Origin of the sequence: Leclercia adecarboxylata, from assembly GCF_006874705.1 — a bacterium.
Taxonomy (GTDB): Bacteria; Pseudomonadota; Gammaproteobacteria; order Enterobacterales; family Enterobacteriaceae; genus Enterobacter; species Enterobacter adecarboxylatus_C.
This window is the reverse complement of sequence record NZ_CP035382.1, coordinates 3,385,917-3,443,587: the sequence shown is the minus strand read 5'-3', so window position 1 is coordinate 3,443,587 and position 57,671 is coordinate 3,385,917. Positions and strand designations below refer to the sequence as shown.

The 57,671-nt window shown below is 56.8% G+C and carries 45 protein-coding genes and 1 pseudogene (2 of these 46 cut by a window edge); 20 read left to right on the top strand and 26 right to left on the bottom strand.

All coding sequences use genetic code 11. The features are described from left to right. The 5 genes from rpsA to ES815_RS17315 form a co-directional block, all read right to left on the bottom strand. Nucleotides 1-203: the start of a 30S ribosomal protein S1 gene (gene rpsA / locus ES815_RS17335; RefSeq protein WP_032617357.1), read on the bottom strand. Its footprint begins 1,471 nt before the window's first position; the window shows 203 of its 1,674 coding nt (coding positions 1-203); its start codon is at nucleotides 201-203; the stop codon falls past the left edge of the window. 111 nt (nucleotides 204-314) lie between these two features. Continuing rightward, nucleotides 315-998, bottom strand: a complete 684-nt coding sequence (gene cmk / locus ES815_RS17330; protein ID WP_032617356.1) for a (d)CMP kinase — start codon at nucleotides 996-998, stop codon at nucleotides 315-317. Nucleotides 999-1,185: 187 nt separating this feature from the next. Further along, the gene (gene aroA / locus ES815_RS17325) at nucleotides 1,186-2,469 is read right to left on the bottom strand and encodes a 3-phosphoshikimate 1-carboxyvinyltransferase (RefSeq protein WP_142488918.1); all 1,284 of its coding nucleotides are present in this window, start codon (nucleotides 2,467-2,469) and stop codon (nucleotides 1,186-1,188) included. Between the two features lie 71 nt (nucleotides 2,470-2,540). Further along, entirely contained in the window at nucleotides 2,541-3,629 is a 1,089-nt protein-coding gene (gene serC / locus ES815_RS17320; protein WP_142488917.1) for a 3-phosphoserine/phosphohydroxythreonine transaminase, read from the bottom strand. Nucleotides 3,630-3,791: 162 nt separating this feature from the next. Continuing rightward, nucleotides 3,792-4,484, bottom strand: a complete 693-nt coding sequence (locus ES815_RS17315; protein WP_142488916.1) for a DUF421 domain-containing protein — start codon at nucleotides 4,482-4,484, stop codon at nucleotides 3,792-3,794. Nucleotides 4,485-4,622: 138 nt separating this feature from the next. On the opposite strand from ES815_RS17315, the gene ycaO reads away from it, so the two are divergent. From ycaO to pflA, 4 genes are all read left to right on the top strand, one after another. Beyond that, entirely contained in the window at nucleotides 4,623-6,383 is a 1,761-nt protein-coding gene (gene ycaO / locus ES815_RS17310; protein WP_142488915.1) for a 30S ribosomal protein S12 methylthiotransferase accessory factor YcaO, read from the top strand. 406 nt (nucleotides 6,384-6,789) lie between these two features. Continuing rightward, the gene (focA, locus tag ES815_RS17305; RefSeq protein ID WP_142488914.1) at nucleotides 6,790-7,647 is read left to right on the top strand and encodes a formate transporter FocA; all 858 of its coding nucleotides are present in this window, start codon (nucleotides 6,790-6,792) and stop codon (nucleotides 7,645-7,647) included. Nucleotides 7,648-7,698: 51 nt separating this feature from the next. Then, entirely contained in the window at nucleotides 7,699-9,981 is a 2,283-nt protein-coding gene (gene pflB, locus ES815_RS17300) for a formate C-acetyltransferase (RefSeq protein ID WP_142488913.1), read from the top strand. Between the two features lie 203 nt (nucleotides 9,982-10,184). Further along, nucleotides 10,185-10,925 carry a pyruvate formate lyase 1-activating protein gene (gene pflA / locus ES815_RS17295; RefSeq protein ID WP_142488912.1) on the top strand — a complete coding sequence of 247 codons (741 nt, stop codon included), beginning with the start codon at nucleotides 10,185-10,187 and terminating at the stop codon, nucleotides 10,923-10,925. Nucleotides 10,926-10,959: 34 nt separating this feature from the next. On the opposite strand, the gene ES815_RS17290 is transcribed toward pflA, so the two are convergent. The 10 genes from ES815_RS17290 to lrp form a co-directional block, all read right to left on the bottom strand. Next, nucleotides 10,960-11,478, bottom strand: coding sequence for an anti-virulence regulator CigR family protein (locus ES815_RS17290; RefSeq protein WP_142488911.1), 519 nt, complete (start codon nucleotides 11,476-11,478; stop codon nucleotides 10,960-10,962). 123 nt (nucleotides 11,479-11,601) lie between these two features. Further along, nucleotides 11,602-12,750, bottom strand: a complete 1,149-nt coding sequence (locus tag ES815_RS17285; RefSeq protein WP_142488910.1) for an MFS transporter — start codon at nucleotides 12,748-12,750, stop codon at nucleotides 11,602-11,604. A 274-nt stretch (nucleotides 12,751-13,024) separates the two neighbouring features. Continuing rightward, the gene (locus ES815_RS17280; protein WP_142488909.1) at nucleotides 13,025-13,888 is read right to left on the bottom strand and encodes a dimethyl sulfoxide reductase anchor subunit family protein; all 864 of its coding nucleotides are present in this window, start codon (nucleotides 13,886-13,888) and stop codon (nucleotides 13,025-13,027) included. Nucleotide 13,889: 1 nt separating this feature from the next. Further along, nucleotides 13,890-14,507, bottom strand: a complete 618-nt coding sequence (locus ES815_RS17275) for a DMSO/selenate family reductase complex B subunit (protein WP_142488908.1) — start codon at nucleotides 14,505-14,507, stop codon at nucleotides 13,890-13,892. A 10-nt stretch (nucleotides 14,508-14,517) separates the two neighbouring features. Continuing rightward, nucleotides 14,518-16,962 carry a dimethylsulfoxide reductase subunit A gene (gene dmsA, locus ES815_RS17270; protein ID WP_142488907.1) on the bottom strand — a complete coding sequence of 815 codons (2,445 nt, stop codon included), beginning with the start codon at nucleotides 16,960-16,962 and terminating at the stop codon, nucleotides 14,518-14,520. 202 nt (nucleotides 16,963-17,164) lie between these two features. Beyond that, nucleotides 17,165-18,457 carry a serine--tRNA ligase gene (gene serS / locus ES815_RS17265; RefSeq protein WP_142488906.1) on the bottom strand — a complete coding sequence of 431 codons (1,293 nt, stop codon included), beginning with the start codon at nucleotides 18,455-18,457 and terminating at the stop codon, nucleotides 17,165-17,167. Between the two features lie 93 nt (nucleotides 18,458-18,550). Beyond that, nucleotides 18,551-19,894, bottom strand: a complete 1,344-nt coding sequence (gene rarA, locus ES815_RS17260; RefSeq protein ID WP_142488905.1) for a replication-associated recombination protein RarA — start codon at nucleotides 19,892-19,894, stop codon at nucleotides 18,551-18,553. Between the two features lie 9 nt (nucleotides 19,895-19,903). Then, nucleotides 19,904-20,518, bottom strand: a complete 615-nt coding sequence (gene lolA / locus ES815_RS17255; RefSeq protein ID WP_142488904.1) for an outer membrane lipoprotein chaperone LolA — start codon at nucleotides 20,516-20,518, stop codon at nucleotides 19,904-19,906. Between the two features lie 131 nt (nucleotides 20,519-20,649). After that, nucleotides 20,650-24,615: a DNA translocase FtsK gene (gene ftsK / locus ES815_RS17250; protein ID WP_142488903.1), complete on the bottom strand. Its 3,966-nt coding sequence runs from the start codon at nucleotides 24,613-24,615 to the stop codon at nucleotides 20,650-20,652. Between the two features lie 133 nt (nucleotides 24,616-24,748). Continuing rightward, nucleotides 24,749-25,243: a leucine-responsive transcriptional regulator Lrp gene (gene lrp / locus ES815_RS17245; RefSeq protein ID WP_000228469.1), complete on the bottom strand. Its 495-nt coding sequence runs from the start codon at nucleotides 25,241-25,243 to the stop codon at nucleotides 24,749-24,751. Between the two features lie 550 nt (nucleotides 25,244-25,793). On the opposite strand from lrp, the gene trxB reads away from it, so the two are divergent. From trxB to infA, 6 genes and pseudogenes are all read left to right on the top strand, one after another. Then, entirely contained in the window at nucleotides 25,794-26,762 is a 969-nt protein-coding gene (gene trxB / locus ES815_RS17240) for a thioredoxin-disulfide reductase (protein ID WP_185902346.1), read from the top strand. A 113-nt stretch (nucleotides 26,763-26,875) separates the two neighbouring features. After that, entirely contained in the window at nucleotides 26,876-28,642 is a 1,767-nt protein-coding gene (gene cydD, locus ES815_RS17235; protein WP_142488901.1) for a heme ABC transporter permease/ATP-binding protein CydD, read from the top strand. Next, nucleotides 28,642-30,363 carry a heme ABC transporter ATP-binding protein/permease CydC gene (cydC, locus tag ES815_RS17230; protein ID WP_142488900.1) on the top strand — a complete coding sequence of 574 codons (1,722 nt, stop codon included), beginning with the start codon at nucleotides 28,642-28,644 and terminating at the stop codon, nucleotides 30,361-30,363. The genes cydD and cydC overlap by 1 nt, the downstream gene beginning before the upstream one ends. A 47-nt stretch (nucleotides 30,364-30,410) precedes the next feature. Beyond that, nucleotides 30,411-31,115, top strand: coding sequence for a leucyl/phenylalanyl-tRNA--protein transferase (aat, locus tag ES815_RS17225; protein ID WP_142488899.1), 705 nt, complete (start codon nucleotides 30,411-30,413; stop codon nucleotides 31,113-31,115). A gap of 173 nt (nucleotides 31,116-31,288) precedes the next feature. Beyond that, nucleotides 31,289-31,474, top strand: a pseudogene (locus tag ES815_RS17220) (hypothetical protein); the annotation flags it as partial. Next, complete coding sequence (gene infA / locus ES815_RS17215) at nucleotides 31,402-31,620, top strand: translation initiation factor IF-1 (protein ID WP_001040187.1); 219 nt, start codon at nucleotides 31,402-31,404, stop codon at nucleotides 31,618-31,620. The pseudogene ES815_RS17220 and the gene infA, both read left to right, overlap by 73 nt. Nucleotides 31,621-31,699: 79 nt before the next feature. On the opposite strand, the gene ES815_RS17210 is transcribed toward infA, so the two are convergent. The 3 genes from ES815_RS17210 to ES815_RS17200 are packed head-to-tail and all read right to left on the bottom strand — an operon-like array spanning nucleotide 31,700 to nucleotide 36,261. After that, the gene (locus ES815_RS17210) at nucleotides 31,700-33,262 is read right to left on the bottom strand and encodes a carbohydrate porin (RefSeq protein ID WP_142488898.1); all 1,563 of its coding nucleotides are present in this window, start codon (nucleotides 33,260-33,262) and stop codon (nucleotides 31,700-31,702) included. A 29-nt stretch (nucleotides 33,263-33,291) separates the two neighbouring features. Beyond that, nucleotides 33,292-34,671: an MFS transporter gene (locus tag ES815_RS17205; protein WP_142488897.1), complete on the bottom strand. Its 1,380-nt coding sequence runs from the start codon at nucleotides 34,669-34,671 to the stop codon at nucleotides 33,292-33,294. A gap of 24 nt (nucleotides 34,672-34,695) precedes the next feature. Continuing rightward, nucleotides 34,696-36,261: a family 78 glycoside hydrolase catalytic domain gene (locus ES815_RS17200; protein WP_142488896.1), complete on the bottom strand. Its 1,566-nt coding sequence runs from the start codon at nucleotides 36,259-36,261 to the stop codon at nucleotides 34,696-34,698. 198 nt (nucleotides 36,262-36,459) lie between these two features. Between ES815_RS17200 and ES815_RS17195 the strand changes: the two genes are divergently transcribed. Then, nucleotides 36,460-37,281, top strand: a complete 822-nt coding sequence (locus ES815_RS17195; protein WP_142488895.1) for a helix-turn-helix domain-containing protein — start codon at nucleotides 36,460-36,462, stop codon at nucleotides 37,279-37,281. A 32-nt stretch (nucleotides 37,282-37,313) separates the two neighbouring features. On the opposite strand, the gene ES815_RS17190 is transcribed toward ES815_RS17195, so the two are convergent. The 3 genes from ES815_RS17190 to clpS form a co-directional block, all read right to left on the bottom strand. After that, a complete protein-coding gene (locus ES815_RS17190) occupies nucleotides 37,314-37,727 on the bottom strand; it encodes a hypothetical protein (protein WP_142488894.1) in 414 nt (137 codons plus the stop codon). Nucleotides 37,728-38,507: 780 nt separating this feature from the next. Further along, nucleotides 38,508-40,784 (bottom strand): ATP-dependent Clp protease ATP-binding subunit ClpA, encoded by a 2,277-nt coding sequence (clpA, locus tag ES815_RS17185; RefSeq protein WP_032617326.1) that lies wholly within the window; start codon nucleotides 40,782-40,784, stop codon nucleotides 38,508-38,510. Nucleotides 40,785-40,814: 30 nt separating this feature from the next. Next, complete coding sequence (gene clpS / locus ES815_RS17180) at nucleotides 40,815-41,135, bottom strand: ATP-dependent Clp protease adapter ClpS (RefSeq protein ID WP_032617325.1); 321 nt, start codon at nucleotides 41,133-41,135, stop codon at nucleotides 40,815-40,817. A 321-nt stretch (nucleotides 41,136-41,456) separates the two neighbouring features. Here clpS and cspD point away from each other — a divergent pair, with 321 nt between their 5' ends. Further along, nucleotides 41,457-41,678: a cold shock-like protein CspD gene (gene cspD / locus ES815_RS17175; protein ID WP_032617324.1), complete on the top strand. Its 222-nt coding sequence runs from the start codon at nucleotides 41,457-41,459 to the stop codon at nucleotides 41,676-41,678. A gap of 201 nt (nucleotides 41,679-41,879) precedes the next feature. On the opposite strand, the gene macB is transcribed toward cspD, so the two are convergent. Next, nucleotides 41,880-43,820, bottom strand: a complete 1,941-nt coding sequence (gene macB, locus ES815_RS17170; RefSeq protein ID WP_142488893.1) for a macrolide ABC transporter ATP-binding protein/permease MacB — start codon at nucleotides 43,818-43,820, stop codon at nucleotides 41,880-41,882. Further along, a complete protein-coding gene (macA, locus tag ES815_RS17165) occupies nucleotides 43,817-44,932 on the bottom strand; it encodes a macrolide transporter subunit MacA (RefSeq protein WP_142488892.1) in 1,116 nt (371 codons plus the stop codon). Before macA ends, macB begins: the two co-directional genes overlap by 4 nt. A gap of 159 nt (nucleotides 44,933-45,091) precedes the next feature. Between macA and ES815_RS17160 the strand changes: the two genes are divergently transcribed. After that, on the top strand, nucleotides 45,092-46,048 hold the full coding sequence (locus ES815_RS17160; RefSeq protein ID WP_142488891.1) for a VirK/YbjX family protein: 957 nt from the start codon (nucleotides 45,092-45,094) through the stop codon (nucleotides 46,046-46,048). Here ES815_RS17160 and ES815_RS17155 read toward each other — a convergent pair. Next, a complete protein-coding gene (locus tag ES815_RS17155) occupies nucleotides 46,045-47,703 on the bottom strand; it encodes an ATP-dependent endonuclease (RefSeq protein WP_142488890.1) in 1,659 nt (552 codons plus the stop codon). The genes ES815_RS17160 and ES815_RS17155 overlap by 4 nt on opposite strands. A 124-nt stretch (nucleotides 47,704-47,827) precedes the next feature. Next, nucleotides 47,828-48,073, bottom strand: coding sequence for a hypothetical protein (locus ES815_RS17150; protein WP_142488889.1), 246 nt, complete (start codon nucleotides 48,071-48,073; stop codon nucleotides 47,828-47,830). 371 nt (nucleotides 48,074-48,444) lie between these two features. On the opposite strand from ES815_RS17150, the gene aqpZ reads away from it, so the two are divergent. The 4 genes from aqpZ (at nucleotide 48,445) to hcr (ending at nucleotide 52,983) form a co-directional block, all read left to right on the top strand. Continuing rightward, a complete protein-coding gene (gene aqpZ, locus ES815_RS17145) occupies nucleotides 48,445-49,140 on the top strand; it encodes an aquaporin Z (RefSeq protein WP_142488888.1) in 696 nt (231 codons plus the stop codon). Nucleotides 49,141-49,308: 168 nt separating this feature from the next. Continuing rightward, nucleotides 49,309-50,208: a lysine exporter LysO family protein gene (locus ES815_RS17140; RefSeq protein ID WP_142488887.1), complete on the top strand. Its 900-nt coding sequence runs from the start codon at nucleotides 49,309-49,311 to the stop codon at nucleotides 50,206-50,208. Between the two features lie 143 nt (nucleotides 50,209-50,351). Continuing rightward, entirely contained in the window at nucleotides 50,352-52,004 is a 1,653-nt protein-coding gene (gene hcp, locus ES815_RS17135; RefSeq protein ID WP_142488886.1) for a hydroxylamine reductase, read from the top strand. Nucleotides 52,005-52,014: 10 nt separating this feature from the next. After that, on the top strand, nucleotides 52,015-52,983 hold the full coding sequence (gene hcr, locus ES815_RS17130; RefSeq protein ID WP_142488885.1) for an NADH oxidoreductase: 969 nt from the start codon (nucleotides 52,015-52,017) through the stop codon (nucleotides 52,981-52,983). A 121-nt stretch (nucleotides 52,984-53,104) separates the two neighbouring features. On the opposite strand, the gene ES815_RS17125 is transcribed toward hcr, so the two are convergent. After that, nucleotides 53,105-53,539 carry a DoxX family protein gene (locus tag ES815_RS17125; protein WP_142488884.1) on the bottom strand — a complete coding sequence of 145 codons (435 nt, stop codon included), beginning with the start codon at nucleotides 53,537-53,539 and terminating at the stop codon, nucleotides 53,105-53,107. Nucleotides 53,540-53,691: 152 nt separating this feature from the next. Here ES815_RS17125 and poxB point away from each other — a divergent pair, with 152 nt between their 5' ends. The 3 genes in view from poxB to ES815_RS17110 are tightly spaced (at most 38 nt apart) and all read left to right on the top strand, a layout consistent with a single transcriptional unit that may run on beyond the window. After that, on the top strand, nucleotides 53,692-55,410 hold the full coding sequence (gene poxB, locus ES815_RS17120) for a ubiquinone-dependent pyruvate dehydrogenase (RefSeq protein WP_142488883.1): 1,719 nt from the start codon (nucleotides 53,692-53,694) through the stop codon (nucleotides 55,408-55,410). 38 nt (nucleotides 55,411-55,448) lie between these two features. Next, nucleotides 55,449-56,450, top strand: a complete 1,002-nt coding sequence (gene ltaE, locus ES815_RS17115) for a low-specificity L-threonine aldolase (RefSeq protein WP_142488882.1) — start codon at nucleotides 55,449-55,451, stop codon at nucleotides 56,448-56,450. 9 nt (nucleotides 56,451-56,459) lie between these two features. Next, on the top strand, nucleotides 56,460-57,671 hold the 5' portion of the coding sequence (locus ES815_RS17110; RefSeq protein WP_142488881.1) for an SDR family oxidoreductase. The gene runs 225 nt beyond the window's last position; 1,212 of the gene's 1,437 nt are visible here — the first part of the coding sequence; its start codon is at nucleotides 56,460-56,462; its stop codon lies beyond the right edge, outside the window.

Below are 57,671 nucleotides of genomic sequence, written 5' to 3'. Positions count from 1 at the left end.
ACTTCGTCACCAACCTGGATTTCCAGCTCGCCCTGGGCGTTTTTGAACTGCTCTGCCGGAATGGCAGACTCAGATTTCAGACCGGCGTCAACCAGTACGATATCTTTGTCGATAGCAACAACAACACCACGAACGATGGAACCCGGACGGGTTTCGATTTCTTTTAAGGATTCTTCAAACAGTTGAGCAAAAGATTCAGTCATGTTTAATCTTCAGGTTAATATTAACGTCCACCTGGCTCCGTGCCGGATGGGGTTGTTTCACATACCCGCCGTCAATCCATTGCAGCGGGGGTACTGCTAAATCGGTCGCGATTACGCGATTGCCAGTTTTTGGCGCGCATATTGTAGCGCTTTTTCAATCACTTGCTCAATAGTTAAACTGGTAGAATCCAGAACTAATGCATCATCTGCAGGAACAAGTGGTGCAACGGCGCGATTGCGGTCGCGATCGTCGCGCTCTTTTATCTCAGACAAAAGACGTTCAAAGTTAACACTAAAGCCCTTTTCCTGCAACTGCAGCATGCGGCGCTGCGCACGCTCTTCCGAGGAAGCGTCGAGGAAAATTTTGACCGGCGCATCAGGGAAAACCACGGTTCCCATGTCGCGTCCGTCGGCGATCAGGCCGGGAGCATCACGGAAGGCGCGCTGACGGCGTAAAAGCGCCTCGCGAACGCGCGGGAATGCAGCGACCTGAGAGGCGGCATTCGCTACGTCCTGGGTGCGGATCTCACCGCTCACGTCTTCCCCTTCCAGAATCACTTCCAGATTGCCGTTGGTGGAGACAAAACGCACGTCCAGATGGGCGGCCAGCGGCACCAGCGCCTCTTCAGAGGCCACATCAACATGGTGATGCAGAGCAGCCAGCGCCAGCACACGATAGATTGCGCCCGAATCTAAAAGATGCCATTGCAATGCTTCCGCCATCGCTTTGCACAGAGTACCTTTACCTGCGCCACTCGGCCCGTCAATGGTGATAACCGGGGCAATTGCCGTCATCTTTTTCTCCTTAAATTAGGCATACCGTTGTGTAAACGCCGCGCATTATACGCGTCAACGTGCACAACTGTTACCTTTGCGTGCAAATTACGGAATGATTGAAGCTGAGTGTAGAAGAATTGGACGATGACAGCGTCATGAAGTGTAAGTAATTAATTGCCGCACCGGGCGGTGCGGCAGAGAAGCGTCAGGCAAGCGTACTGATACGCGCCAGCTGGTCAAAATAGTCCGGGAAGGTTTTCGCGGTGCATTTCGGATCCAGAATGGTAACCGGCGTATCCGACAGCGCCACCAGCGAGAAGCACATCGCCATCCGGTGGTCGTTGTAGGTACCAATTTCCGCAGCCTGCAGCTGGGCCGGTGGCGTAACGCGGATGTAGTCCTCGCCCTCTTCCACCTCGGCACCTACTTTACGCAGCTCAGTGGCCATCGCAAACAGGCGATCGGTCTCTTTTACACGCCAGTTGTAGATGTTGCGCATTGTAGTCGTGCCTTTGGCGAACAGGGCCGCCGTGGCAATGGTCATCGCCGCATCGGGGATATGGTTCATGTCCATATCGATGGCGTTCAGTTCACCGCGCGTGCAGGAGATAAAGTCATCGCCCCAGGTGACCACCGCGCCCATCTTCTCCAGCACATCGGCAAAGCGAATGTCGCCCTGCACGCTGTTGCGGCCAATACCGGTCACTTTGACGGTGCCGCCTTTAATGGCGCCCGCAGCAAGGAAATAAGAGGCAGACGAGGCATCGCCTTCCACCAGGTAGTTACCCGGCGTCTGGTACTGCTGCCCACCGCGCACCACGAAACGCTGGTAGCTGTGGTTTTCAACCTCAACGCCAAAGGTCTTCATCAGGTGTAGGGTGATATCGATATAGGGTTTGGAAACCAGCTCACCTTTGATGGTGATAGTGGTGTTCTGTGGCGCCAGCGGTGCGGTCATCAGCAACGCGGTCAGGAACTGGCTGGAGACGCTGCCGTCCACCGCCACTTCGCCACCGGTAAAGCCACCACGCAGACGCAGCGGCGGATAATCTTCCTGCTCCAGATAATCAATCTGCGCGCCGCCCTGACGCAGCGCATCCACCAGATGGCCAATCGGACGCTCTTTCATGCGCGGCTCGCCGGTCAGCACAATGTCGTTGCTGCCCAGGCACAGGGCCGCCGCCAGTGGACGCATAGCCGTACCAGCATTGCCGAGGAACAGTTCCAGCGCGTCAGCAGAGTGCAGCGCCCCGGCATTGCCCGTCACTTCGCAGCGGGTGCGATCGGCGGACAGGGTATAGTGGACTCCTAACGCTTTCAGCGCATTGAGCATATGGCGAACGTCATCGCTGTCCAGCAGGTTAGTAAGAACAGTGGTGCCGTTTGCCAGCGCTGCCAGCAGCAAAGCGCGGTTCGAGACACTTTTTGAACCAGGCAGATTAATGGTGCCATCTACCCGCGCGATAGGTTGTAACGTCAGGGATTCCATGAAACTTAACTCTCAATTCAACATAATAAAAACCCCGCAGCCAGGCCGCGGGGGAATAAACACGGGCGTGATTAACCGTGGCGACGTTCGAAGTCAGTCATAAAGTCGGTCAGTGCCTTAACGCCTTCGAGCGGCATAGCGTTATAAATAGACGCACGCATTCCGCCCACGACGCGGTGGCCTTTCAACGCGTGCAGACCTGCGGCGAAGGACTCTTCCAGGAACAGCTTATCGAGATTGCTGTCGGCCAGCTGGAACGGCACGTTCATGCGAGAACGGTTCGCTTTGGCAACGTCATTACGGTAGAAGTCGCTGCCGTCGATCACGCTGTACAGCAGCTCAGATTTCTGCTGGTTGATCTTATCCATCTGCGCCACGCCGCCGTTGTTTCTCAGCCATTTAAAGACCAGGCCAGAGAGGTACCAGGCAAAGGTCGGCGGGGTGTTGAACATGGAGTCGTTGTCGTTCAGCACGGTGTAATCCAGAATCGACGGGCAGGATTTGTGGGCTTTACCCAGCAGATCTTCACGGACGATCACCAGGGTCAGACCGGCCGGGCCGATATTTTTCTGCGCGCCGGCGTAGATCACGCCATAGCGGCTGACATCCAGCGGCGCCGAGAGAATCGTGGAGGAGAAGTCCGCCGTAACGATCGCGTTCTCGCCAAAGTTCGGCTCTTCGTGAATGGCGATCCCGTCGATGGTCTCATTTGGGCAGTAGTGCAGGTAGGCCGCATCCGCGGAGAGCTGCCATTCGCTCATCGGCTTCACCGCGCGTAACCCGTCCACGGTGACTTTGGCATCAATCACGTTCGGGGAGCAGTATTTGTGCGCTTCTTTTACTGCGCTGGCCGCCCAGTAACCGGCATCAACGTAATCCGCGGTGGTTTTGTCACCCAGCAGGTTCAGCGGGATGCCCGCGAACTGACCGCGTCCGCCGCCGTGGCAGAATAATACTTTGTAATTTGAGGGGATATTCAGCAGGAAACGAAAATCTGCTTCTGCCTCTTCTGCCACCTGAATAAACTCTTTACCACGGTGGCTGACTTCCATCACCGACGTGCCAAGACCGTTCCAGTCACACAGCTCCTGTTGAGCCTGTTTGAGCACATCCGCCGGTAACATTGCCGGACCTGAACTAAAATTAAAGACCTGAGCCATTTCCCCTCACCACGCTAAAAGCAATAAGTTATAACTGTGGATATCGGTTTTATCATTCAGTGACACGCGCCGCAATGTCTAAAACTTATGACCCGGAAAATGTGCCCGCCGTCACACAATACATTCTGCCAGCGGGCTGTCACAAAACCGACAAAATGGCTGTCAGGTGATGCGTTTGGCCCGGCTAACCTTCGTCCATTCCGGATTCGTGCAGCGTGGACATAATTGATGTGCCCCGGCCGATAGAGTCTCAACATGACCACAGCGTCGGCAGGCATACTCGCCGACTTCCGGTATGGTCATAAAACGTTCCACAAATTCATCCGGCAATATGCACAACCCGGGCTTAACCTGGTCGTCTTCATAAAAGTAGACGCTTATCTGCCCGTTGGTCTCCATAATGGCAAGCTTAACCTGCCCAAGCTGCTCGACGCTGCTCACCCGCAGCTCCATAAAGAACTCAAACTCGGTCATGTTGGCGCGCTGTACTTTTTCCCAGGCCAGCTTGCCCTCTTCGACAATGGCTACCGGTTTCCCCTCCAGCAGATCTTCCAGCTTTTCACTTTTCGACATCAGCCACATCACCAGCCGGTAGAGCAACGCCAGGGTGACAAACACGATAAAGACCGGGATCATCGGCACATCGTCATAAAACGCCACGTCACCCGCCGCCGACCCCAGCGTCAGAATGATTAACACTTCGAAGAGCGACATCTGGCGCACGCCGCGCCGCCCGGTAAGTTTAAGGAACAGGAAAACCAGCACAAAGGTATAGAGACTTCGCAGCGCGACCTCGCCTAAAAACTCAACGGGTACTTTATCAAAGGCCATTCGTTGAAGATCGAATGCTTCCATTTTTATATTCCTTTACAGTAGGTTACTCAATATAAGCATAGCCCAGCCTTTTATTTTCGCCGAAACCGCCGGGGAGATAGCGCCTGCCATGCAAAACCCGTATCATTGCGCGCTTTCCGTACGATATAAGTGATCGCCATGACTCAAACGTTTATCCCCGGCAAAGACGCCGCCCTGGAAGATTCCATCGCTCGCTTCCAGCAAAAACTGACCGACCTGGGTTTTAACATCGAAGAGGCCTCCTGGCTCAACCCGGTTCCCCACGTCTGGTCCGTGCATATTCGCGATAAAGAGTGCGCGCTGTGCTTTACCAATGGCAAAGGCGCGACCAAAAAAGCGGCGCTGGCCTCTGCGCTGGGTGAGTATTTTGAGCGTCTGTCCACCAACTATTTCTTTGCCGATTTCTGGCTGGGCGACACCGTGGCGAATGGCCCATTCGTTCACTACCCGAATGAAAAATGGTTCCCGCTGACCGACGATGACGAGCTGCCGGAAGGGATCCTCGACGATCGTCTGCGCGCGTTCTACGATCTGGAAAATCAGCTGACCGCCAGCATGCTGATCGATCTGCAATCAGGTAACGAGGATCGCGGTATCTGCGCCCTGCCGTTTACCCGTCAGTCTGACGAGCAAACCGTCTATATTCCGATGAACATCGTCGGCAACCTGTATGTCTCCAACGGCATGTCCGCAGGTAATACCCGCAACGAAGCGCGCGTTCAGGGCCTGTCCGAGGTGTTTGAGCGTCATATAAAGAACCGCATTATCGCAGAATCCATCAGCCTGCCGGAGATCCCGGCTGACGTGCTGGCCCGCTATCCGGGCGTGGTGGAGTCCATTGCCAAACTGGAAGCCGAAGGTTTCCCAATCTTTGCCTATGACGGCTCTCTGGGCGGTAAGTACCCGGTGATCTGCGTGGTGCTGTTCAACCCGGCGAACGGCACCTGCTTCGCCTCGTTCGGCGCGCACCCGGACTTCGGCGTGGCGCTGGAGCGTACCGTTACCGAGCTGCTGCAGGGTCGTAGCCTGAAAGATCTCGACGTGTTCACCCCGCCGACCTTCGATGACGAAGAAGTGGCTGAGCACGCCAACCTGGAGACGCACTTCATCGACTCCAGCGGCTCTATCTCCTGGGATATGTTCAAGCAGGACGCGGATTATCCGTTCGTTGACTGGAGCTTCGCCGGCACCACGGAAGAAGAGTTTGCCACGCTGATGGCGATCTTCACTGCTGAAGACCAGGAAGTGTATATCGCCGATTACGAACACCTGGGCGTGTACGCCTGCCGTATTCTGGTTCCGGGCATGTCCGATATCTATCCGGTAGAAGATCTGTGGCTGGCGAACAACAGCATGGGTGCGCACCTGCGCGAAACCCTGCTGGCGCTGCCGGAGAGCGCGTGGGAGAAAGAGGACTACCTGAACCTCATCACCCAGCTGGACGACGAAGGCCACGACGACTTCACCCGCGTGCGCGAGCTGCTGGGCCTGGCGACGGGCAAAGACAACGGCTGGTACACCCTGCGTATCGGTGAGCTGAAGGCGATGCTGGCGCTGGCAGGCGGTGACCTGGAGCAGGCGCTGATCTGGACCGAGTGGACCATCGAGTTCAACGCCTCGGTCTTCAGCGCAGAGCGCGCGAACTACTACCGCTGCCTGCAGACGCTGCTGTTGCTGTCGCAGGAAGAGGATCGTGAGCCGCTGCAGTATCTTAACGCCTTTACCCGTATGTACGGCGCCGAAGCGGTAGAGAACGCCAGCGCAGCCCTGAGCGGCGAAGCGCCATTCCACGGCCTGCAGGCGGTGGACAGCGATCTGAAAGCCTTCCCTGCTCACCAGTCGTTGCTGAAGGCCTATGAGAAATTGCAGAAGGCCAAAAGCGCTTTCTGGGCTAAATAACGTTAAATAACATGACAAACAGTAGGCGTATACAATCGCCTACGTTATATTACGGGGCGATTTTTATTGCCCCGTTTTTTATTTCTGCGGCAATAAGTTTTAGTTGTAATAATAAAGTTAAATATTGGTAGCTATAATAATGGCGACCTGGCGGTTATTGTTACTTTTTATATGAAATACTCCATTCTAATTAACTGCCCGGGGGAAGGTCAGAAGAAAAAAATCAACTCATTTTGTAACTTTTAAAATTTATTTTTATACGGATAATCAAATACTTACACCGCATTCACTGGAAAACCACGCGCTTTGCGGGCCTATAAGCCAGGCGAGATATGATCTACATCAATTTCTCTTCTATAATGCTTTGTTAGTATCTCGTCGCCGACTTAATAAAGAGAGAGTTAGTGTGAAAGCTGACAACCCTTTTGATCTTTTACTCCCAGCTGCAATGGCGAAAGTTGCCGAAGAAGCGGGTGTCTATAAAGCAACGAAACAACCGATGACGACGTTCTTCCTGGCCATCACTGCCGGGGTGTTCATCTCCATTGCCTTTGTTTTCTATATCACCGCCACCACCGGTACTGCCGGGATGCCTTTCGGTATCGCTAAGCTGATCGGCGGCATCTGTTTCTCACTGGGTCTGATCCTGTGCGTTATCTGCGGCGCTGACCTCTTTACCTCAACGGTTCTTATCGTCGTCGCGAAAGCCAGCGGTAAGATCACCTGGGGCCAACTGGCAAAAAACTGGCTCAACGTTTATGTTGGAAACCTGATTGGTTGCCTGCTGTTTGTCCTGTTGATGTGGTTGTCGGGTGAATATATGACCGCCAACGGCGCGTGGGGGCTTAACGTCCTGCAAACCGCCGACCACAAAGTACATCACACATTTATTGAAGCCGTTGCGCTTGGCATTCTCGCCAACCTGATGGTCTGCCTGGCCGTCTGGATGAGCTACTCCGGACGCAGCCTGATGGACAAAGCCATGATCATGGTTCTGCCAGTCGCCATGTTCGTTGCCAGCGGCTTTGAACACAGTATTGCAAACATGTTTATGATACCTCTGGGTATTGTAATCCGTGATTTTGCCAGCCCGGAGTTCTGGACCGCAGTAGGTTCCAGCCCGGAAAGTTTCTCTCATCTGACCGTTATGAACTTCATCACTGATAACCTGATCCCAGTCACAATCGGGAACATTATTGGCGGTGGTCTGTTGGTTGGGTTGACATACTGGGTCATTTACCTGCGTGGCGATAACCATCATTAATGGTTTTCTCAGGCAGTAAATAAAAAATCCACTTAAGAAGGTAGGTGTTACATGTCCGAACTTAATGAAAAGTTAGCCACAGCATGGGAAGGTTTTGCCAAAGGTGATTGGCAGAATGAAGTCAACGTTCGTGACTTCATCCAGAAAAACTACACCCCGTATGAAGGTGACGAATCCTTCCTGGCCGGTGCTACCGACGCAACCACTGCCCTGTGGGACAGCGTTATGGAAGGCGTTAAGCAGGAAAACCGCACTCACGCGCCTGTTGATTTCGACACCTCCGTTGCATCCACCATTACTTCTCACGACGCGGGTTATATCAATAAATCCCTCGAGAAGATTGTTGGTCTGCAAACTGAAGCACCACTGAAACGTGCGATTATCCCGTTCGGTGGTATCAAAATGGTTGAAGGTTCCTGCAAAGCGTACGATCGCGAGCTGGACCCAATGCTGAAGAAAATCTTCACCGAATACCGCAAAACCCACAACCAGGGCGTGTTTGACGTTTACACCAAAGACATCCTGAACTGCCGTAAATCAGGTGTTCTGACCGGTCTGCCAGATGCGTATGGCCGTGGCCGTATCATCGGTGACTACCGTCGCGTTGCCCTGTACGGTATCGACTTCCTGCTGAAAGACAAATACGCACAGTTCCTGTCCCTGCAATCCGATCTGGAAAACGGCGTAAACCTGGAAGCGACTATTCGTCTGCGTGAAGAGATCTCCGAACAGCACCGTGCGCTGGGTCAGATCAAAGAGATGGCCGCGAAATACGGTTGCGATATCTCCGGTCCTGCAACCAACGCTCAGGAAGCTATCCAGTGGACCTACTTCGGTTACCTGGCAGCGGTTAAATCTCAGAACGGCGCAGCAATGTCCTTCGGTCGTGTATCCACCTTCCTGGATGCTTACATCGAACGTGACCTGAAAGCAGGCAAAATCACCGAGCAAGACGCTCAGGAAATGATTGACCACCTGGTCATGAAACTGCGTATGGTTCGCTTCCTGCGTACCCCTGAGTATGATGAACTGTTCTCCGGTGACCCAATCTGGGCAACTGAATCTATCGCCGGTATGGGCGTGGATGGCCGTACTCTGGTCACCAAAAACAGCTTCCGCTTCCTGAACACCCTGTACACCATGGGGCCATCTCCGGAGCCGAACATCACCGTTCTGTGGTCTGAAAAACTGCCACTGAACTTCAAAAAATATGCCGCTAAAGTGTCTATCGACACCTCTTCTCTGCAGTATGAGAACGATGACCTGATGCGTCCTGACTTCAACAACGATGACTACGCGATCGCTTGCTGCGTAAGCCCAATGGTTGTTGGTAAGCAAATGCAGTTCTTCGGTGCGCGTGCTAACCTCGCGAAAACCATGCTGTATGCAATCAACGGCGGCGTTGATGAAAAACTGAAAATGCAGGTTGGTCCTAAGTCTGAGCCGATCAAAGGCGACGTCCTGAACTTCGACGAAGTCATGGATCGCATGGATCACTTCATGGACTGGCTGGCTAAACAGTACGTCACCGCGCTGAACATCATCCACTACATGCACGACAAGTACAGCTACGAAGCCTCTCTGATGGCGCTGCACGACCGTGACGTTGTTCGCACCATGGCATGTGGTATCGCAGGTCTGTCTGTTGCAGCTGACTCCCTGTCTGCTATCAAATATGCAAAAGTTAAACCGATTCGTGACGAAGACGGCCTGGCTGTAGACTTCGAAATCGAAGGTGAATACCCGCAGTTTGGTAACAACGACGCGCGCGTTGATGACATGGCGGTTGACCTGGTAGAACGTTTCATGAAGAAAATTCAGAAACTGACCACCTACCGTAACGCTATCCCGACTCAGTCTGTTCTGACCATCACCTCTAACGTGGTTTATGGTAAGAAAACCGGTAACACCCCAGACGGTCGTCGTGCTGGCGCGCCATTCGGACCAGGTGCTAACCCAATGCACGGCCGTGACCAGAAAGGTGCAGTTGCCTCTCTGACCTCCGTTGCGAAACTGCCGTTTGCTTACGCGAAAGATGGTATCTCTTACACCTTCTCTATCGTGCCAAATGCGCTGGGTAAAGACGACGAAGTACGTAAAACCAACCTCGCGGGTCTGATGGACGGTTACTTCCATCACGAAGCGTCCATCGAAGGTGGTCAGCACCTGAACGTGAACGTTATGAACCGTGAAATGCTGCTCGATGCGATGGAACATCCTGAGAAATATCCTCAGCTGACCATCCGCGTTTCTGGCTACGCAGTACGTTTCAACTCGCTGACTAAAGAACAGCAGAAAGACGTTATTACCCGTACTTTCACTCAGTCCATGTAAGTGGTTTTGACTGAAATCACGCCGTAAAACGCGTACAATAAAGGCTCCACGCAAGTGGGGCCTTTTTAACACCTCCCGCACCACAGTCTCTTTTGCCCGCTATCTATAATAAATGGATAACAGCCAAAACAGACTCGACACAGCCGCTTGAGTTGTGCGCATACACAGGCCCCGGACGGGCCGAATCTGGAGATATCACCGCAATGTCAACTATTGGTCGCATTCACTCCTTTGAGTCCTGTGGCACCGTCGATGGCCCAGGCATCCGCTTTATCACCTTCTTCCAGGGTTGCCTGATGCGCTGCCTGTACTGCCATAACCGTGATACCTGGGATACTCACGGCGGCAAAGAAGTCACCGTTGATGAATTAATGAAAGAGGTGGTGACCTATCGCCACTTTATGAACGCTTCCGGCGGCGGCGTGACCGCGTCCGGCGGGGAAGCGATCCTGCAGGCCGAGTTTGTCCGCGACTGGTTCCGCGCCTGCCATAAAGAGAGCATTCACACCTGTCTGGATACCAACGGCTTTGTCCGTCGTTACGATCCGGTGATTGATGAACTGCTGGAAGTGACCGACCTGGTAATGCTGGATCTCAAGCAGATGAATGACGAAATCCACCAGAATCTGGTCGGCGTCTCTAACCATCGCACTTTAGAGTTCGCAAAATACATCTCAGCCAAAGGCATCAAAACCTGGATCCGTTATGTTGTGGTGCCGGGCTGGTCAGATGATGACGACTCTGCCCACCGTCTGGGTGAGTTCACGCGTGATATGGGCAACGTTGAGAAAATTGAGCTGCTGCCGTATCACGAGCTGGGCAAACATAAATGGGTGGCGATGGGTGAAGAGTACAAGCTGGATGGCGTTAAACCACCGAAAAAAGAGACCATGGAACGCGTAAAAGGCATTCTGGAGCAGTATGGTCACAAGGTCATGTATTAATAAAAAGCCCGGTTTTCACCGGGCTTTTTATTTACTAGTCAAAGACGCCATTAATAATGGTGGTCACAATCGCCGTACTCAACGCAATTAAGACCAGATCCCTCCCGACCACCCGCCATTCATAGCCAGGATAAGAGGGTAATTGACCTAACATTGACGCTGGTACGGTCTTTTTGGCGATACCCGGAGGCAGTGGTTTACCGCGCGCGAGGTTTTTCGCAATCCCCGGCGGCAGGGAATCATAACCCGTTAAACCATAATTCAACGCCAGATGCCGGGCATGGTCGTAACTGACGCGGGCATCGACGTCGTCTTTGACGCTTTTATTTGATTTGCCTTGATTCTGGTGACCGTTATTTTGTTTGTGGTCCTGGTTACCGGTATTCCCTTTACCGGAATTACCGTTGCCATGATTGCCGCTATTACCTTGCCCATTACCATGGCCATTTCCATTTCCATTTCCATTTCCCGGATTGGCCATAGCAGGTGCAGTTGCAAAGGTTAAAGACAATACTACTGCCAGCGCTGTAGTGGTAAAACGACGAGTAGACATAATGGCTGCCTTTTAGTGGTAGAACGCCTCTGAATTATCGCCTCAGGCAATAAACAAACAATGCGTAAAACTCTTATATGTGACAGAGACAAAAAAGCCTGTCATCGACAGGCTTTTTTTTACTCAGGCATGAGCCACCGGTGTAGGATGTTCGCCCGCTTTACGCAGCAGCATGAGCAGATAAATAAATGACACGCTGGCGATCATGATAAACAGCAGATTGTCGGAATAGTTCTGCATCAGCATGGCGGTAAAAGTCGGGCCCAGCAAACTGCCGATGGTATAGCTCAGCAGCAGCGCCTGGTTCATGGCCACCAGCTGATGATGTTCAACCTTCTCACAGGCCCAGGCCATCGCTACCGGATAGAGGGTGAAGCCCGCCGCGCCCAGAATAAACAGTGCCGGTGCCATAGCGGCATTACTCAGCATGGCAAGACAGCCCATGATCACCACAAAGACCTGAACGCGCAGCACCAGCAGGCGCCCAAAGCGGTCAGCAAGACGGCCAACCGGCCACTGCCCGATAATGCCGGCGCTGACCATCACTGCCATCCAGAAACCGATCCCGGAATCACTGACGCCCTGATGATTCAGATAGAGCGGCATCAGACCATAGAGCGAGCCGAGCACAATCCCGGAGATAATGCAGCCGTTCACTCCGAGACGCGCATGACGCAGTCTCAGCATCGGCCAGATATGGGTCGCTTCCTGATGCTCACTGCTCTGGTTCACAATGCGCGTAAAGAGCAGTGGCAGGATCGCGGCCAGCACCATGCCGGTTACCCACGGCAGGACGCTCATCAGGTCGGTTGGCAGTTTGCTGACCATCAGTTGTCCCAGCACGGTGCCGACATAATAGACCATCATATAGGCTGCCAGCAGACGGCCACGGTTGCGGGAAGTACCGCTGCACATCAGGGCGCTTTCCACTACCACCCAGATCATGGCGCAGCCGACGCCCGCAATAAAGCGCCAGACCATCCAGCTCCAGAAGCCGACCATCAGCCCTAACCCGGCACAGCCGACGGCAAAAATCAGCGACGCCAGATAATAGCTGCGGTTAAAACCAAAGCGTTTAATCAGGCTTCCCGTCATCAGGGTGCCCAGCAAATTACCGGTAAAAAAGGACGAGCTGACCATACCCACCTGCCAGGTCGGTAAGTTTTCATGGGCGAGCCACAGCGGGACGAGCGTGTTTAACACCGCGATCGCGAGGGTCAGCAAAAGCAGGCCACAGAGCAACAGGAGCACTGGCCGGGTATAGATCGACATGGATTAAAAACCGTGAGGAAGTTCAGATTTCGTGCGCATCATGCCACTGGCAAAAACAAAGTCAATCCACCCGATCGGGCCGCACGCACAATATGTTCTCTGTCGATTGAAAAAACTCATCCTGCTAATGCAAAGTCTGCTATCGATAATAATTATGTGTTTGTTTTTGTTTATTTAAGGCCAAAATTAAAACCAAACGACAGTTGAAAAATTTCATGATTGAAAAAAGAAAAGCCGGGCACTAAGTCCCGGCTTTATATAACAATAATCAGCGCTAACTGGCGATGGCCATTCCAACGGTCATATGCAGACCGTAAAACACTCCACGTCCAATCAATTCACCTGCCAGCAGCAGCACAAATGCCAGCGACAACAGCGGGAGCGCAGGCTGATAGCCTTTCAGCTGCGGCACGATCCAGCACACCAGCGCCGCCGCCAGCAGCACCACACGCCAGGCCATCAGCGAGCCGTAATCAGGCACAAGGGCCGAGGCCTGCTGAATGGCGCTGTGGATCGTCGCCAGCTCCGCGCCCTGCATCAGGGCCACCACCGTACTTACCGCCAGCGCCAGTAGCGACACGGCAGGCAGTAAACGCATCGCCCAGCCATCGACGCCCGCCACCCGCAGGAGCAGGAAGCCCAGCAGCGGCCCGCCGATAAACATGGTCAGGAAGAAACTCATTGGCGTCCAGACGCTGTACCAGGTCGGCACCGTATCAATGGTGTTATAGACCCGCACCATCATCCAGACGAAGACCACGCCCAGCACCATAGTTGCGATCAGCCACAGATTGCGTAACGCTACCGGTAGTTTTTTCACGACTGCAAGCAGCCAGCCCAGCCCGCCGACAGCAAAGAAGAGCGCCCCGCTGGCGATCTCGTTGCTAAGTGAAGACGCGCCCACGCGGTTCAGGGAGTTGAACGCGCGCATGGGTGAACCGAGGTGCAGGGTGGAGGCGATAAACCCGATCCCCATCAGCACCCACAGACCAAACATACTCAGCACCAGCCGCTGCTGTTGCTCCCTGTTCAGTTCGCCTTTTAACAACGCCAGGGCGAGGACGATAAAACCGCCCGCCACACACTGTCCGAAAACCGTAAAAATCATTAACGGCCATTCATGCCATCCGTTTCCCATCTCACACCTCCTTCGGATTGGCCAGGTAGCCGGTGGTATCACCCGTGGGTCGGCTGTTGGCATTGGGTTTAATGACGATACTCGGCTTCGTGAAGTGCGCCGACGGCAGCGGGGCCACGGCAGCCAGCTTGCCGTGCTTCTTACGCAGCTCCTCAATCGGGCCGAAGTCCAGCGCCCGCAGCGGGCAGGATTCGACGCAGATCGGCTTGTAGCCCTCCGCCACGCGCTCATGGCAGCCGTCGCACTTGGTCATATGCCCTTTGGCGGCGTTGTACTGCGGGGCGCCGTACGGGCAGGCCATATGGCAGTAGCGACACCCGATGCAGACATCTTCGTCCACCACCACAAAGCCGTCGTCGCGCTTGTGCATCGCCCCGCTGGGGCAGACTTTGGTGCAGGCCGGATCCTCGCAGTGGTTGCAGGCGATGGAGAGGTAGTAGGCAAACACGTTCTGATGCCAGACCCCGTTGTCCTCCTGCCAGTCGCCGCCCGCGTACTCGTAGATGCGGCGGAAGCTGACGTCCGGGGTCAGGTCCTTGTAATCCTTGCACGCCAGCTCGCAGGTTTTGCACCCGGTGCAGCGGCTGGAATCAATAAAAAATCCATACTGAGTGGTCATCGGCTACTCCTTACGCCTTTTCAACCTGAACAAGGTTACTGTGAGACGGGTTGCCTTTCGCCAGCGGCGACGGGCGTTGGGTGGTCAGCACGTTAATGCAGCCCGCCTGATCGATACGGTTCGCATCGGGGTTGTACCAGGCTCCTTCGCCTAGCGCCACCACACCCGGCAGGATGCGCGGCGTGACTTTGGCTTCGATATGCACTTCACCGCGTCCGTTGAAGATCCGCACCCGGTCGCCGTTGGCAATTCCGCGCCGCTGTGCATCCAGCGGGTTGATCCAGATCTCCTGACGGCAGGCCGCTTTCAGGACATCAACGTTGCCGTAGGTGGAGTGCGTTCGCGCTTTGTAGTGGAAACCGGTCAGCTGCAGCGGGAAATCTTTGCTCTGCGGATCGTCGTAGTTCTCAAAGCCCGGGCTGTAAACCGGGAGCGGATGGATCACATCGCCCTGCTCCAGCTCCCAGGTCGCGGCAATCTGCGCCAGTTGGGCAGAGTAGATCTCGATTTTGCCTGACGGGGTAGTCAGCGGATTGGCGGCTGGATCGGCGCGGAAGGCTTTATAGGCCACGTGATGCCCTTCCGGGTCGCGCTGCTTGAACATGCCCTGCTGACGGAACTCATCAAACGGCGGCAACTCAGGAATGGCCTGGCGCGACTGCTCATACAGATGGCGCATCCACCCTTCCTGGGTGCGGCCTTCGGTGAACTGCTGCTCAACGCCCATGCGTTTTGCCAGCGCGGTGGTCATCTCATAGATGGTTTTGCACTCAAAACGCGGTTTAATCGCCTGGTCGGCAAAAATCACGTACGACATGTTGCCGCATGAGGCATCCAGGGCGAAATCCATCTGCTCAGAGGCGGTGCAGTCAGGCAGCAGAATATCGGCGTACTTCGCCGACGAGGTCATATGACAATCCACCACCACAATCAGCTCGCATTTTTTGTCGTCCTGCAGAATGTCGTGGGTGCGGTTGATCTGGGAGTGCTGGTTGATCAGACAGTTGCCGGCATAGTTCCAGATCATCTTGATCGGCACGTCGAGCTTTTCTTTGCCGCGCACCCCGTCACGGGTGGCGGTCATCTCCGGGCCGCGCTCGATGGCGTCGGTCCACATAAACATCGAAATACTGGTCTGAACCGGATTTTCCAGGGTCGGCATGCGCACAAACGGCAGAGAGTACGAGCCTTCGCGCGCCCCGCTGTTGCCGCCATTGATCCCCACGTTGCCGGTCAAAATCGCCAGCATGGCGATGGCACGGGATACCAGCTCGCCGTTGGCATGGCGCTGCGGGCCCCAGCCCTGGGAGATAAAGGCCGGTTTCGCCCCGGCGATTTCACGCGCCAGCTTAACAATACGCGCCTCGGGAATACCGGTAATGGCCGCAGCCCAGGCCGGAGTTTTGGCGATCCCGTCATTGCCCTGACCGAGAATATAAGCTTTATAGTGGCCGTTCGCCGGGGCGCCTTCCGGCAGCGTTTTTTCGTCGTAGCCAACGCAGTATTTATCGAGGAATGGCCGATCGACGAGGTCCTCGTTGATCATCACCCAGGCCAGGGCAGAGATCAGCGCCGCATCGGTTCCCGGGCGGATCGGGATCCACTCATCCTCGCGCCCTGCCCCGGTGTCGGTATAGCGTGGGTCGATGACGATCATCCGGGCGTTCGATTTTTGCCGCGCCTGTTCGATGTAGTAAGTCACCCCGCCGCCGCTCATGCGCGTTTCACCGGGGTTGTTGCCGAACAATACGACGAGCTGGCTGTTTTCGATATCCGACGGGCTGTTGCCATCGGCCCAGCCGCCGTAGGTGTAATTAAGACCTGCGGCAATCTGCGCGGTGGAGTAGTCACCGTAATGGTTGAGATAGCCTCCGCAGCAGTTCATCAGGCGGGCAATCAACGTTTTGCCCGGCGGCCAGGAGCGGGTCAGGGTCCCGCCGAGGGTGCCGGTGCCGTAGTTAAGGTAGATAGACTCGTTGCCGTAGTCTTTAATCAGGCGCTGCATATTACTGGCGATGGTGTCGAAGGCCTCGTCCCAGCTGATACGCTCGAATTTGCCTTCCCCGCGCTTGCCGACACGTTTCATCGGGTATTTCAGGCGGTCCGGGTTATAGACGCGGCGGCGCATGGAACGGCCACGCAGACAGGCGCGCACCTGGTGTAGCCCCTCGTAGTGATCATCCCCGGTATTGTCGGTCTCGACGTATTTGATCTCGCCGTCGATAACATGCATCCGCAGCGGACAGCGGCTACCGCAGTTCACCGTACAGGCGCTCCAGACCACCTTTTCATACGGCTTAACGGCGGCGATGGCTTCAGCCGCCGACGACAGGCGAGAAAAAGGCAAAGTAAAGGCGCTACTGGCAACCGCCAGGCCGCCAATCGCGGTGGTTTTCATCAGCCCGCGACGGCTCACCTCGGCAGCCAGTAAGGCATCAGGCGTTTTAATTTTCATAGACTCTCACTTTGATTGCTCACAAAGTTCCATGTGCGGCAGCACCGCTATATAGTTATTTATATAATGAGTGATTGCGTTAACAGAGGTTTATGCTAACTACCTGGAAAGTATTACTACTTTGGAAGGAGGGGATATTGCCTGATGTCAAAACCGGGGCATAAAAAAAGCGCCCGCAGGCGCTTTTTTACGTAAAAGCAAATTAACCGATGTACTGCTGGCCTTTCATGTAAGGGCGCAGTACTTCAGGAATTTCGATACGACCGTCAGCCTGCTGGTAGTTTTCCAGCACCGCCACCAGGGTACGACCCACTGCCAGGCCGGAGCCGTTCAGGGTGTGCACCAGACGGGTTTTCTTGTCGGACTTGCTGCGGCAGCGGGCCTGCATGCGACGCGCCTGGAAATCGCCAACGTTGGAGCAGGAGGAGATTTCGCGATAGGTACCCTGCGCCGGAACCCACACTTCCAGATCGAAGGTTTTGCAGGCGCCAAAGCCCATGTCACCGGTGCACAGCGCCATGCGGCGGTACGGCAGACCTAACAGCTCGAGCACTTTTTCCGCGTGACCGGTCATCTCTTCCAGCGCATCCATGGACGTTTCCGGACGCACAATCTGCACCATCTCAACTTTGTCGAACTGGTGCATACGGATCAGACCACGGGTATCACGGCCATAAGAGCCTGCTTCAGAACGGAAGCACGGAGAGTGTGCAGTCAGTTTGATCGGCAGGTCGTCTTCGTCGATGATCTCATCACGCACGAGGTTGGTCAGCGGCACTTCTGCGGTTGGGATCAGCGCGTAGTTGCTGCTGTCTGCTTCCTCATCCAGCGGACGGGTATGGAACAGATCGCCGGCAAATTTCGGCAGCTGGCCGGTACCGTACAGCGTATCGTGGTTGACCAGATACGGCACGTAGGTTTCGCTGTAGCCGTGCTGCTCGGTGTGCAGATCCAGCATGAACTGGGCCAGCGCACGGTGCAGATGGGCAATCTGACCCTTCATGACCACGAAACGGGAACCGGTCAGCTTAACGGCAGCCGCAAAATCGAGCCCGGCGTGCATTTCGCCCAGCGTGACGTGATCGCGAACCTCGAAGTCAAACTCGCGTGGGGTGCCCCAGCGTTTCACTTCGACGTTGTCATTTTCGTCTTTACCGACAGGGACGCTGTCGTCAGGGGTGTTCGGGATCGCCAGGGCGATATCACGAATTTCGGCCTGAAGAACGTCCAGATCGGCTTTCGCCTGATCCAGCTCTTCACCGAGTTTGTTCACTTCCAGGCGTAATGGCTCAATATCTTCCCCGCGCGCTTTCGCCTGGCCGATGGATTTCGATCGAGAGTTACGCTCTGCCTGCAAGTTTTCGGTTTGTACCTGCAGAACTTTACGACGCTCTTCAAGAGCGCGCAGCTTATCTACATCCAGTTTAAAGCCCCGGCGTGCCAGTTTTTCAGCGACTGCGTCTGGCTCGTTACGCAGCAGATTGGGATCGAGCATGCTTATCCTGTGCTTATCGAATTAAAAAATAGGAGGAAATGACCGCAGCCTGCGGTCATCAGATACATTGCCAACATTACCGCAACGATAGCCCTAACGGTAGCGTTTTATAGGGCTATTTTGATCCTGTCCGGCAAGCCAGGTGAGCTTTTCGCCAATCTTGCCCTCAAGGCCTCTGTTTGTCGGGCGATAATAGCGAGTTTGTGCCATTTCCTGCGGGAAATACTCCTCCCCGGCGGCGTAGGCATTGGGCTCGTCGTGTGCGTAACGATATTGCTGACCATAGCCCATCTCTTTCATCAGCTTTGTCGGGGCATTACGTAAGTGGTCAGGAACATCGTAATCAGGGCGTTCACGGGCATCGGACATCGCCGCTTTAAATGCGGTATAGACCGCATTGCTTTTCGGGGCGCAGGCCAGATAGACAATCGCCTGGGCAATGGCGCGCTCGCCTTCGGCTGGCCCGACGCGGGTGAAGCAGTCCCAGGCGGAGATCGCCACCTGCATCGCGCGCGGGTCGGCATTGCCGACATCTTCCGAGGCAATCGCCAGACAGCGACGGGCCACGTACAGCGGATCGCCCCCGGCGGTAATAATGCGCGCATACCAGTAGAGCGCGGCATCGGGCGCGCTGCCGCGCACCGATTTATGCAGCGCCGAGATCAGGTCGTAGAAACGGTCGCCTTTGTTATCAAAGCGCGCGCTGCGTTCGCCGGCGATTTCGGTCAGCAGTGCCGGAAGCAGCACCCGCTTGCCGCTGTCGTCGGCTTCGGCCATATCGGCCATCATCTCCAGGGTATTCAGCGCCCGTCGCGCGTCCCCGTTAACCAGTTCGGCAATGGCTCGGCGGGTGTCGTCGGGCAGCACGATATTCTGGCTGCCGTAGCCGCGGGACTTATCGTCCATCGCCTGGGTCAGCACCAGCTCAATGTCTTCGGTGGTTAACGATTTCAGGAGATAGACGCGGGCGCGGGACAACAGTGCGGAGTTGAGTTCAAACGAAGGGTTTTCGGTAGTGGCACCGATAAAGGTGATGGTGCCGTCTTCGATGTGCGGCAGAAAGGCATCCTGCTGGCTCTTGTTGAAACGGTGCACCTCATCGACGAACAGGATGGTGCGGCGACCGGCATTACGGTTCTGGCGGGCACGCTCGATGGCCTCACGGATCTCTTTCACTCCCGAGGTGACGGCGGAGATGCGCTCGACGTCGGCATCGGCGTAGCGGGCAATCACTTCCGCCAGCGTCGTTTTACCGGTGCCTGGCGGCCCCCACAGGATCATGGAGTGCAGATGCCCGGCCTCAATGGCGCGCGGCAAGGGTTTGCCCGCAGCCAGCAGATGCTGCTGGCCAATATACTGCGCTAAATTTTCTGGCCGCATACGGGCGGCCAGAGGTTGAAACGCATTATCTGAAAAATCGAGCGACAGGTTGCTCACGCACGCCTCTTACTTATTACGTTGGTCATCCACCGTCACGCCCTTCGGCGGGGTAAAGGTGAATTTCGATGCATCAACCGCCCCGTTCTGCTGGGATTTCAGCTGATAGCTGCTGCGCTGATCGTCCTGCTCAACAGCGCTGAACTGATTGATGGTACCGTTGCTGCTCACGTTAATGGTGAACTGCTTCAGGTTGCCGTTGCTGCCTTTCGGGGTCAGCACAAAATCATCGCCGTTCTGTTTAATGTTGTACTGCTGCCAGTCGCTGGTCTGGTTACGGGCGATCAGCATAAACGGCGTGTTGCTGGTGGCATCTTTCAGCCAGGTCGCCGTGGCCTGCTCAACAAACGGGTTGAAGAACCACAGGGTTTTCCCGTCGGAAACCAGGATGCTCTCATCCGGCTGCGTCATATGCCAGTTGAACAGATTTGGACGTTTCACCCACAGGTCACCCTGACCTTCCTGCACCGCATTGCCACTGCCATCAGTCACTTTCTGGGTGAAGCTGGCGTGGAAACTGCTGACTTTGTCCAGACGGTTTTTGAGGTCGCCGGCGGCATCAGCCCAGACGCTGCTCGCTACAAAGCTGGTCAGTAATGCACAGGTGATTGCAATTTTTTTCATTGGTAGTCCTTACAAAGCGTCATCCCGAAATAGGGGTTTTCTGTCAACTATTCTGGACCTGCCCGCAGGCAGGCGACAGAAGAAAATGCTTAATTATTGCTGATTTACCCATCTTTGCAATCGAGGGGGGATCACTCAAACGGCGGCGGGGCAAGCACTTCACGGTTGCCGTTGTGCCCCTGCTCGCTGACGATGCCCTGCGCTTCCATCTGCTCGATGATACGCGCCGCGCGGTTATAGCCTATACGGAACTGGCGCTGAACCCCGGAGATGGAAGCTTTGCGTTTCTCGGTGACGAAGTTAACTGCCTGATCGAACAGCGGATCCAGCTCTTCGCCGCCATCTACGCCGCCGCCACCGCCGCCTTCGCTTTCGCTGTCAGAGGTGATGCCTTCAACGTACTGCGGACGACCGCGCGCCTTCCAGTCCTGCACCACGGCATGCACTTCCTGGTCACGCACAAAGGCACCATGGACACGCACCGGCGTGGTGGAGTTCGGGCCGGAGTAAAGCATATCCCCCATACCCAGCAGCGATTCCGCGCCCCCCTGGTCGAGGATGGTGCGGGAGTCAATTTTGCTCGATACGGTAAAAGCGATACGGGTCGGGATGTTGGCTTTAATCAGGCCGGTGATCACATCCACCGACGGACGCTGGGTCGCCAGCACCAGGTGGATCCCCGCCGCACGCGCTTTTTGCGCCAGGCGGGCGATCAGCTCTTCCACCTTCTTACCGACGGTCATCATCAGGTCAGCAAACTCGTCCACCAACACCACGATGTACGGCAGTTTTTCCAGCACCGGATGCTCGGCATCCATGCTGTCGCCCGGTTTCCAGTACGGATCCGGGATCGGACGTCCCATCTTCGCCGCTTCGGCGATGATCTCGTTATAACCGGCAAGGTTACGTACCCCCAGCGCGGACATCAGCTTGTAGCGACGCTCCATCTCGTTGACGCTCCAGCGCAGGGCGTTGGCGGCATCTTTCATGTCGGTCACGACTTCGGTCAGCAGGTGCGGAATACCTTCGTATACCGACAGTTCCAGCATTTTCGGGTCGATCATGATGAAGCGCACATCTTCCGGCTGCGCCTTATACAGGATGCTGAGGATCATGGCGTTCACGCCGACGGACTTACCGGAACCCGTCGTACCCGCCACCAGCAGGTGCGGCATTTTCGCCAGATCGGCCACCACCGGTTCACCGGCGATGTCTTTACCCAGCACCACGCTAAGCGGCGACGGGTTATCGCGGAATTTGGCGTTATCCAGCACTTCACGCAGGTAAACGGTCTGACGTTTTTTGTTCGGCAGCTCCAGGCCAACATAGGGTTTACCCGGAATAACCTCGACCACGCGCACGGCCACGGTGGACAACGAACGCGCCAGGTCGCGGGAGAGGTTTGAAATACGCGCGGCTTTCACACCCGGGGCCAGATTCAGCTCGAAACGGGTGATCACCGGACCAGGTGAATAATTCACCACATCCGCTTTAATCCGGAAGTCGGCCAGGCGGAGTTCAACCAGGCGCGCCATCTGATCGAGGGCGAAGGTATCAACCGGCTCGACTTCCGTTGGCGGCGGGGTTAACAGGTCAAATGACGGCAGCGGCGTGGTCGGTCTTTGCAGCGGGCGGCTGTCACCGTTACGCATAAGCAGCGGATGGATCAGGCTCTGCTGAGCCGGTGGCTGCTGCGGCTGCGCAGGCTGTTGAGGCTGAGCGTACTGCTGAGCCTGTGCCGGTTGCTGAGGCTGAGCAAACTGCTGCGGCTGTACAGGCTGCTGAGGCTGAGCAAACTGCTGCGGCTGCACAGGCTGCTGAGGCTGGGCAAACTGTTGCGGCTGTACAGGCTGCTGAGGCTGAGCAAACTGCTGCGGCTGTACAGGCTGCTGAGGCTGGGCAAACTGTTGCGGCTGCGCAGGCTGCGGCGGCGTAAACGCCTGACGCGGCGGCTCGACCTCCGGCATCACACCCGGCGTGAACAGCGGTTCACTCGGCGTATCATCCACCAGATCTTTCATCGGTGAGAATTCAAAATCCGCCAGCGAGAACGGGTTCGCCCCTGTCGGCTGTTCACCAGCGTAACGCCGCTGCTGCGTGGCGGCAAACTGGCGAGCCAGCTCCGCTTCGGCGGCATCATCTTCGTCATCCTGGGTCTGATACTGCTGTGGCTCACGCTGATATTCTTCGCCATAACGCTGCTGTTGCTGCTGGGCGAACTGGCGGGCCAGCTCGTCCTGCTGCATTTCGTCAGCGTCGTCTTCGTACTGGTCGTCATCGTACTGCTGACGCCCGGCTTTACGCGCTTCCTCTTCCGCCATTCGCTGCGAAGGCAGCTTGATGCCATACGAGGCCAGTTCACGGCGGGTAGGAACGCGCACGCGGTTCGGACGCGGCAGCTGCGGACCAATGCCCTCTTTCACCTGCGGACGCGGCGCGCCGCCGGTGGCCAGGCTGAATAACGGTGCAGCAGCGCCAGCCGCAGCGGCACCTGCGGCTGTTGCCTGATGCACGCTCGCCGCAACCGGTGCCACGACGGAGGCAGGCTCAACGGCCGGAACCGGTACAGACGGGATTTCAGCTGCTTTTACCGGGGCAGGCTCTTGCACTGGCTCCGGTACAGGCTGATACCAGGCCGCGAGCTGTTCGCGCTCACGGGCACGTTTCTCTTCCACCTCTTCGAAGTAGTAAAGCGGCGGCCGGGACGGTTTCACCTCTTCAACCGGCGGCGCTTCGACGACCGGCGGAGTTACCACCGGCTCAGGCTGATACACGGCCTGCTGCGGTTCATACTGCTGCGGCTGCTCATACTGAGGTTGTTCGTACTGTGGCTGCTCGTACTGAGGTTGTTCGTACTGTGGCTGCTCGTACTGAGGTTGCTGATATTGCGGTTGTTCATACTGCGGCTGCGCGTATGCCGGTTCAGGCTGATAAGGCGGTTGCCACTGCTCCTGCGGCGCGGCGGCGGCATAAGGCTGTGGCTCTGGCGCATAGGCCGGTGCTGCTGGTGCAGTGGGTTCCCCATGCCATTCAACCGCAGGCGGCTGCAGATGGGTATCTGGCATCGAAGGAGTTGGCGGGATCACCGGATCGACAGGTGCAGCAAAGGCCTGAGTGGCGGTAGTCGCCGCGGCAGCGGCGGCAAGCGGCTCAGCCACCGAGTGGCCGTTGAGCAGCGGATCGTACTCATCATAGTCGGAGGCCAGCGCGCGATTGCCGGAGAACAGTACATCATCCGGATCGGCGGCTACGCCACGGGCGCTGTAAGCTACCTCTTCGTCGTCCATCCTTTTGCCAGAGAACAGGGCCGCATCCGTCTTGCGCCCCAACGGATTTGCGAACTTCTCTGCTACGCGTTTACGGCGCGCCAGCGCCCCGCGCATAATGCGCGCGCGGCGGGATTCACGACGCTCGGCGGTCGGCTCAGCGTCATCGTAGTCGTCGTCTTCATACTCTTCATCGACCCAGGTATCATCGCGACGGGTACGGTTGCTGGCAAAGGTAAGAATGTTGAGGATCACGCTGCCGATTTTTTCAGCAATACTGACCCATGACCAGCCGGTAAAGAGCGTCAGCCCTGCGCCCCAGACGCAGAGCAGCGCGATGGTGCCGCCGCTGCTGTGCAGCATCGGCTGCAGCGCGGTACTCAGCAGGCTGCCGATTACCCCACCGGAGGCAAAATACCAGATGTCATCGGCGTTAATCGCCGCCAGACCGCACGAGGTGAGGATCAGCGCCAGCGCACCAATGAGGCGCAGCGAGACGGCAAAATAGTCGATGTAATCATCGTTCTGACGATGACGCCAGGCAAACCAGCAGCCACCAATAATGATGACGGGAAGGGTGTAGGCCATCACGCCAAAGATAAAGAACAGCGTATCTGCCAGCCAGGCGCCCGGTACGCCGCCTAAATTATGAATAGGCTCGTGCCATGCGGTCTGTGACCAGCTGGGATCGGAGGGATTGAAACTGAGTAAGGCTGCCATCAACCAGACGGCAAAAAGAGCAACAAGGATCAGTAACGCCTCAAGGAGTCGGCGCCCACTGCTGAGCTTGGTTAAATTGACTTCTTTGTCTTCGGTATATTCCTGGCTCAAAACAGGCTCTCCAGGTATCAGGCAATTCCTGCCCGAGTGCTAAACGGACAACAGTGCCGGGAGGCCCGACACTGTTGCTGTATGGATTACCAGGAGTGTAATCAAAGTACGCTGATAATGCACCTGTTCCGTGTTAGCGCGTCTTAATAACCAGACGATTGCTCTGTTTGACTTCTTCCATTACCACGTAGGTACGGGTGTCGTTCACACCAGGCAGTCGCAGCAGGGTTTCGCCCAGCAGCTTACGGTATGCAGACATATCAGGTACGCGGGTTTTCAACAGGTAGTCGAAATCACCGGAAACCAGATGACACTCTTGAATTTCTTCAAGTTTTTGCACGGCGGCATTGAACTGCTCAAACACATCCGGCGCACCACGATTCAGAGTAATCTCAACAAATACCAGAAGTGAGGCATCCAGGTAATGCGGGTTCAGCAGCGCTGTATAGCCCTGAATAAAACCCTGTCTTTCCAGTCGGCGCACACGCTCAAGGCATGGCGTCGGGGAAAGTCCCACACGTTTTGAAAGCTCGACGTTGGAAATACGCCCATCCTTTTGCAATTCATTAAGAATGTTACGATCGATACGGTCGAGATCTTTGCCAGGGCGCTTCTTGCTATCTACCATTATTATTGTCTCTCTGTATTCCTTCCCTAACTCCTGCCAGGACCCTGTGCACTTCACTGTTCAGAGTCTTTCCCCGCGGTTAATCGCATCGCCTGTTTTATAGTTTGCGCGATTCGATTGGGGTTATGTGGTATGAAGACCGTTGCCCAGAGGCGGCCATCAACATCACGAATGGCATCTGTCCACACCATGCGTAGATTTCGCTGACCCGGTAAAAATGGTGATTTTGTGCATGACTATGCGTTACACAAAGACCGTTTTTTTTCTTCCTTGAATGTTTTCGCAAAACAGCAGGGGATTGTCAAAGCAAAACATCGATTTTTAGTACAACATGCCGGATATTCATTACGACCGGCGATTAATCCTCATTTTATCGCCGTCGTTTCGAGCGATTTGCCATGATTATTGTTATAAAATCACCTTCCCTGCCCCGCCGTTGATTGGCGCTTTCTATTACACACATCGTTAACAAAATCGCTGCGCCCTTTTTTTACGGCAACAAATTCCCTACAATCCGGGGAAAATGTCTGCCAACAACAATGGGGATCTCATGGGCACGGCCAAACACAGTAAACTTCTCATCCTGGGTTCCGGACCTGCGGGATACACCGCAGCGGTCTACGCGGCACGCGCTAACCTGCAACCGGTACTGATTACGGGCATGGAAAAAGGCGGTCAGTTGACCACCACTACCGAAGTAGAAAACTGGCCAGGCGATCCTGAAGGCCTGACCGGGCCGCTGCTGATGGAGCGCATGCACGAGCATGCCGCCAAATTTGATACCGAAATCATTTTTGACCACATCAACAAGGTCGATCTGCAGAACCGTCCGTTCCGCCTGATCGGTGACAACGCAGAATACACCTGCGACGCGCTGATTATTGCAACCGGCGCTTCTGCCCGCTATCTGGGCCTGCCGTCTGAAGAAGCCTTTAAAGGCCGCGGCGTTTCCGCCTGCGCCACCTGCGACGGTTTCTTCTATCGCAACCAGAAGGTCGCGGTCATCGGCGGCGGCAACACCGCCGTGGAAGAAGCGCTGTACCTGGCGAACATCGCCTCTGAAGTGCATCTCATTCACCGCCGCGATACCTTCCGCGCGGAAAAAATCCTGATCAAGCGTCTGATGGACAAAGTGGCCAGCGGCAATATCGTGCTGCACACCCACCGCACGCTGGAAGAAGTGACTGGCGATCAGATGGGCGTGGCGGGCCTGCGCATCCGTGATACGCAGAACTCCGACAACGTTGAAACGCTGGAAGTGGCGGGTCTGTTTGTTGCTATCGGCCACAGCCCGAACACCGCGATCTTCGACGGTCAGCTGGAGCTGGAGAACGGCTACATCAAAGTGCAGTCCGGGATCCATGGCAATGCCACCCAGACCAGCATCCCGGGCGTGTTCGCTGCGGGCGACGTGATGGACCACATTTATCGTCAGGCGATCACCTCTGCGGGCACCGGTTGTATGGCGGCGCTGGATGCAGAACGTTATCTCGACGGACTGGCCGATCAGAGTAAATAATTTTTACAAAACAGCAACAAACGTAAAAAAGGCGGCGATAAGTCGCCTTTATTGTCTCTGCGTTGTAACATTGCCGTGCCCAATACCTAATAACATCACCTGCAAAGCACGCAATGGAAAAAACCCGTCAACAAGAGTTAACACGCTGGCTTAAACAGCAAAGCGTACTTTCCCGCCGCTGGCTGAATATTTCCCGTCTTTTAGGGTTTATCAGCGGCGTGTTGATTGTAGGCCAGGCATGGCTGCTGGCCCGCATTCTTAACCATATGATCATGGAAAACATCCCACGCGAGGCCCTGTTACTGCCTTTCATTGCGTTGATTCTGGTCTTCATTCTGCGTGCCTGGGTGGTCTGGTTGCGTGAGCGCGTGGGTTTTCACGCCGGGCAGAACATCCGCTACGAAATTCGCCGCCAGGTGCTCGACAGGCTACAGGAAGCCGGTCCCGCCTGGATCCAGGGCAAACCTGCCGGCAGTTGGGCGACGCTTATCCTCGAGCAAATCGACGATATGCATGACTACTACGCCCGCTATCTGCCGCAGATGGCGCTGGCCGTTTTCGTTCCCCTGCTGATTGTGCTGGCGATCTTCCCGTATAACTGGGTCGCGGCGCTGATCCTGCTGGGTACTGCCCCGCTGATCCCGCTGTTTATGGCGATGGTCGGCATGGGGGCCGCCGATGCCAACCGCCGCAACTTCCTCGCTCTGGGGCGCTTAAGCGGCCACTTCCTCGACCGCCTGCGCGGCATGGAGACGCTGCGCATTTTTGGGCGCGGTGAAGCCGAAACCGACAACATCCGCCACGCCTCCCAGGATTTCCGCCAGCGCACCATGGAGGTGTTACGCCTGGCGTTCTTATCCTCCGGGGTGCTGGAGTTCTTTACCTCCCTGTCGATTGCGCTGGTCGCCGTCTATTTTGGTTTCTCCTATCTGGGCGCCCTCGATTTTGGTCACTACGGCACCGCCGTGACCCTCTCGGCGGGCTTCCTGGCGCTGATTCTGGCCCCGGAGTTCTTCCAGCCGCTGCGCGATCTGGGCACCTTCTATCATGCAAAGGCCCAGGCCGTGGGCGCAGCCGACAGCCTGAAAACCTTCCTCGAAACGCCGCTGGCTCATCCGCAGCGCGGCGACGTGACCCTGAGCACCAGCAAACCGGTCAGCATTGAAGCAGAGAATTTCTGCGTGCTGTCGCCGGAGGGGAAAGTGCTGGCGGGGCCGTTAAACTTCACTCTCGCTGCAGGTCAGCGCGTGGTGCTGGTCGGTACCAGCGGCTCGGGCAAAAGCTCGCTGCTAAATGCGTTATCCGGCTTTATGGCCTACAGCGGGTCGTTGCGCATCAACCAGGCCGAACTCTCTGCGCTCGATCCTGACGAATGGCGCACCCATTTAAGCTGGGTGGGTCAGAACCCACAGCTTCCGGCGGCCACGCTGCGTGAAAACGTACTGCTGGCGCGCCCGGATGCCAGCGACGAAGAGCTGCAATCGGTGCTCGATCGCGCCTGGGTCAGCGAATTCCTGCCCCTGCTGCCGAACGGCGTGGATACGGTGGTGGGCGATCAGTCGGCGGGACTTTCCGTCGGACAGGCGCAGCGTATCGCCGTGGCCCGCGCCCTGCTTAACCCTTGCCAGCTTTTACTGCTGGATGAGCCCGCTGCCAGCCTGGATGCGCACAGCGAACAGCGCGTGATGATGGCCCTGGATGCCGCCTCGCAGCAGCAAACCACCCTGATGGTAACCCACCAGCTGGAGGGTATCTCCCAATGGGATCAGATCTGGGTCATGGACAACGGTCAGCTTGTTGAGCAGGGCGATTACGCCACGCTCGCGGCGGCACAGGGGCCATTCGCGGCCCTGCTGGCGAACCGTCAGGAGGACATCTGATGCGCGCTTTACTACCTTATCTGGCGCTCTATATGCGCCACAAATGGATGCTGACCCTCGGCGTGGTACTGGCGATCATCACCCTGCTGGCCAGTATCGGCCTGCTCACGCTTTCGGGCTGGTTCCTTTCGGCCTCTGCGGTGGCCGGGTTTGCCGGGCTGTACAGCTTCAACTATATGCTGCCTGCCGCAGGCGTACGTGGCACGGCTATCACCCGCACCGCCGGACGCTACTTCGAACGTCTGGTCAGCCATGACGCAACCTTCCGCGTGCTGCAACACCTGCGCGTCACTACCTTCAGCAAGCTGCTGCCCCTCTCCCCTGCCGGACTGGCGCGCTACCGCCAGGGCGAGCTGCTGAACCGCGTTGTTGCGGATGTCGACACTCTCGACCACCTTTACCTTCGCGTCATCTCCCCGCTGGTGGGTGCGCTGGTGGTGATTGTGGTTGTTACCCTCGGGCTGTGCCTGCTGGACGTCAATATCGCGCTGGTCCTCGGCGGGATCATGCTCCTGACGCTGTTTTTACTGCCGCCGCTGTTTTACCGTGCCGGTAAACCCACCGGTGAAAATCTTACCCGTCTGCGCGGCGAGTATCGCCAGCAGCTGACGGGGTGGCTGCAGGGTCAGGCAGAGCTGACGATTTTTGGTGCCAGCCGTCGCTACCGCGCGCAGATGGAAAATACCGAGATGAACTGGCATGAAGCCCAGCGCAAACAGTCGGAGCTCACGGCCCTGTCTCAGGCGTTGATGCTGCTGATTGGCGGTATTGCCGTAATGACAATGCTGTGGCTGGCTTCCGGCGGCGTGGGCGGTAACACCCAGCCGGGGCCGCTCATTGCGCTGTTTGTCTTCTGTGCGCTGGCGGCGTTCGAGGCGCTGGCGCCGGTGACCGGGGCTTTCCAGCACCTGGGCCAGGTGGTGGCCTCCGCGCTGCGTATCACCCAGATCACCGGCCAGCAGCCGGAAGTACAGTTCAGTACCACCGCATCAGACGTGCCTGAGCAGCTGGCCCTCCGCCTGGCGGATGTCAGCTTTGCCTACGATGGCCAGGCACAACCGGCGCTGGACCATATAAACCTGACTATTCCTGCAGGCGCTCATGTTGCGGTACTGGGTCGTACCGGCTGCGGGAAATCGACGCTGCTGCAGCTGCTGACCCGGGCCTGGGATCCGGCCCAGGGCCAGATCCTGTTCAACGACACCCCTCTGACAGAGATGAGCGAACCTGCGCTGCGTAAAACGGTGAGCGTGGTGCCGCAGCGGGTTCATCTTTTCAGCGCTACCCTGCGGGATAACCTGCTGTTAGCCGTGCTTGGCGCCGCCGATGACGTGTTAAGCGCGATGCTGGAAAAGGTTGGTCTGCACAAGCTGCTGGAAGACGAAGGTCTGAACAGCTGGCTCGGTGAAGGGGGTCGTCAGCTTTCCGGCGGCGAGCTGCGTCGTCTGGCGATTGCGCGTGCGCTGCTGCACGATGCCCCGCTGATGCTGCTGGATGAACCTACCGAAGGGCTCGACGCAACCACAGAGCGGCAAATCCTTGATTTACTCGAAAAAGAGATGCAGGGCAAAACGGTGCTAATGGTGACGCACCGCCTGCGCGGGCTGGCGGATTTCGATCAAATTATTGTGATGGACAACGGACAAATTATTGAGCAAGGTAGTCACGCAGAGCTGTTAGCAAAACAGGGTCGCTACTACCAGTTTAAACAACGTCTGTAGTCTATATTTGAACCGATCCCCACTTCGCGTACTGGAGTTTTGTTGTCATGCGCCTGGTCCAGCTCTCTCGTCATTCTCTTGCGTTCCCTTCTCCGGAAGGGGCGCTGCGTGAACCTAATGGTTTGCTGGCCCTCGGCGGCGATCTGAGCCCGTCGCGTTTATTAATGGCGTACCAGCGCGGGATTTTTCCGTGGTTTTCCCCCGGCGATCCGATCTTATGGTGGTCGCCCGATCCTCGTGCCGTCCTGTGGCCCGCGCGGTTTCATATCAGCCGCAGCATGAAGCGCTTTCATAACCATTCCCCCTATCGCGTCACCCTTAATCACGCCTTTGGTCAGGTGATCGAGGGGTGCGCCAGCGATCGCTTTGAAGGAACCTGGATCACCCCGGAGGTGATCGCTGCCTATCACCGCCTGCATGAGCTGGGTTACGCCCACTCGATTGAGGTGTGGGATAAGGACGAACTGGTGGGCGGGATGTACGGCGTGGCGCAGGGCACCTTGTTTTGCGGTGAGTCAATGTTCAGCCGGGCGGTGAATGCTTCCAAAACCGCCCTGCTGGTTTTCTGCGAACGCTTTACCCGCAGCGGCGGCCAGCTGATAGATTGCCAGGTGCTGAATGAGCATACCGCCTCGCTGGGAGCGGTTGAGATCTCCCGCCATGAATATCTGGATCAGCTAGCAACGCTGCGAATGCAGAAATTACCGCAGAATTTCTGGGTCCCCGGGACGTTATTTATGCCCCAAAGATAAATGTTTTCCGCATATTTTTCCTCAAGGTGCTATAATTCTGCCGCAGAGTAGGTTCTGCCTGTTGCCCCGCCGCCGTTTGGGAATAGTTCGCATCCGATAACGCCCTATCGTTTATCCTGCCACCTCCCCTTTACGTATGCGCTTTTCGTACGGTTCATCCGTGACGTCCGGGTAATACGCTGAAACTGCTTTGTTGCGTTTTAAACGCGCAAATCTTTACTTAATTGATGAATTTCGGCATTATCTTGCCGGTTCAAAACTTGGTAGTGATACCCCAGAGGATTAGATGGCCAAAGAAGACAATATTGAAATGCAGGGTACCGTTCTTGAAACGTTGCCTAACACCATGTTTCGCGTAGAACTGGAAAACGGTCACGTTGTTACCGCGCATATCTCCGGTAAAATGCGTAAGAACTATATCCGTATTCTGACGGGCGACAAAGTGACTGTTGAGCTGACCCCGTACGACCTGAGCAAAGGCCGCATTGTCTTCCGTAGTCGCTAAGAGTTTTTCGCCGCGAATGGCGTAGTGAGAATAATCAAGGCCGGGTAATCCCGGCCTTTTTGTTTTCTGTTACGCAGCGTTAAAACCAGATTTCGGTCTGCACGCCAAAGTTCCATGTCCCGCCCGCAGTGAACCCTGCACTGCCAAAGTCGTCGTTGATGGCATAGCGATCCAGCTCTCTGTCCCAGTTCATATAAGTGGCAAAAAGACGGATTTCCGGACGCGCTTTGATATCAAACACGTTGCCCACTTTGAACGTCGGGGCAAAGGTCAGCTTGTAAAAATCCCCTTTTACCGCCTGGTACTGGTTCATGTTACCGTCCGACCTGTAGGTGCGCCCGTTAGGATCCAGATCCATATACTGCCAGGATGCCTCATACAGCAGGGCAAAATGCGGAGTCAATGCCTGTGAGGCGCGAAGGTTAAAGGTCGCCCAGTCATAGCGGTCGCCGTCACGATAACGATCTTCGCTGTGCTGGGCGATCACCGACGGCGCAATTTCCCAGTTTTTCGCCACCGGCAAAATGCCGTAAGAGGCAAAGCGCAGAGAGGTGGCATTGTCCGTCAGATCGCCGTCGCTGCCCGGCTGACGCGCTTCGGCCCCCAGCCCGCCGCCAAATTGTAATGCGGTTTCCGATACTCCCTTCGTCAGGCCATAAAACTGCTGTTTATCATGATAAGCCAGCATCGCGTAGTAGCCGTTTTGCGCAGTGTTGTCGCTGCGCAGGGCATAGCTTCCGGTTGAGGAGGTATTGTCCTTAAGATCGTCATTGCCCTGGGCCGTCATCCCGGTCAGCATCAGCTGCCAGTTACCGTAGAAGTGGTTGGCGGTGAGCATCAGGTTCTGGATGTCGTTGTCTTCATAGTGCGAGCTGCCAAGATCGCCGAAATTGCGCCCATACAGGGAGTAGTCGCCTTTCAGGTTATTGGTCCACTGCACGTCGTAGATCCCGGCCCCGGTGCCGCCGAGGAACATGATGTCGCTGTCGGTAAAGTGAATATCAAAGTTATCGCGATCGAAACGTTTCCCGGCCCACAGATAAGCATTTTTCGCCGGGCCGGAAAACTCGGCGAAGTTGCCCATCTCGACGTACATCTGGCGCACGTTGATATGGTGGCTGTCGTTATCCTGCACCCAGGGATCGGGGTTGGTGGCGCCATCGGCAATCATGGTTTTGAAGTGCGCCCAGGAACCGTCATCGAAGGTCATGCGCTTGCCGAAGCTGAGCTCGATGTAGTTATCCTCTTCGTTACCCAGACGCCCGACGTGCGCGTCGCCATTCAGGGAACTGGCCGGTGAGACACCCGGACCGCCGCGCGCACCTTTGCCGTGGTTATTGATCAACAACCCTGAGCGAGCATAAGCATTAAATTCAAACCCGTCGCTGAGCGCGTTTTGCTTCTGCTTCTGGCTGACGGTCTCCACTTTCTTTTCGGTGGCCTGAGATTGCTGGCTCAGGGTGGCTAATTTTGCCTCCGCCTGCGAGGCGCGCCGTTCTGCCTCGGTAGTTCGTTGTTCCGCTGCGTTCAGCCGCTGCTCCAGCAGAGCCAGGCGTTGTTCCACGCTTTGCGCGTCGGCAAACACATATGAGGGCGAAAAAAGGGCGCAGCAAACCGCTGCGCTAATCACAGAGATACGCATAGATGTCCTGTTATCAGAAAGAGGTCAGATTAAATAGCGGCGGATTTTTTGAGTTCTGGTTGGTCGTCCGATGCGAAGATTCCGGCATCGAGATCGGCGCGGATCGCCCCGAAGCTGTCGTCGAGCCGGTAGAAGCGCCCGATCCAGATCATCGACGCCACGATTAACCCGGCGGGGATCCACAGGTAACAGGCCTGGATGGCCAGCAGGGCTGACGGGGTTTGCACCGCGTTTGCCACGTAACCGCCCGAGGAGAGCAGAAAACCGGTGATCGCCCCGGCCCCGGCCATTGCTACCTTACCGAGGAAACCGTTTATGGAGGTCAGAATACCTGCGGTATTAATCCCGGTTTTCCACACCCCGTAATCCACCGGATCGGCCTGCATCGAGAAGTAGATTGCGGTGCGCTGCCCCGCGCCAAGCGACAGAACAATTGCCCCGATGACCAGCCCCCAGTAGTTGACGCCAGCGACCATCATGATCCCCATGCCGACAAGGTTAACCGTGCTGGCGACCAGGTAAACATGGCGTTTTTTCATTAAGCCCGCGAGGAACGGCACCGTCAGCGTCCCGAGCAGCGGCACAAAGGAGGAGATCCCGGCCACCAGGGCGGTCAGCTCGCTGCTGCCCACGTAATAGTGGAAGAAATAGACCAGCGCCCCCGTCTGGAAGAAGAAGGCCCCCCACATCAGGAAAATATTCAGTGCGAACACCTTCCACGGCGTGTTGGATTTCAGGCCGGTCCAGGCCCGTTTTAAGGTCATGCGCTCCTGAGTGATGCTGATTTTCTCCTCCACGTTGCGGAAGCTGATCAGCAGGAAGAAGGTGGCGATCACGCCGAACACCACCGCGGTATAGAGAAACCCCTGCGCCTGATTGCCCTGCCCTAACGCCCCCACCAGCGGCAGCGTGGCGACCGCCACAATGGTGGAGCCCAGCGAGCCGAGAAGAATGCGCACTGCGGATAAGGTGGTGCGCTCCTGGGAATCCGCCGTCAGGAACGGCAGCATCGCGCAGAAGGGAATATTGACGATGGTGTAGAGGAACGAGAGGCACAGGTAGGTGATAAAGGCATACACCAGCTTCCCGGTGGTGCCAAAATCGGGCACGTAAAACGCCAGTATACACATCAGACCGAAAGGTATCGCGCCAAACAGCAACCACGGACGGCATCGTCCCCAGCGGGTGGTCGTGTTGTCGATCATCAGTCCCATTAACACGTCCGCCACGCCGTCCACCAGCCGCGTGACCAGGAACATAATCCCCACCCAGTAGGCCGGGAGGTTCATCACATCGGTATAAAAGAACATCAGGTACAGCGAGATTAACTGCCAGACCAGGTTACAGGAGAGATCGGCAATCCCGTAACCTAACCGTTGCCGCCATAGGGTAAAGAAGGTTTTAGCCATTTTGTTCACTTTATTGTTGTGTTATCAGAGGCCGAACTGGCGGATAAACCAGGCCGGGGTACAGCTCCAGGCATGGCAGTAACTGTTGATGAGCTTACTGCCATACGGGGAGAAGTCAGGTCTTTGCGGATCAAATAGTTCCCAGAAGGTGTCCGCCCCGTCATCCACCATCGCTCCCCAGTAGGCTTTGATCTCGACCACGGCACGCTCGCGCAAGCCGCATTTCAGCAGCGCGGCGATAAAGTGGTGGCGCAGATAGGGAGTATTCATGCCGATGGACGGCGGCGACTGAAGTAAATTCGTCATGACCTGTTGCTGGTGTTCCGCATCGCCCACGTCGGCCAACACCAGCCAGATTTGCGAGGCGGCGCTGATCTGGCGCGCTGAGCCGCTGACGTAAAAGCCGCTCGCTTCATCCCAGAGCTGATGCGCGGCACGTTTTACCAGAACCCGCTTTTCGTTCAGGAATGCAATCTGTTCAGGAGCGCAGACTTCCGCCAGCCGCACGGCTTTGTCGATGCAGTAGATCAGCACGCCCTGGGAGGCCGCCTGCTTGTTGAGTTGATCGTGCCAGTCGATAAATGACCACCAGTCATCGCTGTCTGTGACCAGGCCAGCTTCACACCGCGCTAACGCCAGCTCGACCTGTCGGAAGGCAATCGGCCACAGCTCGCGAGCGGTGGTCCTGTCCCCGGTCGACTTCAGATAGTTGTGCAGCGTATCGACAAAAAAGAGCGAATAATCAAACAGGAAAGTGTCATCCGCCATCACCTCGGGGCGGACAAAGATATTGGCTGAGACCATTCCATCCTCCCGACGATGACCGGCGAACAGGTACAGACAGCGGCGCACCAGATCGTGATTCGCAAAGGTGACGTCATTCACCAGCGCCTGCAGCCGGAGGTCACCCAGCCATAACCGGCGATCCCGCTTCGGCCCGTCCTCAAACACCTCCTGCATGCAGTTGCGCAGGGTTCGGACCGCCACTTCATCAATCTTTCGCAGCTGCGGGTCGGTGGCGTTGCAGGGTGGATATTCGTCCGGCGCGGAACTGACGCTATTTAGCGTGATTTGCTTAAAGCGCAGCTGATATTTTGGCGAGAGCGCCACAACCCGTACCTTCAGATAACGAAAACAGTAGCGGCGAGCGAGGGTAATATCCGCAGGCAGGACGTCAATATACTCATGATGTTGTTGCAACCAACTGCTGCTTAACCATCCCTGATAATCGCTGAAAGGCTCTGCCATTTCGCACAACGTTTCGCCAAAAATAAACTCCAGATGAGCGGGGGCATCCGGCGGGCTGCCTGCGGCTTTGCAGCTAAAATTTAACCAGCCAACGCCGTGGGTGCCAAAGTCCAGAATAAATGAATCTCCCGGGGAGAAAGGTTGCTTGAGCCAGGCGCTGGCATCGGCCACCTTTTCCGCACGCCAGCCGTGCAGGGCGTGACTGTCGGGAACAGTATTGATCACGCTGACGGGAGAAATCGCCTGCGAATAGAGTGTTGGCATCAATGCGCTGGCGGTGGCCAGGAGATGCTCGTCGCGATACATGGTGAGATTGTGATGTTGCTGAAGTGCCTGAGACATACTGCGCCCTCTTTAAGATTTCAGGCAGAATAGAGCTGATGGGGAGTTGAGAGCCACTCTCAGATTGCCAACCCCCGACGCAGGTTGGCAGTGTCAGTGAGGTCGGCCTGAGGATGTTCACATTTTGAAAAACAGGGCTTCTTAAGCCGGGGTAAATCAATTATCGTGCTCGCAGCTTTTCACATTGCAGGATAATTTATGAACACCTTAACCGTTGCGCATTATTTCAAATCCACAGACGATAAACTCGCCCTTTATAAAAGCGACCCGGAAGATAACAGCTGCGAACATTGTCATGAATTTGATGAACTGGTTATTGTTGAGCAAGGCCATGGCCTGCACATTATTAACGGACGCCCTCTCTATATTCAGCAAGGGGATATTTTTTACGTCCAGCGTGGCGACCACCATTTTTATGATGAGCTGGGTACACTCAAGCTGATTAATATCCTGATAAATCCTGTGGCTGAATTTGTTTTTTTACAGCACACCGGCTCCCTGCTGCAACGCTTCTCGGTCCGGGATGCCAGCTGCTACACCTGGCTGGCACCGGAGATCCGCATGCAGTGCAATTCCCTGATCGATAAAATATTCAGCGCCCAGCCGCTGCAGGTTGAACAGCGGGAGTCGCTCTTTTTCCAACTGGTGAATACGTTGCTGCAGGCGCAGTCTGACGTGAACCACAACAATACCCGCTATAAGTTGCATAAGCTGCTCAATCATCTGCAGGAAAACTGTTTTGAAGAATATGACTGGAACGATCTGGCTAAGCAGTTTCATTTAACCCCGCGCACGGCATTCCGCCATATTAAAGCCGCGACGGGCATGACGCCGGAAAATTATATTAAACACCTGCGGCTGGTCTCCGCCCGGGTTAAAGTCCGCGAAACCGATATGACTATTACCGAGATCGCCTTCCTGTGCGGTTTCGCCAACAGCAGCCATTTCAGTACCCTGTATAAAAAGGTCTTTTCAATTACCCCTAGCGAAGAGCGCAAACGGGCTGAAATGGCCGGTTAATGCGCCCGGATTCGCCAGGCGCAGGTGACGACTCAGTGAACATGCACCACGGTCAGATCGGCCAGCATCGCATGGCTGATCTCGTGCAGCAGACCGGTCAAATGCGGAAGCATATCGCGGTCAAAATGCGACACCAGCAGCACATGGTTTAACGCCCGGCAGTAATCGCACTGGGCTTCGGTGCTGTCCAGCAGCCACCCCTGTTTGTGTGCTGGCGGTATCTCATCCTCATCCAGCACGCGGAAATCGGTCATCGATTTTTCCAGCTCACTCCTGAATGCGTCCAGGTATGCAGCAAGACAGCGGCAGACGGGCTGCGTTTGCGGCAGCGAATTGCAATCGACCAGGATTTCGGTGAGCAGGTTGCAGCGCGCGGCAAGGGTGGAGAGATCGGGAGTGCTGAGTTCGAGTTCGCTGTAAAGGTGAGCAATAGTTTGATTTTCCATATTCACAATTCCATATTAACGCTGAAAAACTACCACCTGAAACGCCAACTTCGGGTGGCAGACTGAACCGGATTGGCGTACCGACAATATGGAAAATCGGCGCTTCAAAAGAAGCCCCGGTTCAGCCCACCATAATTGAAGAAGCCCATTATAATCGCTACTTACAAAAGTGTGAACGAAACCTGTGGTGCTGCCTTGGCAACATCATTTCCATATCTATGAGTCCAGGACGCCAATCCTGGCACCTGATTTTGCAGGTGCATCGCCATTTTATTACTGGGATTTTATCCAGCAATACCCTTATTTAAATTCTGGATAACGCCTCGCAAAATTTTCATCTCCCCTACAGCAACACAAAAGTCAGAGGCAAACTTGCCACTCACAGCGGCACCCAGGTCCGGCTGAAAATCGCTGAGGCGTTGACCGCAGGCCGGGGCGAGGCGCATGGACGCGCCGAGAGGGCATAGCCTGCATGGATGCAGGCTGGTGCCCGACCCGAAAGCCGAAGGGAATAAGCCGAAGGGACCGCGAAGCGGCGATTTTCTTTGCCGGGAGCCGGGGTTGCCAGGGGGGAGGCGGCGAGCCCCCCTGGCACGTTCACGGGTGACGTGGTTTACAGAGAAGCAGCGAACGCAAGGTGAACGGAACCCCCACAGCCGCCACATGTTACCACCGTGCATTGCCCGGCGGCGCTGCGCTTGCACGGGCCTACAAAATGCACAATATAAAAGCCATAAAAAAACCGGGCTTTCGCCCGGTTTTTATCGTCACTCAACAAAACTAGTGAGCCGCTTCCGGCTTATGCTTCGCCGCACTCTGGAAGTCATACGTCAGCTCGTTCTTCGCCTGATCCAGCGCCACGGTCACCTGCCCCCCATCCACCAGCGAACCAAACAGCAGTTCGTTAGCCAACGGTTTTTTCAGGTTGTCCTGGATGACACGCGCCATTGGACGCGCACCCATCGCACGGTCGTAGCCTTTCTCAGCCAGCCAGTCGCGGGCTTCCTGACTCACTTCCAGGGAAACCCCTTTCTGATCCAGCTGGACCTGCAGCTCGACGATGAACTTATCCACCACCTGATGAATCACCTCGGTAGACAGGTGATCGAACCAGATAATGTTGTCCAGACGGTTACGGAACTCCGGCGTAAAGACCTTCTTGATCTCTTCCATCGCATCGGTGCTGTTATCCTGGTGGATCAGGCCGATGGATTTACGCTCGGTCTCACGCACCCCGGCGTTGGTGGTCATCACCATCACCACGTTGCGGAAGTCCGCCTTGCGCCCGTTGTTGTCGGTCAGCGTCCCGTTATCCATTACCTGCAGCAGCAGGTTAAAGACGTCCGGGTGCGCTTTCTCGATCTCATCGAGCAGCAGAACCGCGTGCGGATGCTTGATCACCGCGTCGGTGAGCAGGCCGCCCTGATCAAAGCCCACATAGCCCGGAGGCGCACCGATCAGTCGGCTGACGGTGTGACGCTCCATATACTCGGACATATCAAAGCGCAGCAGCTCAATACCCAGCGCTTTGGAGAGCTGAACCGTCACCTCGGTTTTCCCCACCCCGGTCGGGCCGGCGAACAGGAAGGAACCGACAGGCTTGTGCTCATGCCCCAGCCCGGCGCGGGCCATCTTGATGGCTTCGGTTAAGGCCTCAATGGCTTTATCCTGACCAAAGACCAGCATTTTCAGGCGATCGCCGAGGTTTTTCAGCGTATCGCGGTCGCTCTGAGAAACGCTCTTCTCAGGAATACGCGCGATGCGGGCCACCACGGATTCGATATCCGCCACGTTGACCGTTTTCTTGCGCTTGCTGACCGGCATCAGACGCGCACGCGCGCCCGCTTCGTCGATCACGTCAATCGCTTTATCCGGCAGATGACGGTCGTTGATGTATTTCACCGCCAGCTCCACCGCCGCACGCACCGCTTTGGCGGTATAACGCACGTCGTGGTGCGCCTCGTACTTCGGTTTCAGGCCGTTGATGATCTGCACCGTTTCTTCAACCGACGGTTCAGTAATGTCGATTTTCTGGAAGCGACGCGCCAGGGCGCGGTCTTTTTCGAAAATATTGCTGAACTCCTGGTAGGTGGTCGAGCCAATCACCCGGATTTTGCCGCTGGAGAGCAGCGGTTTAATCAGGTTGGCAGCATCCACCTGGCCGCCCGATGCCGCACCGGCACCAATGATGGTATGGATCTCGTCGATAAACAGGATGCTGTTAGTATCCTGCTCCAGCTGTTTCAGCAGCGCTTTGAAACGTTTTTCAAAATCACCGCGGTATTTGGTCCCCGCCAGCAGGGAACCGATATCCAGCGAGTAGATGGTGCAATCGGCGATCACTTCCGGGACGTCGCCCTGCACAATGCGCCAGGCCAGCCCTTCGGCGATGGCGGTTTTACCGACGCCCGATTCCCCCACCAGCAGCGGGTTGTTCTTACGGCGGCGGCACAGTACCTGAATCGCCCGTTCCAGCTCTTTTTCGCGGCCAATCAGCGGGTCAATACCGCCGACGCGGGCAAGCTGGTTAAGATTGGTGGTGAAGTTTTCCATACGTTCCTCCCCGCCTGCCTGCTCTTCGCTGTTGACCTGATGGCCGGAATCCGATGCCTGATTCGGCTCGTCTTTTCGCGTTCCGTGAGAGATGAAGTTCACCACATCAAGGCGGCTGACTTCGTGTTTGCGCAGCAGATAGGCGGCTTGCGACTCCTGCTCGCTGAAGATGGCAACCAGCACGTTGGCACCGGTGACTTCGCTACGTCCGGAGGACTGGACGTGAAATACCGCACGCTGGAGTACACGCTGGAAGCTGAGCGTCGGCTGCGTGTCGCGCTCCTCTTCACTGACGGGCAGTACAGGTGTGGTCTGTTCGATGAAGGCTTCAAGTTCCTGACGCAGCGCCACCAGGTCCACGGAGCAGGCTTCAAGCGCTTCGCGGGCGGATGGATTGCTGAGCAGTGCGAGCAGCAGGTGCTCGACCGTCATAAACTCATGTCGGTGCTCACGCGCTCTGGCGAAAGCCATGTTTAAACTGAGTTCCAGTTCTTGATTGAGCATAGGCACCTCCCCCAATTTTCATTGCCTTATTCAGGCTTTTTCTAGCGTACACAGCAACGGATGCTCGTTCTCCCTTGCATACTGGTTCACCATCGCCACCTTCGTCTCTGCGACTTCTGCAGTAAAAACACCGCAGATGGCTTTGCCATGATAGTGAACGGTAAGCATCAGTTGCGTTGCACGTTCTACATCATAAGAAAAGAACTTTTGTAGCACGTCAATAACAAATTCCATCGGCGTGTAGTCATCGTTCATTAACATAACTTTATACATAGATGGCGGTTTTAGCGCGTCGCGCACTTTATCTTCCGCCAGCTTGTCGAAATCGAGCCAGTCGTTCGTCTTACCCATTGTCTGTCGTCATCTTCGTTTACGGTCTCCGGTCGCGGTTCTGATGCTGACAGGAGGCTATACATAACCTGAATCTACCTCAGATGTCAGATAACTCACATCTATTATTGCCATCCGCGATGTCTGTCACAATACCCACCAATAGCGTTAACTGCTTCAAATTTTGACGCATTTTCCCCCTCCCATCCCCGGCAAATGCTTGACGCTGCCTTTGGTTTATCTAAATTGTACAGGCGTGAGTTGGCGAGGTTTTGAACAGCCCCCACTCCAGCACCGGTTCATTACATCTAACTCAATAAGATTTACGAAGGATGTCGAAGCATGGAAACGGGTACAGTTAAGTGGTTCAACAACGCCAAAGGGTTTGGTTTTATCTGCCCTGAAGGCGGCGGCGAAGACATCTTCGCGCATTACTCCACCATTCAGATGGATGGTTACAGAACGCTGAAGGCCGGACAAGCCGTCCGGTTCGATGTACACCTCGGGCCAAAAGGCAATCATGCCAGCGTTATTGTGCCCATCGAAGCAGAAGTGGTGGCATAGCCCTCTGTTTCATTGTGTACACCCCGCACTCAAAATGCCAGCCCGATGCGCTGGCATTTTTATTTGTGGGCTTCCATGCGGTCTGGTGCCCGGCGGCGCTGCGCTTGCACGGGCCTACAAATCCTTGTGGGCTGCTGTGCGAGCTGACGCCCGGCGGCGCTGCGCTTGCGCGGGCCTACGAATATTTGTAGGCCAACAGGCTCACTCCCGGGCTAGCGCATCCACCGGATCCAGCCGCGCCGCATTTCTTGCCGGCAGCCAGCCAAACAGCACCCCGGTAAAGGTAGAACAAAGAAAGGCCGTTAACAGCGCCATCGGTGAAAAACCAATTTCCCAGCCGGGTAAAAACAGCTGCAGCGTGAAGGCAATTAACAGGGAGAGCGAAATCCCCAGCGCGCCGCCTACCAGACAGACCAGCACCGCCTCAATTAAAAACTGCTGCAGCACATCGCTGGCCCGGGCGCCGACCGCCATGCGGATGCCGATTTCGCGCGTGCGCTCCGTCACCGACACCAGCATGATATTCATCACCCCAATTCCCCCGACCAGCAGAGAGATAATCGCCACCAGCGTGAGGAAGAGCTGAAGAGTACGTGTGGTCTTTTCCGCCGTTTTCAAGAGCCCGTCCATGTTCCAGGTGAAGAAATCCTTCTTCCCGTGGCGCAGGGTCAGCAGGCGCTCGAGCTGTTGTTCCGCCTGGGCGCTGTCGTAGCCCTCTTTCACCCGGACGGTGATCGAGTTCAGCCATGACTGCCCCATAATGCGTCCTGAGATGGTGGTATACGGCAGCCAGACGCGCAAAATCTTGCTGCTGCCAAACATCGACTGCTTCTCCTCCGCCACGCCGATCACCGTTGCAGGCATATTGCCCACCAGGATAATTTCGCCCACCACCTTCGCTTTATTGGGGAACAGCTGTCGCCGGGAGTTGGCATCCAGCACCACCACCTGCGCCCGGCCCGCCAGCTGTTCCGCATTGAAGGTGCCCCCTTCGCTGAAGGTCATACCGTAGACGTTAAAGTAATCGCCGCTGACGCCGTTAGCGCTGGCGGCCACGTCGATGTTGGCGTAACGCAGACGCAGGTTCTGCGACACCGCCGGGGTGGCGGAGTTGACCCAGGGCTGCTTCTGGATAGCGGCCAGATCGTCATATTTCAGCGCCTGCTGATACTGCGGCTCATCGTCGCCAAAGTCTTTGCCGGGATAGACGTCGATGGTGTTGGTGCCGATGGAGCGTATGTCCGACAGCACCAGCTGTTTGGCGGCATCCCCCACCACCACAATCGATACCACCGAGGCGATACCGATGATGATCCCGAGCATGGTCAACAGGGTACGCATCTTGTTGGCGGCCATCGCCAGCCAGGCCATGGTCAGCGCTTCACGGAAACTGCTGGCAAACTGCCGCCAGCCGGACGGCGGCGGTAGCGCCACCTCCTGACGCCGGGTGGCGTTAAGGCCGGGCGGTGGATTGCTGACCAGCTCGCCGTCGTGGATCTCCACGATCCGCCCGGCCTGCGCGGCCACCTGCGGATCGTGGGTGACGATGATCACCGTATGCCCCTGATCCCGCAGCTGATGCAGGATCGCCATGACCTCTTCCCCGGAGTGGCTGTCCAGCGCCCCGGTCGGTTCATCGGCAAGGATCACCTGCCCGCCGTTCATCAGCGCCCGGGCGATACTCACCCGCTGCTGCTGGCCACCGGAGAGCTGCGAAGGCTGGTAATCGACCCGCTCCCCCAGCCCCAGCCGGGTAAGCAGCGCCTGCGCCCGCTCAAGCCGTTTTTTGCGCTCCACGCCGGCATAGACCGCCGGCACTTCGACGTTTTGCGCCGCGCTCAGGTGCGAGAGCAGGTGGTAACGCTGGAAGATAAAGCCGAAATGTTCCCGCCGCAGTTTGGCCAGCGCGTCGCTGTCGAGGGTGGCGACATCGGTCCCGGCCACCCGGTAGGTGCCGCTGGTGGGTTTATCCAGACAGCCAAGAATATTCATCAGGGTGGATTTACCGGAGCCCGAGGCCCCGACAATCGCTACCATCTCCCCGGCCTCGACCCGCAGGGTGATGCCTTTCAGCACCTCCACCGGCCCGTCGCCGGAGGGGTAGCTCCGGCGGATATCATTCAGCTCCAGCAGGGCCGTCATTTGGCCGCCCCGGGCTGGCTCTCGCTGATGACCACCTCTTCACCCTCTTCCAGCCCTTTCACCACCACCACGTCGGTGTCGTTGCGCGCGCCGAGGCTCACCTCACGCTCGCGCGTCTCGCCGCTACGCAGCACCTTCACGTTGTAGCGGTTGTCGCCTACGGGTTCACCCAGCGCCGCCAGCGGAATGGTCAGCACGTTTTTAACCCCGGCCAGCTGGATATGCACCTGAGCGGTCATGTCCAGACGCAGCACCCCCTGCGGGTTAGGCACTTCAAAGCGGGCGTGATAGAAGATGGCGTCGTTGACCTTCTCCGGGGTCGGGAGAATGTCTTTCAGCACCCCTTCGTAGCGGGTTTGCGGATCCCCCAGCACGGTAAACCAGGCTTTTTGCCCTGGTTTAAGGTGAATGACATCCGCCTCGGAGACCTGGGCTTTCACCAGCATGGTGCCCATATCCGCCAGGGTCAGGATGTTCGGCGCCTGCTGGGCGGCAATCACCGTCTGCCCCTGCAGGGTGGTGATTTGCGTCACTTCCCCGGCCATCGGGGCGACGATACGGGTGTAATCAAGGTTGGTTTTGGCGCTGTCCAGCGAGGCCTGGTTGCGTTTGATCTGCGCATCGATGGTGCCAATCTGCGCCTGCTTGACCGCCAGCTCCGTAACCGAGGTATCCAGATCCTGCTGCGAGATCGCCTGGGTCGTAGCCAGCTGCCGCTGACGGTTCAGGGTCACCTGGGCCAGCTTACGCTCCGCTTCAGCCTGGCTGCGCTGGGCGCGCAGCTCCATCAGGGTCGCCTCCACCTCTTTGATCTGGTTTTCGGCCTGCTCCGGATCGATGACCCCCAGCAGCTGCCCTTTTTTCACTTTGTCGCCAATCTCCACCGACAGCGTTTTCAGCTGCCCGCTGACCTGCGCGCCCACATCCACCTTGCGCAGCGCGTCCAGCTTGCCAGTGGCGAGCACGCTTTGCTGCAGCTCGCCCGGACGGACAATCAGCGTTTGATAGTGCGGCACCGGGGCGTTAAGCACCCGCCACAGCCAGAATCCAGCCACCAGTACAATCAGCACCAGCAGCAGAAACAGCTTCCTGCGTTTTCCCTTAAAGTTCATAAATATTCCAAATAGCTATTCTGGCTTACATAACTGTTGATTCTAACTAAACCGTTCCTCAACGAAACCCCTGCTTTCCAGGATGGTTGAAAATCGTTGAGGAGAGGTTGATAAAACCCCTGCTGAAATAAAGATCTGGCAACAAGACCGGAATTTATTATGTCATCCATCGCAGAGTCATCTTATACACACCAGCCACACCCAAAATCGGGCTGGCAACTGTTTCAACGTCTGGCATCCGGGACATTAACCCCCGGCCTTGCCTGGCGCAACCCGGCCTACCGCCGCAAGTTTATGCTGCGATCGCTGATGACGCCATTCAGCACCGCCCGCCTGCTGACTAACCTGGCAAAACAGCCGCAGTTACTGCAGCTGTTGCAGGTTCAGCCTGGGCTTCCCTGCCGCCTGCACCGCCCGTGGTTGTCCGTTGCCATCAACCGTCAGCAAACCCTGCAGGCGCTGAACTGGCACTATCAGACGATGCAGCGCCAGCTTCCGGCCGCGCTGATGAACGGCTATCTCTCCCGGGAAGGGGTGACGTTGCTGACCCTGACCGGCAAAGACGAGCAGCAGTTTACCCTGCGTCTGTGCGCCGATGCTTTTCTGGATAAAGAGGGCGAAGCCACGCTGGCGTTTTGCGACGCACAGCAGACGGTGCTGGCAGAGATGACCTTTACGCTGTGCCAGATTAACGGCACCACGACGCTGTTTATCGGCGGGATGCAGGGGGCAAAAGCCTTTGTGCCGCACGAGGCGATCCAGAGCGCCACCAAAGCCTGTCATGGCCTGTTCCCGAAACGCCTGCTGGTGGAAGCCGCCATGACGCTGGGCCATGTCCTTGCCGTGGAGCAGATCGTTGCCGTCAGCAACAGCACCCATATTTACCGCAGCTGGCGCTATCGCAAGAAAAAAGAGGGCAAACTGCTGGCCGATTACGACAGCTTCTGGCTGTCGCTCGGTGGAGAGCGCGACGATGAGGGCAACTTCAGGCTGCCGCTCGCCATGCCGCGCAAACCGATGGAAGAGATTGCCAGCAAAAAGCGCGCCGAGTACCGCCGCCGCTTTGCCCTGCTGGACAGCCTGATCGATCAGGTCAACCAGGCAACCCGCCGTTAATCAGCTCTCCCGCGCGCCAGCCACAGCACGCGGGAGAACATTTTCCGCAACAGGGTTGGCACCGCCTCAACCCCGCGCCGCCCGGCCTCCATCGCCACTTCAATCGCCAGATCGGGTTTCGACGAGCGGTGAATGGCCTTCACGATCACCCGCCGCATGTTCATCGGAACATCGTCGGGGATCATCGCCACCCGGTGAAAGACGTCCGAGAAGCCCTGGCGGTACATGAAGTGCTCCATGTCCATAGCGGGGAGCATCGTCAGGTGCTCCCGCTCCTCTTCCCGGTCGTTATTGATCAGCCCGCGCACGGTAGCGGCATATTTCTTACCCGCTTCGTCGCCGTCCACCAGCACATGCCACTCGATGCCCATTCGCCGGGCAAATTTGATCAGCGGTTTTAAGCCCGACTGGGCAAACTCAATCACCTTGATCCCCTCGGCATCGAAGTGGTGGCCGCACTGGCGGGCCAGCTCGTTAATCACCCAGGTTTCCGTCTCCCCTTCCACCAGCAGCCAGCAGCGGGCGAACAGGGAGGAGGCGCGATTAAAGCGAATATGGAAGGCGATCCGCCGGTTGTCTTCGGCGTTCATCCCCCCGGGTCCCAGGCGGAAGGCGGAGACGCGCGACGATTCGCGTACCAGGCGACAGACGTGCTCGACCGGGGTTAACGACAGCAGCTCGCCGGAGTTGGTGGTGGTGATGCGCTGCAACGGCAGCAGATTCAGCAGGTGCCACGCCACCGAGAGCATAATGGGGTGCAGGCGCGTTTCGGGATCTTCTACCAGCAGCAGCGGGCGGGCATCCCGGTCCAGCCGGACGGTGCCTTTGGCCTGCAATAGCGTCGAGAAAAGTCCCAGCAGGATCACCCGGTGCGAACGGCCGCCAGGCCTGTCAATCATCCGGTTGATGATATCGAGATAGCGCCAGCTACGCTGTTCGTCATGGGAGCGCCGCCGCATCAGCCGGTTGCGGACCGGCGAAGATCCCTGCTCGGAGAAGTAGTGCTCCAGCAGTTGCACCATCGCCGACAGCCCCTGACGGATCTGGCCATCGGTTAAATTTTGCGGGCGGGCCACCAGCTCCCGGGCCAGATAATCCAGCTCGCGAGCGGTCACTTCCACGTCGGGCATATTGGGCACCGCGCCGTTGCGGATCCGGCGCATAAAGCGGGCGTCCCGCAGGCGCAGCACCGGCATCAGACGCACCAGATGGCGCGCGAGCGCGTCGATATCCGCCAGCGGCAGAGCATTACCGTCGGTATCGAGAAAACCACGCAGGGTCAGCACGCTGTCGTCGTCCGCCAGCTCGCCCTCCAGACGGTAAAAAATGCGCTGATAGCCATCCTCACAGGGCACCCAGCAGTCGGCAAGGGGGCGATAGCGACGGACGCGATGACGGCCCGGCTCGGATTCACGGAAAGTGAGAATGATATGCAGATGGTGTTCGCGCCCCAGCAGATCCCCGGGCGGGAACCAGAAGTCTTCCCGGACAAAATGGTACAGATCCGATTCCGGAGAGAGCAGCAGCGTCAGGGCATCCAGCAGGCTGGATTTACCCCAGGCGTTTTCCCCGATCAGCACGTTATTGTGCTCAAGCATCAACGACAATCTGTTGATGCCGCGAAACCCTACAATTTCCACACGTTCCAGCAACATATACCCTCCGGGAAATTCCTGGTTTTTCCTTTAAGTTATCCGGAGTATAGCTTTCTGGGTGCGCTGAGAATACGGGCAAACAAAAATGGGGGAGCATGCTCCCCCATTAAGACATTAGCGGTAATTAGCCGCGACGAAACAGAGAGTTGAAGATGCTGGAGACGGTATTCACGCCGGTTTCGATGATCATACCGATACCACGACCCAGGGTTTGAGCGGCTTCGCTTGGCTGCGTACCCACATCCACACCGATCAGGCCCAGACCCGTATCAACTACTTTACCAATACCCAGACCCAGCGCAGCGGCCGCATCTGCAATAAAACCGGCACCGGATACGTTTTCAATTTCCTGTTGGTTTAATTCACGCATTGCACAATCCTTATTTCAATGTTGTTTATGTCTACAGTTAAAATTCCCGTTGGTCATCAGTACGAATGTTGACCCAGTCATTTCAGGGGCGGATGCTAATTACCGATATAATTAATGTCAACGAATCAGATTTTATTCAGAAAAGAGCCCAGATATCCAATCACCGCACCAATATAAATAGCGTTATATCGGTTGACCTAATGAAATAAGGAATCACCTGTCATTGCTCTAAATCAAATTTTATAGATTTATTCTACTGGTGAAGGGGAGCATGCATTTCTAAAATAACAGCGCTTTTTATGTCGCGATTATTTTGTAGCGATAAGTACTGCGTACCGGATAGTCGCAGTTTTTTTATTTTTGAGGTGTATATGTTCAGAAAATTAGCAGCTGAATGTTTTGGTACATTCTGGTTAGTCTTTGGTGGTTGCGGCAGTGCGGTTCTGGCGGCAGGTTTCCCGGAATTAGGGATTGGTTTTGTCGGTGTTTCTCTGGCCTTCGGTTTAACGGTATTAACCATGGCGTATGCCGTAGGGCATATTTCCGGCGGGCATTTTAACCCGGCGGTGACATTAGGTCTGTGGGCGGGCGGCCGTTTTCCGGCGAAAGATATTCTCGGCTATATAATTGCCCAGGTGATTGGCGGGATTATTGCTGCCGCTATTCTGTATGTTATTGCCAGCGGTAAAGCCGGCTTTGACGCCGCGGCCAGCGGTTTTGCTTCGAACGGATTTGGCGAACACTCCCCGGGCGGCTTCTCCATGCTGTCTGCCATCGTAATTGAAATCGTTCTGACGGCCGGTTTCCTGCTGGTGATCCACGGCGCCACCGACAAACACGCTCCGGCCGGTTTTGCGCCGATTGCGATTGGTCTGGCGCTGACTCTGATCCACCTGATCAGTATTCCGGTTACCAACACCTCGGTTAACCCGGCGCGCAGCACCGCGGTCGCTATCTTCCAGGGCGGCTGGGCGCTGGAGCAGCTGTGGCTGTTCTGGGTGATGCCGATTGTCGGCGGTATTCTTGGCGGCGTGCTGTACCGCACCCTGCTGGAAAAACGCGATTAAGATTGTACGCGTTGCGGTGCCGGGTGGCGGCTTCGCCTTACCCGGCCTACGGGACAGTATTTCGTAGGCCGGGCAAGCGTCAGCGCCGCCCGGCACTGTTTTCACCTTTACTGAACCGCCTTAATTGGGTAGTGTCACAGCGCCACTCATATAAAGGACCGGTTGTTCATGTTTTCAGGACTCTTAATCATTCTGATCCCGCTGATTGTGGGTTATCTCATTCCTCTTCGTCAGCTGTCAGCCTTAAAACTGATCAACCGTTTACTGAGCTGGATTGTCTACGTCATTCTGTTTTTTATGGGCATCAGTCTCGCCTTTCTCGATAATCTGGCGGCCAACCTGCTGTCGATCCTGCATTACTCCATCATTACGATGGCGGTTATTTTGCTGTGCAATATCGCAGCGCTGTTCTGGCTGGAACGGGTTATTCCCTGGAAAAACCACCATCACCAGGAGAAATTACCGTCGCGTATTGCCATGGCGCTGGAGTCATTAAAATTATGCGGCGTGGTGGTGCTCGGTTTTCTGCTGGGGCTGACGGGGCTCGACATTTTACAGCACGCCACCGAAGCCAGTGAATATACCCTGATCTTCCTGCTGTTCCTGATTGGTATTCAGCTGCGAAATAACGGCATGACCTTAAAACAGATCGTGCTCAACCGCCGGGGTATGATGGTCGCCGTCATCGTGGTGGGCAGTTCTCTGGTGGGCGGGGTGATTAACGCCTTTATCCTTGGCCTGCCGCTTAATACCGCCCTGGCAATGGCCTCCGGTTTTGGCTGGTACTCCCTGTCCGGCATTTTGTTAACCGAATCCTTTGGCCCGGTGATTGGCAGCGCCGCCTTCTTTAACGACCTTGGCCGGGAGCTGATCGCCATTATGCTGATCCCGGGTCTGGTGCGTCGCAGCCGCTCCACAGCGCTGGGCCTGTGCGGCGCCACCTCGATGGACTTTACCCTGCCGGTTCTGCAACGCTCGGGCGGTCTGGAGATGGTGCCGGCCGCCATCGTACACGGCTTTATTTTAAGCCTGCTGGTGCCGATTATGATGGCGTTCTTCTCCGCCTGATACTTCTTTGGCGGTAGCCTGCTGCCGCCAAAATTGCGCTAAATCAATATCCCTCTACTTTGTAGCAGAAAGCCCTTCCCAGCGTATCGCCGCAAGCATAATCTTAAAGATGTATCTCAAATATAACTTTAACAGGTGTGATTATGTTTTGTGTGCAATGTGAACAAACTATCCGTACCCCAGCCGGCAACGGCTGCTCTTACGCACAGGGCATGTGCGGTAAAACCGCAGAAACCTCCGATCTGCAGGATCTGCTGATTGCCTCCCTGCAGGGTTTATCCGCCTGGGCAGTAAAAGCCCGGGAATATGGCATTATCGACCACTACGTGGATAACTTCGCCCCGCGCGCGTTTTTCTCTACCCTGACCAACGTCAACTTCGATTCGCCACGCATTGTGGGCTACGCCCGTGAAGCTATTGCCCTGCGTGACGCCCTGAAAGCCCAGTCCCTGAACGTTGATGCCAGTGCCCACGTCGATAATCCCATGGCCGATCTGCAGCTGGTGAGCGACGATCTCGGCGACCTGCAGCGTCAGGCGGCTGAATTTACCCCGAACAAAGACAAAGCGGCGATTGGCGAGAATATCCTCGGCCTGCGTCTGCTGTGCCTGTACGGCCTGAAAGGTGCGGCGGCCTATATGGAACACGCGCACGTTCTGGACCAGTACGACAACGACATCTACGCCCAGTACCATAAAATCATGGCGTGGCTGGGGACCTGGCCTTCCGATATGAACGCCCTGCTGGAGTGTTCCATGGAAATCGGCCAGATGAACTTCAAAGTGATGAGCATTCTGGACGCCGGTGAAACCACTAAATATGGTCATCCGACCCCCACTCAGGTCAACGTTAAAGCAACCGAAGGCAAGTGCATCCTGATCTCCGGTCATGACCTGAAAGATCTCTACAACCTGCTGGAGCAGACCGACGGCACCGGGGTGAACGTTTACACCCACGGCGAGATGCTGCCTGCCCACGGCTACCCGGAGCTGCGCAAATTCAAACATCTGATCGGTAACTACGGCAGCGGCTGGCAGAACCAGCAGGTGGAGTTCGCCCGCTTCCCTGGCCCGATCGTGATGACCTCTAACTGCATCATCGACCCAACCGTAGGTGCCTACGACGATCGTATCTGGACCCGCAGCATTGTCGGCTGGCCGGGCGTGAGCCACCTCGAAGGTGATGATTTTGGCCCGGTGATTGCCCAGGCACAGCAGATGGCGGGCTTCCCGTACAGCGAAATCCCTCATCTGATCACCGTTGGTTTTGGCCGTCAGACCCTGCTGGGCGCGGCGGATTCCCTGATTGACCTGGTGAGCCGCGAAAAACTGCGTCACATCTTCCTGGTCGGCGGCTGCGACGGCGCACGTGGGGAGCGTAACTACTTCACCGACTTCGCCACCAGCGTGCCGGACGACTGCCTGATCCTGACCCTGGCCTGCGGTAAATACCGTTTCAACAAGCTGGAGTTCGGTGATATTGAAGGCCTGCCGCGTCTGATCGATGCCGGTCAGTGTAACGATGCCTACTCGGCGATCATCCTGGCGGTAACCCTGGCAGAAAAACTGGGCTGTGGCGTGAACGACCTGCCGCTGTCGCTGGTGCTCTCCTGGTTCGAACAGAAAGCGATTGTGATCCTGCTGACCCTGCTGTCGCTGGGCGTGAAAAACATCGTCACCGGCCCGACCGCACCCGGCTTCTTTACGCCGGATCTGCTGGCCGTCCTCAACGAGAAGTTTGGTCTGCGTTCCGTGACCACCGTTGAAGAAGACATGAAGCAACTGCTGAGCGCGTAAGGAGTAAAGTATGACAATGCCAACCCATCAGTGCCCATGGCGGATGCAGGTTCATCACATCCATCAGGAAACGCCGGATGTCTGGACGATATCGCTGCTGTGCCACGACTATTATCCATACCGTGCCGGACAGTATGCGCTGGTCAGCGTGCGTAATTCAGCGGAAACGCTGCGGGCGTACACGATCTCCTCAACGCCGGGTATCAGCGAGTACATCACGCTGACCATCCGCCGCATTGATGCGGGGGCAGGCTCTCAGTGGTTGACGCACGATGTGAAGCGCGGGGATTACATCTGGCTGTCGGACGCGCAGGGTGATTTTACCTGTGACGATAAGCCGGAAGATAAATTCCTGCTGCTGGCTGCCGGATGCGGCGTGACGCCGGTGATGTCGATGCGTCGCTGGCTGGCGAAGAACCGCCCGCAGGCCGACGTGGAGGTGATCTTCAGCGTGCGCTCGCCGCAGGATGTGATTTTCGCGGACGAATGGCGTAACTACCCGGTCACACTGGTGGCCGAAACCAACGCCACCGAGGGTTTTGTGGTCGGTCGTCTGACCCGCGAGCTGCTGCAGCGCGTGCCGGATCTCGCCTCACGCACCGTGATGACCTGCGGTCCGGCGCCGTATATGGACATTGTTGAAGAAGAGGTGAAAGCCCTGGGCGTGACCCGCTTCTTTAAAGAGCAGTTCTTTACCCCGGTCGCGGAAGCCGCCACCAGCGGACTGAAGTTCACCAAACTGCAGCCGGCACAGACCTTCTTTGGCCGCGTGGGCAGCACGCTGCTGGAGGCGCTGGAGAGCAATAACGTGCCGGTGGTGGCCGCCTGCCGTGCAGGCGTCTGCGGCTGCTGTAAAACGAAGGTGGTGGACGGGAACTATACCGTCTCCAGCACCATGACGCTGACGGATGCCGAAGTGGCGGAAGGCTACGTGCTGGCCTGCTCCTGTCATCCGCAGGGGGATTTGGTGCTGGCCTGATGAAAAGCCCGGTGTCGCATAGCGATCCGGGCCTACAAAGTCCATGCTCTAATACCCGGTGGCGCTACGCTTACCGGGCCTACGAAACCCGTAGGCCGGGCAAACGCAGTGCCGCCCGGCGTTACTTCCAGACCGGATCGCTTACCACCGCGTACCGCCCCGCCCCTAAAAATGCCACGGCCAGTGCGCCAACGAAGAAGTAGACCAGACTCTCAATCGCCCACGCCCCCACCGCATCCAGCGCGAAGGTTTTACCGGTGCCCACCATCAGCCACGCCACGACCATAGTAAAGGCCAGTACCAGCGCCGCCGGACGGGTAAGAATACCGAGGATAATCAGGATCGGCGCCACCACTTCGCCAATCAGAACCCCATAGGCGATAAAGCCCGGCAGTCCTTTTGCCACCAGCATGCCTGCAATCCCCCCCACCCCGTCGATAGCCTTATGCAGGCCATGAAACAGCATCAACCCCCCCACCGCCAGGCGCAGCAGCAGTCTGCCAAAATCTTCATGCGTTAGCGTTTTATTAACAGCCATTAACAATGATTTAACCATTTGAATTCACTCCGCTTTTTATGGGATACGCCACCACAATATGACGAAATGTTGCGCATTGAAAGCAACTATTAATCAGGGGGATTAAACAGGCATGGCGGTCAGTTTCATCTAAGCTTGAAAGCGTTATCACATTCAGGAGACGGACTACCATGAAACAAACCGTGGCGAACTACATTGCGAAAATGCTGGAACAGGCCGGAGTGAAGCGAATCTGGGGTGTCACCGGGGATTCCCTCAACGGCCTGAGCGACAGCCTGAACCGGATGGGCACCATCGAGTGGATGCCCACCCGTCATGAAGAGGTCGCCGCGTTCGCCGCCGGGGCCGAGGCCCAGCTCACCGGGGAGCTGGCGGTGTGCGCCGGTTCCTGCGGGCCGGGCAACCTGCACCTGATCAATGGCCTGTTTGATTGTCATCGTAACAACGTCCCGGTGCTGGCTATCGCGGCGCATATTCCGTCGAGTGAAATCGGCAGCGGCTATTTTCAGGAGACGCATCCCCAGGAGCTGTTCCGTGAATGCAGCCACTACTGTGAGCTGGTCTCCTCACCCGAGCAGATCCCGCAGGTGCTGGCCCTGGCCCTGCGCAACGCTATCTTAAAGCGTGGCGTCTCGGTGATTGTACTGCCCGGCGACGTGGCGCTACAGGCGGCACCGGAAAGCGCCAGCAACCACTGGTATCCGGCCCCCCTGCCGGTGGTGACGCCCGCCCATGCCGAACTGAAAAAGCTGGCGCAGCTGCTGCGCTACTCCAGCAATATCGCCCTGATGTGCGGCAGCGGCTGCGCCGGGGCCCACGACGAGCTGGTGGAATTTGCCGGCATGCTCAAGGCGCCGATTGTTCACGCCCTGCGCGGCAAAGAGCACGTAGAGTACGATAACCCCTTTGATGTAGGGATGACCGGGCTGATCGGCTTCTCGTCCGGGTTCCACACCATGATGAACGCCGACACCCTGGTGCTGCTCGGCACCCGCTTCCCCTATCGCGCCTTCTACCCTACCGACGCAAAAATCATTCAGATCGACATCAACCCGGCCAGCATCGGGGCCCACAGCAAGGTGGATATGGCGCTGGTGGGCGATATCAAGGCCACGCTTACCGCGCTGATGCCGCTGCTGGAGGAGAAAACCGATCGTAAATTCCTCGATAAAGCCCTCAGCGACTACCGTGATGCCCGCAAAGGGCTGGACGATCTGGCGAAGCCCAGCGACAAGGCGCTGCACCCGCAGTATCTGGCGCAGCAGATCAGCCATTACGCTGACGAAGATGCCATCTTTACCTGCGACGTGGGCACCCCGACCGTATGGGCGGCGCGCTACCTGAAAATGAACGGCAAGCGCCGTCTGATTGGCTCGTTTAACCACGGCTCGATGGCTAACGCCATGCCGCAGGCGCTGGGGGCCAAAGCCACCGCGCCGGAGCGGCAGGTGGTGGCGATGTGCGGTGACGGCGGCTTCAGCATGCTGATGGGCGATTTTCTCTCGGTGGCGCAGATGAAGCTGCCGATCAAAATCATCGTCTTTAACAACAGCGTGCTGGGCTTTGTGGCGATGGAGATGAAGGCCGGGGGCTATCTCACCGACGGCACCGAGCTGCACGACACCAACTTCGCCGCTATCGCCGAAGCCTGCGGTATCACCGGCATCCGTGTGGAAAAAGCCTCCGAGGTGGACGATGCCCTACAGCGCGCCTTCGCCACCGAAGGCCCGGTGCTGGTGGACGTGGTGGTCGCCAAAGACGAACTGGCGATCCCGCCGCAGATCAAACTTGAGCAGGCGAAGGGCTTTAGCCTGTATATGCTGCGCGCCATCATCAGCGGCCGCGGTGACGAAGTTCTGGAGCTAGCCAAAACCAACTGGCTCAGGTAAAACAATCGGCATCGCCTTTAAAATAATAAGGAAATGCCATGATTGATTTACGCAGCGACACCGTCACAAGACCAACGCGAGCCATGCTGGAGGAGATGCTGGCCGCGCCGGTCGGGGACGACGTCTACGGCGACGACCCCACCGTTAACGAACTTCAGCGCTATGCCGCGGAGCTGAGCGGTCACGAGGCCGCCCTGTTCCTGCCGACCGGCACCCAGGCCAACCTGGTGGCCCTGCTCAGCCACTGCGAACGCGGCGAAGAGTATATCGTCGGTCAGGGGGCGCATAACTATCTCTACGAAGCCGGTGGCGCCGCGGTGCTCGGCAGCATTCAGCCGCAGCCGATCGATGCCGCCTCTGACGGCTCCCTGCCGCTGGACAAAGTTGCCGCCAAAATCAAAGCCGACGACATCCACTTCGCCCGCACTAAGCTGCTCAGCCTCGAAAACACCCATAACGGCAAAGTGCTCCCGCGCGAGTACCTGAAAGCGGCGTGGGAGTTTACCCGTGAGCGCAAGCTGGGGCTGCACGTCGACGGCGCACGCATCTTTAACGCCGTGGTGGAGTATGGCTGCGAGCTGAAAGAGATCACGCAATATTGCGACTCGTTCACCATTTGTCTCTCCAAAGGGCTGGGCACGCCGGTGGGCTCCCTGCTGGTGGGCAACGCCGACTACATCAGGCGCGCCAACCGCTGGCGTAAAATGACCGGCGGCGGCATGCGCCAGGCCGGGATCCTCGCCGCAGCGGGTCTGTACGCCCTGAAAAATAACGTTGCCCGCCTGAAGGACGATCACGACAATGCAGCGTGGATGGCGACGCAGCTGCGCGAGATCGGCGCAGATGTGATGCGTCACGACACTAACATGCTGTTTATCCGCGTCGGAGAGGACAACGCGGCGGCGCTGGGTGAGTTTATGAAGGCGCGCGGCGTGCTGATCAACGCCTCGCCGGTGGTCCGTCTGGTAATGCATCTCGACGTCAACCGCGAGCAGCTTGCTGAAGTCGTTGCTCACTGGCAGGCGTTTTTGCAGCGCTAAGGAGCTAACGTGCCGCAACGTATTCTGGTCCTGGGTGCCAGCGGGTATATCGGTCAACATCTGGTGGCCGCCCTTAGCGCGCGCGGGCATCAGGTCCGGGCTGCGGCACGCAACGTTGAGCGCCTGCAAAAGCTGGGGCTGCCCAACGTCACCTGCCATGCTATCGATCTCAACTGGCCCCGGGATCTGGCGGCCCTGCTTGCGGGGGTGGATACCCTTTACTATCTGGTGCACAGCATGGGCGAAGGCGGGAACTTTATCGCCCACGAGCGTCAGGTAGCGATGAACGTCCGCGACCTGCTGCTGGAACATCCGGTTGAACAGATTATTTTCCTCAGTTCGTTGCAGGCACCGGAGCATGAGCAGTCCGACCACCTGCGCGCCCGGCAGCTGACCGCCGGGGTGCTGCGCAGCGCCGGGATCCCGCTCACCGAGCTGCGGGCCGGGATCATCGTCGGCGCAGGCTCTGCCGCTTTCGAGGTGATGCGCGACATGGTCTATAACCTGCCGGTGCTGACCCCGCCGCGCTGGGTGCGATCCCGCACCACGCCGATTGCGCTGGAGAATCTGCTGCACTATCTGGTTGAACTGCTCAATCACCCGGCCACAGAGCACCGGGTGCTGGAGGCCGCCGGGCCCGAGGTGCTGAGCTATCAGCAGCAGTTCGAACATTTTATGGCGGTGAGCGGCCGTCGCCGGCCGCTGATCCCCATCCCCTTCCCGACCCGCTGGATCTCGGTGTGGTTTTTAAACGTCATCACCTCCGTGCCGCCGACCACCGCCAAGGCCTTAATTCAGGGGCTGAAACACGATCTGCTGGCGGACGACCGCGAGCTGCGGGCGCTGATCCCGCAGGAATTGATCCGCTTCGATGACGCGGTGCGTCACACGCTAAAAGAAGAGGAGAAGCTGGTGAACTCCAGCGACTGGGGCTACGACGCCCAGGCGTTCGCCCGCTGGCGGCCGGAGTACGGCTACTATCCAAAGCAGGCCGGGTATAGGGTGACAACCTCGGCCAGCCTGGCCGACCTGTGGCAGGTGGTGAATCAGCTCGGCGGCAAAGAGGGTTACTTCTTTGGCAACGCCCTGTGGCAGACCCGGGCGATGATGGACCTGCTGGTCGGGCATAAGCTGGCGAAGGGCCGTCCGGCGGCACCGTACCTGCAAACCGGTGATGCGGTCGACAGCTGGAAGGTGATTATCGTCGAGCCAGAGAAACAG

Coding starts and splice junctions, on each gene's coding strand:
- cmk (WP_032617356.1), bottom strand. CDS start 998: ATGACGGCAATTGCCCCGGTTATCACCATTGACGGGCCGAGTGGCGCA.
- aroA (WP_142488918.1), bottom strand. CDS start 2,469: ATGGAATCCCTGACGTTACAACCTATCGCGCGGGTAGATGGCACCATT.
- serC (WP_142488917.1), bottom strand. CDS start 3,629: ATGGCTCAGGTCTTTAATTTTAGTTCAGGTCCGGCAATGTTACCGGCG.
- ES815_RS17315 (WP_142488916.1), bottom strand. CDS start 4,484: ATGGAAGCATTCGATCTTCAACGAATGGCCTTTGATAAAGTACCCGTT.
- ycaO (WP_142488915.1), top strand. CDS start 4,623: ATGACTCAAACGTTTATCCCCGGCAAAGACGCCGCCCTGGAAGATTCC.
- pflB (WP_142488913.1), top strand. CDS start 7,699: ATGTCCGAACTTAATGAAAAGTTAGCCACAGCATGGGAAGGTTTTGCC.
- pflA (WP_142488912.1), top strand. CDS start 10,185: ATGTCAACTATTGGTCGCATTCACTCCTTTGAGTCCTGTGGCACCGTC.
- ES815_RS17290 (WP_142488911.1), bottom strand. CDS start 11,478: ATGTCTACTCGTCGTTTTACCACTACAGCGCTGGCAGTAGTATTGTCT.
- ES815_RS17285 (WP_142488910.1), bottom strand. CDS start 12,750: ATGTCGATCTATACCCGGCCAGTGCTCCTGTTGCTCTGTGGCCTGCTT.
- ES815_RS17280 (WP_142488909.1), bottom strand. CDS start 13,888: ATGGGAAACGGATGGCATGAATGGCCGTTAATGATTTTTACGGTTTTC.
- ES815_RS17275 (WP_142488908.1), bottom strand. CDS start 14,507: ATGACCACTCAGTATGGATTTTTTATTGATTCCAGCCGCTGCACCGGG.
- dmsA (WP_142488907.1), bottom strand. CDS start 16,962: ATGAAAATTAAAACGCCTGATGCCTTACTGGCTGCCGAGGTGAGCCGT.
- serS (WP_142488906.1), bottom strand. CDS start 18,457: ATGCTCGATCCCAATCTGCTGCGTAACGAGCCAGACGCAGTCGCTGAA.
- lolA (WP_142488904.1), bottom strand. CDS start 20,518: ATGAAAAAAATTGCAATCACCTGTGCATTACTGACCAGCTTTGTAGCG.
- lrp (WP_000228469.1), bottom strand. CDS start 25,243: ATGGTAGATAGCAAGAAGCGCCCTGGCAAAGATCTCGACCGTATCGAT.
- trxB (WP_185902346.1), top strand. CDS start 25,794: ATGGGCACGGCCAAACACAGTAAACTTCTCATCCTGGGTTCCGGACCT.
- cydD (WP_142488901.1), top strand. CDS start 26,876: ATGGAAAAAACCCGTCAACAAGAGTTAACACGCTGGCTTAAACAGCAA.
- cydC (WP_142488900.1), top strand. CDS start 28,642: ATGCGCGCTTTACTACCTTATCTGGCGCTCTATATGCGCCACAAATGG.
- aat (WP_142488899.1), top strand. CDS start 30,411: ATGCGCCTGGTCCAGCTCTCTCGTCATTCTCTTGCGTTCCCTTCTCCG.
- infA (WP_001040187.1), top strand. CDS start 31,402: ATGGCCAAAGAAGACAATATTGAAATGCAGGGTACCGTTCTTGAAACG.
- ES815_RS17210 (WP_142488898.1), bottom strand. CDS start 33,262: ATGCGTATCTCTGTGATTAGCGCAGCGGTTTGCTGCGCCCTTTTTTCG.
- ES815_RS17205 (WP_142488897.1), bottom strand. CDS start 34,671: ATGGCTAAAACCTTCTTTACCCTATGGCGGCAACGGTTAGGTTACGGG.
- ES815_RS17200 (WP_142488896.1), bottom strand. CDS start 36,261: ATGTCTCAGGCACTTCAGCAACATCACAATCTCACCATGTATCGCGAC.
- ES815_RS17195 (WP_142488895.1), top strand. CDS start 36,460: ATGAACACCTTAACCGTTGCGCATTATTTCAAATCCACAGACGATAAA.
- ES815_RS17190 (WP_142488894.1), bottom strand. CDS start 37,727: ATGGAAAATCAAACTATTGCTCACCTTTACAGCGAACTCGAACTCAGC.
- clpA (WP_032617326.1), bottom strand. CDS start 40,784: ATGCTCAATCAAGAACTGGAACTCAGTTTAAACATGGCTTTCGCCAGA.
- clpS (WP_032617325.1), bottom strand. CDS start 41,135: ATGGGTAAGACGAACGACTGGCTCGATTTCGACAAGCTGGCGGAAGAT.
- cspD (WP_032617324.1), top strand. CDS start 41,457: ATGGAAACGGGTACAGTTAAGTGGTTCAACAACGCCAAAGGGTTTGGT.
- macB (WP_142488893.1), bottom strand. CDS start 43,820: ATGACGGCCCTGCTGGAGCTGAATGATATCCGCCGGAGCTACCCCTCC.
- macA (WP_142488892.1), bottom strand. CDS start 44,932: ATGAACTTTAAGGGAAAACGCAGGAAGCTGTTTCTGCTGCTGGTGCTG.
- ES815_RS17160 (WP_142488891.1), top strand. CDS start 45,092: ATGTCATCCATCGCAGAGTCATCTTATACACACCAGCCACACCCAAAA.
- ES815_RS17155 (WP_142488890.1), bottom strand. CDS start 47,703: ATGTTGCTGGAACGTGTGGAAATTGTAGGGTTTCGCGGCATCAACAGA.
- ES815_RS17150 (WP_142488889.1), bottom strand. CDS start 48,073: ATGCGTGAATTAAACCAACAGGAAATTGAAAACGTATCCGGTGCCGGT.
- aqpZ (WP_142488888.1), top strand. CDS start 48,445: ATGTTCAGAAAATTAGCAGCTGAATGTTTTGGTACATTCTGGTTAGTC.
- ES815_RS17140 (WP_142488887.1), top strand. CDS start 49,309: ATGTTTTCAGGACTCTTAATCATTCTGATCCCGCTGATTGTGGGTTAT.
- hcp (WP_142488886.1), top strand. CDS start 50,352: ATGTTTTGTGTGCAATGTGAACAAACTATCCGTACCCCAGCCGGCAAC.
- hcr (WP_142488885.1), top strand. CDS start 52,015: ATGACAATGCCAACCCATCAGTGCCCATGGCGGATGCAGGTTCATCAC.
- ES815_RS17125 (WP_142488884.1), bottom strand. CDS start 53,539: ATGGTTAAATCATTGTTAATGGCTGTTAATAAAACGCTAACGCATGAA.
- poxB (WP_142488883.1), top strand. CDS start 53,692: ATGAAACAAACCGTGGCGAACTACATTGCGAAAATGCTGGAACAGGCC.
- ltaE (WP_142488882.1), top strand. CDS start 55,449: ATGATTGATTTACGCAGCGACACCGTCACAAGACCAACGCGAGCCATG.